Genomic DNA, 54,773 nt, shown 5'->3' on the forward strand with positions numbered 1-54,773 from the left:
GTCGGTGCGGCCGGTGTCCGGCGCGGCGGGCCGCGAGTCCGGCCGTTCCCGGGCGGCGGACGTATCGGCCGCGCCCTCCGTGCCAGGTGCCGTGCCGGGTGCCGTACCGGCGGTGTCCCGGGCACCACCGGACATCCGGTCGCGGTCCGGTGTCTGCTCCCTGCGCACCGTGCCGGTGCTCTCACCGGGGTAGACGGGGGCCCTGCGGGCACCGGTCCGCTGCTCCTCCGTCTCCGGCGCGGGGGCACCAGAGGGCTGTGCCAGGTCCTCGGTGGACAGGCCGCCGCTGAAGCGGCGCGGTTGGTCCTTGTCTGCGTGCATGGTGTTCCTCCCTGCCCGGCCGGTGCCGCGGGGGCGCCGGCCGGTGTGGCAGGCCGGGTGTCAGGACCGGGCGGGCTGCGCCCGGCCCCCGTCGGAGAGCAGTTCGTCGAAGAGGGCGCGGTAGTGCACCATGGCCCCCCGCAGCTGCTCGGTGGTGGCCTTGCTCCTGGTGCTGAGCGTCTCGACCTCGTGGGCGGCCCGGTAGTGCTCCAGCGTGCTGCCGTGCTCCACGGAGAGGTCGGCCGCCTGCTGTTCGAACCCCTCGGTCGGATAGCCCCGCTCGTGCATCAGCGAGGTGACGAGCCGGTCCGCGTCGTGCACCGCCTCCGCGGGCCGGTCGACGAACTCCTCCTGGACGCCGCTCCACTCACGCGTGTAGCGCTCCCGCGAGACGGCGGGCAGCGGCTTGATGTCCAGCGAGTCGTGCCGCCGTTCGCGTTCCTTGAGTTCGCGCTCACCGGCTCTGCGGCTCTCGGCGCCGCCGACGGTCCGTTCGTACTCGGGCCCGAAGCGCTGGCGCAGACGGCGACGCCTGGTCAGCAGGGAGGCCGCCACGGCGACGAGTGCCAGGACGACGACGACCGGGATGATGATGGCGAGAAGTGTTCCCGTGGACATGTGATGCACCCCCTTGGGCACTGTTCCGCGTGCCCGTCCTCGGGTATGTCATGCGCGGATCCCCTTTCCCACTCGCGTTCCCTCTGGCGCTCGGCGGCCGTCCCGCTCGCGCTCGGCGGCGGGATTCCGCACGGGCCGCACGCGGGTCGCGCACGGGTTCGGCGCTCAAGATGCCGACCCGCGAACGGGCGACTAGCGTCTACCAGTGAGAGCCGCAACCGGGGGCACGCCCCGTCCGGCCAGGTCTCCGTAGAGGGGCCCGTCGCCGCGGTACCGGCCCGTGAGAGTTCACGCGGACGGCACGGCGGTGCCGGAGACCGGGACGTGCTTCTCACTCCAGCGGCGACGCCTACGACCGCGCCGCACATTCTCTGTACAGGGCGCGGCCATCAATCCCGTGCGGTCGATCCATTGCACGGGACGATGGAAGGAAAGGTATTACTCATGCGAGCACAGCGCGTCAAGCGCCTCTTCGCCGTGTCCGCGGCCGGCATCGTGATGGCCGGCGGCGCCGCGATCGGCGCGGCCGGGACCGCTTCGGCCCATGACTCCGGCTACGACTCCCACCACAACTCCGGTTACAGCAGGGACTGCTCCGACCGGGGTGGCTGGTGGAACGACTGCAACGACTACGGCGACCACCGCGGCGACCGTGGTGACCACGGCGACCACCGCGGCGACTACGGTGACCACGGACGTGGCGGCGACCACGGACGCGGTGACCACGGTGGCGACCATGGCGGACGTGGCGGCGACCACGGCGGTGACCACGGCGGCGGCCGCGGTGGTGGCGGTCATGGTGGCGGCGGCCACGGCGGTGGCGGCGGTCACGGACGCTGACCCCGGCACATCACAACCGATCACGGCGTGCGGCCCGGTCATCCGGACCGCACGCCGTGCGGTGTCGTCCAGGACGATGTCCTGCTAGCCGGGTGCCATGGCGCTGTTGCCGTGCTGCCGGCGCACCGCGACATCGAGGTGCCGGGCTCGCCAGGTGCTCAGCAGCCAAGCGGACGGCAACTGGAGCGTGAGCAGAGCGAGACCTGCTGTGGCAAAGGCGTCGTCGGCCGGTGCGGCGGCTTCGTCCCGCCAGGCGGAGAGACCCGCCCAGAGCAGAAGGATCAGCAGGTAGACACATCCGTCGACCAGCGGGATGCGCCACTGCGGTACGGCAGGGGTGAAACGGCGCGTCAGGGTCAGGGTGAGCGTGGCGGCGGCCAGGAATACATAGGAAAGGGAGTTCGCCGGCCACTGCGCTACCCAGGACCCGAGACCGCCTGCCGCCGCTGACCAGGCGAGATCGACCACGGCTCCGATCGTCCAGGAGCCGATGACAACGGTCAGCGCATAGGTGACGGCGCTGCGCCAGGTGACGGTCATGCCACGCTCTTCCGTTCGTAGGCCCAGGGAGCACCCTGCGCGGTGATCCGCTTCCAGGGTCAGTGTCCTCCTTTCCCCGGGGCAGGCCGAATCCGGTCCCTACTTGTAGTGGCCGTAGTAGCCGGTCAGATTCGCCAGCTCGCATCCGGCCGGCCCTGACCCGGACAGGCACCAGGGGCTGGCGGCCTTGGCCTTGTACACGTCGGTCACCCGGCCGCCGTTGTAGATGTAGATGTAGTGGCTGGGCATCCGCCGGTGGTCACCGGAACGGATCTCCCAGTTGCCGTTCGAGCGGATCTTGAACTGCAGGGCTCCGTCGATCGCGTTGGGCAGCTTCTTGCTGCAGAACGGGTTGGTGGCGTGCGTCACCATGCGGATGTCCACATAGCCCGATCCGCTGCCGAGTTTGCGGACCTGCATCTTGCTGCCGGACGCGGTGCGCTTGGCCACGAGCTTGCCGGTCTTCTTGTTGTACACGTGCGTGGCGCCGATGCTCGTGTATCCGTCGACCTTCCTGCTCTTCCAGGTGATCACGGCGTTGGCGGTGGTGCGATAGCTGGAACTGCGCCAGTCGAAGCCGCGGTTGTCGCCGCCGAAGGTATAGCCCTTGCCGTAGGTGCAGACCGCCTTTCCGGCGGCCAGCGGGGCGTCCAGGCGCTTCTGCGCGATGAACGTCGTCCACGTCAAGGTCGTGGTGGTCGCCGCTGCGGCGGCGCCGGCGCGGGCCGTGGCGGACGTGCGCATCGCCGCGAGGTCCGACTGCCCCTTCTCGGAGGCGGGGACGCTCACGCTCAGTCCGAAGGTGCGGGCCTGCGCGGCGTCACCGATCAGCTGCGGAACGATCCGGTACTGATACACCGCGCCCGGCCGCACCGTGGTGTCACGGAAGCTGGTCGATCCCGCCGGGAGCTCCGCGAGGACGATGTCACCGCGGAGCACCGTGTAGCGGGCCTCGCGCGCATACGCCTTCCAGGCGAGGTCCACGAAACGGGGGTTCGCGGCGCTGATGGCCCCCTCGGATGTCATGGAGCTGTCCACCACAGCGGTCTGTCCGGACGGTGCGGTCCGAACGCTGAAGTCCTGCCGGTTCGCGACGAGAGAGGCCGTGCCGGTCACGTCACGGTAGGTGGCCGCGTCCAGACCGAAGGCAGCCTTCGTGTCCACGGGGTGCGCGGCGGGAACCGCGGAGGCAGTGGTGACTGTCGGGCCGAGCACCACGAGCGGCACGATCGAGACGGCAGCCAGTCGACGTATGGCCAGGTGGTTTCGGCATGAAGGCGCAGAGATGCGCATGGATCCCCCAGTTCGGTGCGCGTATCGGTCGGTCGAGATCGTAGCCAAAGTCCGCACACGCGTGCGATTCAATTACAGCGATCACCTGGAAGCAGCTCCGGCGAACCAGACCGGCGGATCCCGGCGAAAGGTGCTCCCGGCTGGTCCAGTCCCCCCGTACGGCTTGCCGCCCAGGCTTGTACGACATGTCGTCCAACGTGGGCGCCCGTACGATGCCGGCGGGTCAGGAGGTCGGAGCGACGAGCATGCGCTCGGTTCCCAGCCGTGTGGCGCCGGTGTCGGTGTACATGGTGGTCTCCCCGTCGGACCAGCGGATGAGGAGGTCGTCGGTGCGGCCGTTCGCGGTGTAGTTGCCGGTCGCCATGGCCATGTCGTGTGTCCAGGTTCCGTTGGGGTTCAGGATCCGTTGTTCCTGTCCGAGGCCTGACGCGGTGGTGCCGACGTAGTTGTCGAGTTCACCGTCGGTCCAGCGCACCATGAGGTCCCATTTCTGGTTGCCGGAGAACTCGCCGCTGGTCAGGAGTGTGGCGTCCTTCCAGGTTCGGTTGGGGTCCTTGAGCTTGTGCTCCTGGCCGAACGTGCCGGCGCTGACGTTGGTGTAGAGGCTCAGTTCACCGTCGGTCCAGCGCACGATCAGGTCGGTGACGTACTGCGAGGCCGCGAAGCGGCCCGCGGCGATCTGGGTGGCGTTCCTCCAGGTGTCGTTGGGTTTGATCATCTGGGTGCCGTCCCAGTTCAGGCCCTTGCTGCCCACATCCCCGTACAACGTCACCTCGCCGTCCACCCAGCGCACCAGCAGGTCGAACTGGTTGGACCCGGTGAAGTCTCCGGCGGTGACGGTCTCGGCGTGCTGCCAGGTCCCGTTCGCCGCCAGCAACTGCCGCTCATTGTCGTAGCCGCCGCGCCCGTTGCCGGGGTAGAGGGTGACCTCGCCGTCCGTCCAGACCACGATCATGTCGCTGTGGCCGGTCTGCCGGAAGTCACCGGAGGCCACCAGCTCGGCGTGCTGCCAGGTGGATGCCGTGCCGGGCAGATGAGGGTCGCCCGACCCCGCGTAGGGCGGCTTCGTGGCCACCTGCTGATGGGCAGCGGCGTGGTCGAACAGATCCTGGGCGTCGGCGCCGTAGACCGGCGCGTACGTCACCCAGTCGACGTTGGCGTCGTTGCCGCCGCCGTTGTATCCGCCTGTGTTGCCGATGACCTTGCCGGTACCGGTGGTGCTGTCGTAGTCCTCGATCCAGGGGCCGCCGGAGACACCTCCGTGGAAACCCTTGCAGGTCATGCGCATCTGCCGGAAACCGGGCAGCTGGGATGTGGTGACGGGACAGCGGACGGGCACGTGATCGGGGTTGACGGCGCCGGAGCCGGGATAGCCGATGACGGTGACCTTGTGGTTGTAGCTGCTGGTGGGCGTGAAAGTGAGAGCGCCTGTGACGTCTTCGACCTTGCCGCGGCTGGTGGCATCGACCTGAGCGAAAGCCAGGTCGAGGTCGGACGTGTCCGTCTTGGTGTTCGACGCGTAGCGCTTGTCCAGATATATCTGGGCGACAGGGAAGACGCCGTAGGGCTGCTCCGGGGCGGAGCTGCCGACGCGGTACTGCGGCACGAAGATGCGGTGACTCGCCGACTGCAGGCCGAGTCCGCAATGCCCGGCGGTCAGAACGATGTCCTTGGCGGCCGTGTGAACGACGCTGCCCGTGCAATAGGTTGTCGGACCGCCCAGCGGCTTGCCGTCGAAGAAGAAGGTTCCCACCACCGAGTGGCCGGGGAAGTGCTCGGAATCGGGTGTTCCGGATGGCGCCGCCAGGTTGCCGGCGGCCCGCTGTGCGATCGATGCCGTACCGGTCACGGCCGGTGCGGCATCGATCGCCACGGCGCTGTCCATGCGGTCCGCGGTCCAGTACTTCTCCTCCTCACCGAGGACCGGTCCACCCGAGGGTGTGGTGGAACCGGCCGACGGACTGGTAACCGGCCGACGGACTGGTGGAGCCGGCGGGGAGGCCGTTCGGCTCTGCGGCGGCCCCCGCGATCGCCGATGAGGCCGAGGGCATGGGCGACTGCGACGCCACATACCGGCCGACGCCGGAGGCCGTGCGCGCGACCGAAACCGTGGGAAGTGGAGTTCCGGTCACAGCGGACGCCGGACCGGCGCCGAGTACGCCCCCACACAGTCCGAGAGCGAGAGCCAGAGCCGGAATCCATCTGCATCTGGAACGCAACGAGGTGTCCTTCCGTCTTGAAGCAAGCCGAACATGGAGCGAGAGCACGTCACCTCACTCGCACACCAGTTCGTTATTGAAGATCGCAAGAATACCGACACGACGCACCTGACACAGCGTCAAAAGGCAGGACGGGAACAGCGATGGAAAGACTCCGTGCCGCAGCATGGACGGCACTCCCGCTCCTGGTGTCCCTCCTGGCTGTGGGGCCGGCCTCGGCAGCGGAGCCGGCGTCCTCGGTCACCTACCGGGGCGTCACATCGGTACGGCCCGGCGACCGGCTGACGGTCAACGCCGAACAGGGCGAGGCGGGATACGGCGACACCATGCACTCATCCGCGTTCATCGCGGCAGGCGAACTGCGCATGACGGATCCGCTGCTGACCACCACCGTCACCATCGCCTGCGAGGCCAGGCCAGGCACCTACCCGGTCCTGCGGCGCGGCGCAGGAGACGTCGGCCCCGACGAACACCCTTTCCGCTGGGCGCGGGTCCGAGTCATACCGATCGACGAGGCCGCGCGCCGGGCCTGCCCCGGCAAGGTGAAGGAACTGCCCCCCACCGACCCGGAGGAACGCTGGGCTCCGGGCACCACCTGGCCCCAGTCGGAATGGGACGTACGGACGTTCCGGGCCGGCAGCCGCATCACGATCACCGACAACTTCGACGAGGGCAGCGACGGCTCCATCACCCTCACCTCCGATGCGTTCACCGACCGGCCCGTCCTCCGCGGCGACAGGGCCGTCCTGACCGCCACCACCACCCTCAAGTGCGAAGCCACCTCAGGCCTCCACGTCGTCTACCGGCACGACGCGGATCAAGAAGGCCCCGCCAGACCGTGGGCCCGGCTGCGCATCACCCCTGCCGCCCGTGGCGACGCATGCTCCAGCCGACCGGCGGCAGCGCACTCCGCCGAGGCGTCCCGCGGCACGGCGATCGCATGGGCCGCGGGCGGTGCGCTCCTCGCCGCCATCCTGGCCGCAGTGGTCCTCCTGCTCAGCCGTTCCCGCCGCGCCAAGGCCGCCTGAGTCCAGGCCGACGCCCCTCCGCCGCCCCCGTGCCCCAGACGGTGTCGCGCACAGGTGATCCCCCGCCGCGCCGTGCACCGAGCGCCGCACTGCAGCGTCGATACCCCGACAGGTCCGGGGACGCGGGTGACCGTCGGATGTCCTGGACCGGAGCTGACCGGACGGGCGAGACGGCGCCTGCGAGAACTTCGTGAACGGTACTCATGCGGACCCCGCCTGCGGAGCGGTCCAGGACCCCGACCTTGCCGTACGCGGTCCAGGCCCGGACCGGGCAGATCTCGGGATCGTCGGCGTAGCGGATCTTCATGTCGCGCACCGAGTGCTTGGTCGTGCCGGGGAGCACGGCGACGGCCAGGCCGTCCGGGTGCGGGGTGACGTCGGCGGTCAGCAGTCCGGCCGGGTACTAGGCCGGGCGCCGCAGCGCCTGGAGGACCGCCCAGACCACCGAGACGAAGGGGACCGCGACGATCGCGCCGATCACCCCGGCGACGATGCTGCCCGCGATCACGGAGACCGCGACGACCAGCGGGTGCAGGCGGACCGCCCAGCTCATCACCAGCGGATGCAGGACATGGCCCTCCAGTTGGCCGATGACGACGATGAGCACGATCACGGCCAGCGCGGTGAGCGGGCCGCGTCCGGCGAGGGCGACCACGGTGGCCACCGCGAGCGCGATCGGTGAGCCGACCAGCGGGATGAAGGCCGCGAAGAACTCCAGCAGGGCCAGCGGCAGTGCGAGGGGCACCCGCAGCACGAACAGGGCGACGCCCACGAGGACGGCGTTGGTGGCGGCCACGATGATGATGCCGCGGGTGTACCCGGCGAAGGCCCGCCAGGCCGCCTGCCCGGCCCGTTCCCAGACCGGCCGGGCGCCGACGGGCAGCTGATCGCGCGCCCAGCGCCACAGGCGTTCCCCGGAATGGATGAAGAAGACCGAGGTGAACAGGGCGAGCGCGCCCGCCGTGACCAGTTCGACGAGCCGCCCCAGACCGCTCACCGCGCTGTCGAAGAGGCTCGCGCGGTGGGCGGAGAGATAGGACAGGAACTGGTTCTGGAGCGCGGAGAGCCGGCCCGGACCGATCCGGAACGGCGAGCGCTGGAGCCACTGTTCGATCCGGTGGATGCCGCCGGTCAGCTCGTTCGTCAGCCGGCCCCACTCCCCCGCCACCGCCCCGGCCACGAAGGCGAGCAGCGCGAAGAGCACCAGCAGGGAGAGCACCAGTACGACGGCCACGCACAGCGGACGGGGCAGCACCCGGTTCAGCCGGTCGGCGGCCGGGCGCAGGACCGAGGTGACGACCAGCGCGACGAACACGGCCACCGCGATGAGCTGGAAGCGGCCCAGCACGGTGAAGACGCCGTAGACGGCGGCGCCGACCAGGATGAGGCGCCAGGCGTAGGCGGCGGCGACGCGCAGCCAGGGGACGGTGCGCTCGGCGCGCGGGTGCTCGGCGGGCGGGGCGGTCCGCTCGGGGCGCGGTCGCGGCGGGATCCTCGTGGAGTGCGCCGGTCTGCTGCCCAGGACCATGTCGCCCGGCCGGCGCCCGCGGCCCCGCCCGGCCGCCGCACCGCCCGCATCCGCCACCGCGCCTCCCGCTGCCGACGTACGGTCAGGTCCCGGTCACCGTACGGGGCGCTCCGGCCCGGCCGTGGGCGCCACGCGCCGGGGCGCGGGTCATCGGCGCGCGGGGCTCCCCGTCCGGCGCAGATGGTCCTCGATCAGGGCGAGGGTGGCGTCGGGCTGTTCGAGCTGCGGAAGGTGCCCGGCCCGGGGTACGACCTCGATCCGGCCGTCGGCGAAGGCACCGGCGTACGCCGCGCCGTAGGCGGGGGTCACCACGCGGTCGCTCTCCCCCCACACCAGCAGGGCGGGCGTACGGACGCGTCCGAGCCTGCGCAGCAGCTTGGGGTCGTGCATGTAGGGGTCGCCGGCCAGGACGCGCATCGTGGCCAGGTCGGCCTGCCGCCGGGCCGCCTCTCCGGGCGGTGCGTCGGCCAGGGCGGCGAGGAAGGGCGTCGGGTCGTGCCAGGAGTGCTCGGCCAGGCCGCGGGGGTCGAGGGCGAGGACGTCGGTGACGGGTTCGTCCGGCACCCGGACGCCGACGGCGTCGAGGAGGACCAGGCCGCTGATCACCCCGGCCGTGTCCCGCACCGCCATCTCGGCGGCCGTCCAGCCGCCCAGCGAGGAGCCGACGACCAGGACGTCGTCCAGGCCGCGGTCGTGCAGGAGGTGGAGGTAGGCGAGGGCGAGGTCGTCGACCCCGGTCAGCCACGCGGGGCGGTGGGTGCCCTCCCAGCCGGGGTGGACCGGGGTGAGGGTGTGGGCGGTGCGGGAGAGGTGCGCGGCGATCCCGGCGACGGTGGCGCGGCCTCCGCCGCCGTGCAGGATCAGCACCGGTCGGCCGGTGCCGGACGCGGAGAGGGTGAGGGGCAGGTCGGCGTAGACGTGCGCCGTGTGGTCCGTGAACATGCCCGACACTGTAACTAAGCATCTTTATATAAGCTAGCTTAGTCATGCTCTAGACTTCCCCCATGGACGCCGACCTGCAAACACTCGGCCGGGCCGTCAAGCTCGCCCAGTACCGCCAGCACCGGGCGCTCGACAGCGCCCTGTCCGCGGTGGGGACGACGCTCGCCCAATGGGACGCGCTGCGGGCGGTCGGCCGTACGCCGGGCGCCTCGGCGCGTGAGCTGGCCGCCGCCACCTTCCAGAGCGAGCAGGCCTTCGGCACGCTCGTGGGCCGGCTCGCCGCGCAGGGGCTGGTCGAGCGCACACCGGGCCGGGGCAGGCGGATCGAGCACCACCTCACCCCGGCGGGCGAACGCGTCCTGGCCTCCGGCCACCAGGTCGCCGACGAGGTGCTGGCCTCGTGCTTCGCCACGCTGTCCGACGACGACCGGGAGCGGTTGCTCGTGCTGCTGCGGCGCCTGACGTCGGAGGACGGCGCCTGACGGAGGGCGGGCGGCCCGCCCGCGAGCGGCCCGCGCGGCCGTGTCCGCGGCGAGAGGTGACGTTACGCCTCAACGGGCGGGCGTCGCCGCCGCCTTGCGCCCCACGCCCGCGTACACCCAGTACTGGGAGGGGTTCTCCGGGATCTCGTCCGCGTCGCCGGGCCGCCACAGCGGCACATGGACCAGGCCGGGGTCCACCAGGTCGAACCCGTCGAACAGCGACAGGATCGCGTCGTGCGAGCGGGCCGTGACCGGTGACGTCGCCCGGTCGCGGTACAACTGCCCGACGGCCGCCGCGGTGTCCGGGCGGTCCTCGTCGGTGGCATGGGTCAGGGCGAGCCAGCCGCCCTCGGGCAGCGCGTCCCGGAACGCGGCGACGATGGCGGCCGGGTCCTCCTGCGGGGTGACGAAGTGCAGGATCGTGATCATCAGGACGGCGACCGGCTGCCCGAAGTCGATGAGTTCGCGCACCCGGGGCGCGGCGAGTATCTCCTCCGGGCGCCGGATGTCACCGGCGACGATGGCCGCGCCCGGGTTGTCGGCGAGCAGCGCCTCGCTGTGCGCGACCGCCACCGGGTCGTTGTCCACGTACACCACCCGGGCGCCGGGTGCGGCGGCCTGGGCGACCTCGTGGACGTTGCCCTGGGTGGGGATGCCGGAACCGAGGTCGATGAACTGGCGTACGCCCGCCTCCGCCAGGAAGCGCACCGCCCGGCCGAGGAAGGCCCGGTTGGCGCGGGCCAGGGTGCGGACCTGGGGATCGATCGCCGTGAAGGCGGCCACCGCCTCCCGGTCTATGGCGAAGTTGTGCTCACCGCCCAGCATGGCGTCGTACATCCTGGCCACACTGGCCTTGCCCGGATCCACGCCCTGCGGCAGACCGTCCCCCTGGAGCATGACCAACTCCCCTACTGATCGGTGACCTTGACCCGGCATCATATAGTTGCGCACGGCACACGCCACCGCTCCGCCGCACACCCGACCACCTGGAAGCCCCGGACCCACCCCACAGCCGGACGGCTTCCCGCGCTCCGGACACACCGCCGCGCACCCCACCACCCGCCCTACCGGACCACCCGCCCCACGCCGACACCGGCCCCACCCGGAAGGCAACGACCCTGCGGAACACAGAACGCACCGAACCCCGCGTCCGCCGTGAGCCGGAAGGCGCCCACCCCGCGCCTGCCGTCCGCCGCCGGTACTTCTCCCCGGCGGCCGACGCCATCGGGTCGCAACTCGACCTGGAGCTGACCGGCCGCCATGTCGTGCACGCGCTGGCGCCCGGTTTCTGCGACGCGGCCTCGGTCTACCTGCTCCAGCGCTGGCTGGTGGAGGAGGAGGCGCGCATGGCCGCCGATCCGCCGCAGATCGAGGCACGCCGCCTCGCCCTGCGGATAGGAGCGGACGCGGCCGAGGACTGGGAGCATCTGCTGCCGGTCGGCGAGGTACTGGTCTTCCCGCGCGAGACGCCGTACGCGCGAGCCGTCGCCAGCGGGCAGACGCAGCTGCTGGACGGCGTCGACGACCACACCGCCGAACGGCTGCTCAAGACCGGCCCGGACCACATGGGTGTGGACGCGCTGGTGCGCAGCGCGTCGTTCCTCATCGTCCCGCTGCGCCTGCGCGGCACGGCGGTCGGCTTCATCGCCTGCACCCGCGGCCCCGACCGTGAGCCGTTCGCGCGGGTGGAGGCCGTGGCCGTGGAGTCGCTGGGCTCCCGGGCCGGAGTCGCGCTGGACAACGCCCGGCGCTACGAGCGGGAGCGCCGCACCGCGCTGGCGATCCGGCGCAGCCTGCTCCCGGACACCGGTCAGAGTTTCGAGGGCTGCCGGGTCGCCCACGGCTACCGGCCCGCCGGGCAGGACACCGTCATCGGCGGGGACTGGTACGACGTGCTGCCCCGGGCCGGGCGCCGCCTCGGGATGATCGTGGGCGACGCGATGGGGCACGGCCCGGAGTCCGCCGTCGCCATGATCCAGCTGCGGACCGCGGTGCGGACCCTGGCGGCGCTCGACATCGGCCCCAGCGAACTGCTGCACCGGCTGGACGCCGTCGCCGGTGACACGCCCGGCGCACCCTTCGCCACCTGCATGTACGCGGAGTGGGACGCGGATCTGAACCTGTGCACCTTCGTCGGGGCCGGTCATCCGCCGCCCCTGATCCGCGGGCCGGGCGGTCCGGCCCGCCGCGTCTCCCTCGTCACCCCGGGGCTGCCGCTGGGGCTGGGCACGGGCCGCTACGAGCCGACCGTGCTGCCGCTGTCGGAGCCCTCCCTCGTGCTGCTCTACAGCGACGGCCTGGTCGAGTCCCGCACCCAGGACATCGACCAGGGCATCACCCGGCTCGCCCGGGACCTCGACGCCGGTACCGAGGAGGCGCCGGAGCCCGACGGCCCGGACGCCCTGCCGTCGCTGTGCCGCCGGCTGCTCGCCGGTTCCGGCGCCGACGACGTCTCCGACGACCGGACACTGCTGCTGGCCGAGCTGACGCCGGGCAGGCACTGAACCGGGCGGGCGCACTGGTCACGGGGTTGTTATGACGGCTGTCATGGTCCATGCTGCTGCCCATGGCGGCCGTACGACGGCGTGCGTGCGGGCGGGGCGGGTCTCGGGGAGGAGCCACATGAGCGCGGTACTGGCACGGACGCTGTGGGAGCGGTACGAGCCCGTCCACAGTCTGGTCTACTTCACGCCCGAGGCGCGGCAGGCCGCCGCCGAGGCCGGTCTGCGCGGCTTCTGGATGGGCTACTTCGCGCTGCGCGCCGCCCCGCTGGGCCCGGTCGGCGCCCCGGTCGTCACCAGCTCGTTCTACGTCTTCCCGCCGCACCACGTGCGCCGGTCCCTGCCGGACGCGTGGGAGCTGGCCACCCCGGCGGACGCGCTCGCGGCCCGGCAGCACGCCATGGACGAGGCCCTGACCCGCCTGTTCGGGCGGGACGCGGTCACCGGTGCCGCCCTGACCGAGGCGGCCGACCTGGCGTGGGCGGCGGCCGAGGCGGCGGACACCGCCGGACGGGTCCTCTCCGCGGCCAACCAGGCGCTGGACCGGCCCGCGCAGCCGCACCTGCGGCTCTGGCAGGCCCTGACGACGCTGCGCGAGCACCGCGGGGACGGGCATGTCGCCGTCCTGGTGTCCCTAGGTCTCGGCCCGGTCGCGGCGATGGTGCTGAAGACGGCGGCGGGCGAGTCCGACGCGGGGCTGCTGCGGGAGATCCGCCCATGGGAGCCGCGGGCGTGGCAGGCGGCCGAGGCCGCCCTGCGGGTGCGCGGCTGGCTCGACGGGGACGGCGCCCTGACCGCAGCCGGGGTCGCCGGGCGCGCCGACATCGAGGCGCGGACGGACGCGGCGGCGGCGCAGCCGTGGGCCGCCGTGGGGGCGGACGCCGGGGCGCGGCTGGCCGCACTCCTCGAACCCCTGGCCGAGGCGGTGCTGCGCGCCGGTCTGATCCCGGCCGGCAATCCCGCGGGTCTCACCGGCACGCTCTGGGAGTCGGCGCGGGCCGCCACCGCGGCGGCCGCTGGCACCGGCGCCACCGGCATCACCAGCGGCACCAGCCGCTGAGACATCCGGGACACCGGAGACGGCCGGACGGTCCGAGCCGGTCGGACACGGTGTATCAGGCGACGCGGGAGACGGGCGGACGCGGGAGACGGTCGGACACGGTGGCGCGGGCGGGCGCGGGAGACCGTCAGGCGCGGTGGCGCGGGCGGGCCGCGAGGACGGCGACGTCGTCGTCGGCCCGGTCCGCCGCCAGCCCGGCGAGGATCTCGTCCAGCAGCCGGGACACGCCCTGCCCCGGCCGGACGCGCAGGGCCGCGAGCCGGGCGAGCGAGACGTCGATGTCCTCGCCGCGCCGCTCGACGAGGCCGTCGGTGAACAGGACCAGCGTGTCGTCGGGCAGCAGCGGCCGCCCGACCGGCTCGTACGCGCCCAGTCCGGTGCCGAGCGGAGGGCCGACCGGCACCGGGACGGGCCCGGCGGTGCCGTCGCCGTGGAAGACGACCGGTGGCGGATGGCCCGCTCCCGCGTAGGTGGCGGTGCCCCGGGCCGGGTCGAGCAGCGCCAGCAGACAGGTCGCCGGGCGGCGGCCCCGCTCCTCGGCCATCGTGGCGTCCACCTGGCGCAGGATGCGGTGGGGCGGCAGGTCGGCGGCGGCGACGTAGCGCAGCATCGAGCGGTAGGCGTTCATGTCGACCGCCGCGTCCAGCCCATGGCCCATCACGTCGCCGATGACCAGCAGCGTCCGGCCGAAGTGCAGGCGTACCGTCTCGCACCAGTCGCCGCCCACCAGCGTGCCCCGGCCGGCGGGCAGATAGCGGGTGGCCAGTTCGATGTTGGGGTGCGGGCGGCCCGGGTCGGCCACCAGCACCTGCTGGAGCCGGCGGACCTGCTCGCCCATCTCCTGGTGCTCCTCCGCGTGCCGCAGATGGGCCGCCGCCACGCGTGCCGTGTAGTGCACCGCCGCCGTCTCGTCGTCGTCGAAGAGCCGCCCGGTCCGCAGGGCGAGGACGACGCCGTAGACCCGGCCCCAGGCGAGCAGCGGCACCGACAGGGCGGCCAGGCTCACCCCGCCGGCCGCGGTGAAGGACGCGGTGATCGGATGGCCCGCGTCCAGCGCCTGGACGACGACGTCGAGGCGCGGGACCCGTTCGAGGCCTGCGAGGAGGGCACGGCGCCCGGCCACGGCCGCGTGGTGCAGGGCGCCGGGCCGCCCGGCCGCCCCGCGGCCGGTGTCCCGCGGGTGGTCGAAGAGGTCCACGGCGGCGGCCTCGCAGAACTCCTCGGCGAGGAACCCGGCCAGTTCGGCTGCGGTCCTGCGGACGTCCAGGGTGGTGCCGATCGCGCCGACGGCGCGTTCGGCCCGCGCGAAGCTGTCCGCCCGCGCGGCGCGGCCCGCGTCCGCCGCACCGGGTCCGGGTCCCTGCTCGCCCTGCACCGGCCGCCCCTTTCCCACGGTCCGGGGATCCGGACGGGCGCGCCGCGGACCGCCGGATCCTTCCACCGGTTCCATCCCAGCACCGACCGGGGCCGCGGGCGGGCAGCGACCCGCGGTGCGGCGCACGGAACGCGCCGTGGCTCCGCGCGGGTGGCGGCCCGTCTCAGCCGGTCCCGCCGCGCCCGGACAGGGCGTCCCTGAGCCGGTCGATCATGCCCGCGCCGGGCGCCAGGAGCTTGTTGCCGGGCGGCGTGTCCGGGGCGGAGGGATGCGGCCGGGTCGGCGCGGTCCGTTTCGCCGTGCGCACCTTGTCGCCGAGTTCCTCCAGCTCCCCGGCGTCGGCCGCCGCGCGCAGCCGGGGGAAGAGGTTCTGCTCCTCGTCCGTGACGTGTTCGCGGGTCTCGCGCATCAGGCGTCCCATGAGCCGGCCGAAGCGGATCTCGTCGGCCGGGCAGTCCTCCAGGTCCTTCATGGTGCGCTCCGCCCGCGCGTGGTCGTCGGTCTCCCGGTCGGCGATCGCGTCGCCGTCCGGCAGCAGCCGCCGTACGGCCGGGTAGAGGTACATCTCCTCGGCCACGGAGTGCCGGACCAGTTCGATGGTGGCCTGGTCCGCCAAGTTCTTGCGCCGCCGGTCCCCGGTGGGGAGGGCCTCGATCTGCGCGAAGATCTCCTCCACCGCGCGGTGGTCGATGGTCAGTTCCCGGATGACGTCTCCGCCGTGTCCCATGGCCGGGCTCCTCGCCGCTCGAAGGTGATGTGTACCGCTGGACCGCCCGGCGGGTTCCCGGACGGGTCCCGGTGACACCGTCGTGCGCCGCCCCGGCGGGCGTACGCCGCTGATGACCAAGCCGCTGCGCGGGCGGGTGCCGGGCGAATCGTTCCGGCACGGAGCCGACCAGGCCGGGACGCGGCCCGCGCGCACGTTCGCCGCGACGGAGCACTCCCCGGGCCGGTCGAGGCCACCCTGTTCGGCCACGGCGCGGTCCGGCCACGGCGGTCCACGCCCCGGACGGGGAACAGCACCGTAAGCGGTGGCGGGGCGGGCGGCGTGCCCCGGGAGGGACCGGCCGCCCGCCGCCGTCAGCGGACCGGCCTGAGGTCCGTGATCTTGCGGGTCCTGAGGTCGGACCGTACGTCGATCTTCGTCACCTGGGCGTTCCTGCCGTCGCTCCAGGTGAGGTAGACCCTGCTGGTGGCGTGGCCGCCGCCCGATCCGGCGTAGACGACCTTCCACTTCACCGGCACGTTCTGTGCGAAGAGGATGCCGTCGGCGTGCTCCCTGGCCTCGTACGCGGCGACGGCCCTGCGGGCGCCCGCGGTCAGGTAGAACGCCTTCAGCGCCTTGGCGTCGGCGCCCGCGGCGGGATCGGAGCCGTCCCAGGCCGTGTCGATGTAGGCGCCGTAGAAGTCGGCGACCCGCTGGGTGACGCTGCGCGGGTCGCCCTGGGCGGCAGCGGCGGGCGCGACGGAGGCGGAGACGGTTCGGGCGGCGGTCGCGGGCGCGGCCACCGTGCGCGCCGTACGGGCCGGGGAGGTCCCGGGGCCCGCGGCCGCCGGGGTCATCGCGGTCAGGGAGCCGGCCGCGGCGAGCGCGGCGGCGGCGATCAGGATTCGTCGGGTGCGGACACGCATGGGCATGTGAGGGTTCCCCCAATGCATGGGGCCGGGTCGGTTCCCGGCTCGTCGGTCGTCGGACAAGACCCGCGCGGACCGCTCTCCGGTTCCGTAATGTCCCGGAAAACTGTCACAGTTCCGAAAGACGAAGAAGGTTGCCCGGTGTTCCGGCCAGATCCGGTCCGGTCCCTCCGGCTCGAATGCATCCGGCGGGTCCGGGAACCCGGCGGAGGCCGTACACCCCTCACGTCTGGAGAGGACCATGAGTCTGCTGCGCGTGGCCGGTCGTCCCCTGCTCGCCTCCATGTTCGTCGTCGGCGGCCTGAACTCCGTCCGCAACCCCGAGGCCGTCACCCCGCTGGCCGAACCGGTCGTCCGTCCGATCACCGAACGCGTGGCCCTCCTGCCCGACCGGACCGAACAGGTCGTACGGCTGAGCGGGGGCGTGCAGGTCGCCGCCGGTGTGCTGCTCGGTCTCGGGCGGCTCCCCCGGCTCTCCGCCCTGGCGCTGGCGGCCACACTGGTGCCGACCACGCTGGCCGGGCACCGCTTCTGGGAGGCGAAGGACCCCGGCGAGCGGGCCCAGCAGCGCATCCACTTCCTGAAGAACCTCTCCATGCTCGGCGGGCTGCTCATCGCCGCCGACGACACCGGTGCCGCGCCGTCGTGGCTGTGGCGCGGCCGGCACACGGCCCATGAGCTGCGGCGCGACGCCGCCCTGGTGCGGCACTCGGTCCGGGCGACGGCGCGACCGGCCGCCGCGGTCGGCGGTCTGCGGGCCAAGCTGCCGGGCTGAGCCCCGGCGGCGGACGGAAGACTCCGCGGGCCCCCAGCCGGTGTACGGCTGGGGGCCCGCGGAGTCTGTGTGCCGACGGCGTCAGGGCGCGTCAGGGCTTGAGGGCGTCCTTGCCCTTCTCCTTGGCCTGGCGTGCGTCGCCCTTGGTCTTCTCGGCGCGGCCCTCGGCGGTCATCCGCTCGTTGCCCACGGTGCGCCCGACCGTCTCCTTGGCCTTGCCCTTCATCTGTTCCTTCTTGGCTTTGGCCTTCTGGTCTCCAGCCACGGTCGCTCACTCCCAGCCATGATCGAGGTCGGTGTCACCGCACCGGGTGTCCTGTGCGGTGCGCGGCAAACCTGGCCGTGGGCCGGGCGCGCCGCCGGGGGAACCCCCGCCGCGCGTTCCGCACCTGTCCGTACGGCCGTCGGAGTGAACGGACCCGTCCGGACCCGGCGAGGGGGTGCGCGCGGGCCCGCCGGACGCCGGGGCCGGGGGCCGCCGGTGGTCGCGGCGCCAGTCGAGGACGGCCACCGCCAGGGACGCCAGCATCGCCACGAGCGCGGAGCCGACCGCGAGCGCCACGGCGGCGCGGTAGTCCTGCCCGGTCGCGGCGAGCACCGCGTAGAAGAGGCCCGGCAGCGCGGCCGTGCCCACGGCGCCGCCCAGCCGCTGGCCGGTCTGGAGGGCGCCGCCCGCCGCCCCGGCCATCCGCACGGGTACGTCGCGGAGTGTCATCGTCACGTTCGGTGAGATGACGCAGCCGCTGCCGAGGCCGCCGACGAGCAGGGCGGGCGCCGCGAGCCAGGTGAGCATGGCGGGCGGGGCGGAGTGCAGGATCAGCGCGGTGGCGCCGAGACCGAGCACCACCGCGACCAGCCCGCAGACCGTGAGCAGCCGTCCCAGCCGCTCCACCAGGCGCCCGGAGACGACCGCGGCGGCGGCCGAGCCGATGGCGAACGGCGTCACCGCGAGCCCGGAGCGCAGCGGCTCGTAGCCCAGGCCGTTCTGGAAGAAGAGCGCGAACACCAGCCATACGCCGCTGAAGCCCACGAAGTACAGCGCGCCGAGCGCGGTGCCCAGGCCGTAGCCGCGGGTGCCGGTGAGCAGCCGCGGGTCCAGCAGGGGCTGCCCGTCGCGGGCCGCCACCCGCCCCTCCCACCGGGCGAAGCAGACCAGCAGCAGCGCGCCGAGCGGGAAGAGCCACCACAGCCGGTGCAGGCCGCCGCTCTCGGCGAAGACCAGGGGCAGCATCAGGGCCAGGACGCCGGTGCCGAGCAGGGTCACGCCGGGCAGGTCGAGCCGTTCCCGGCGGCCGGGCGCCACTCTGGGCAGCAGCCGCAGGCCGAGCAGCAGGGCGACGGCGCCGACGGGGACGTTGACGTAGAAGATCCAGCGCCAGCCCTGGGTGCCCTGGGCGAGGGCGAGGATCAGGCCGCCGGTGATCGGCCCGACCGCGCTGGAGACGCCCACGACGGCGCCGAAGAGACCGAAGGCGCGTCCGCGTTCGGCCCCGCGGAACATCTGCTGGATCAGCGCGGAGTTCTGCGGGGCCAGGCAGCCCGCGCAGGCGCCCTGGGCGAGGCGGGCCACGACGAGCCAGGTGATGCTGGGGGCGGCACCGGCACCGGCGCTGCACAGCACGAAGGCGGCCAGGGCGCACAGGAAGATACGGCGGCGGCCCATCGCGTCGCCGAGCCGTCCGGCGGGCACCAGGACCAGGGCGAACGCCAGGGCGTAGCCGGACACCACCCACTGCACGGAGGACGCCGAGGTGCCCAGGTCGCGCTGCATGGACGGCAGCGCGACGGCCACGATGGTGACGTCGAGCAGGCTCATGAAGCCGGTCGCCAGCGTGACCCACAGGGCCTTCCAGCGCCTGGGGTCGGGCGCGCCCGCCGGGTCGCCGCGGCGACCGCCGGACCGCACTTGCCTGTTCACCCACGCTCCTCCCGGTCGCGGCTCGCGGGCGCGCACCGGCCGTCGGGTCCCGCGCTCCGGGTCCCGCGCTCCGAAGGCGCGTTTTGGGGCCCGGTGCGGAACACCCTCACGGACACGATCGCCGCTCGGCGCGTCCGGGGCCACTTCAGCGCGTCGCGTCCGGCGGGCCCGGCCGGGCCGCGCGCACCGCACCCCGGGGGGTGAAATCGCTCCGGTGGAGAAATAATGGTGTGAGAGGTTCGAAGGCGGGTACACGCTGCCCAGGCCGCACTCGGTGACGGGGCGGTCACGACGGGCAGGAACAGCAGCTGAGAGGGAGGGCCGCGCGATGGCGGTGACCGCGGAGGCGAAGGCGATCCGAGCTCGGACGGAGCTGCCGGAGGTGCCCGACCCCTCACAGGTCGCGCCGACCGACGCACGCGCTCTGTCCCGGGTGTTCTTCGACCGGCTCGCGCACCTGGAGGAGGGCACGCACGAGTACCAGTACGCGCGCAACACGCTGATCGAGATGAACATGTCGCTGGTGCGGTACGCGGCGGGCCGCTTCCGCAGCCGGGGTCCCCAGGAGATGGAGGACATCGTCCAGGTCGGCATGATCGGCCTGATCAAGGCGATCGACCGGTTCGAGATCTCCCGCGAGGTGGAGTTCACCTCCTTCGCCGTGCCGTACATCGTCGGCGAGATCAAGCGTTTCTTCCGGGACACCACCTGGGCCGTGCATGTGCCGCGGCGGCTCCAGGAGGCCCGGGTGGAGCTGGCCAAGGCCACCGAGGAGCTGAGCAGCCGGCTCGGGCGCAAGCCCACCACCAAGGAGCTGGCGGAGCTGATGAACCTCCCCGAGCAGGAGGTCATCGACGCCCGGGTGGCGTCCAACGGCTACACGTCCGCGTCCCTGGACGCCGCCGTCAGCAGCAGTGAGGACGGCGAGAGCGTCCTGGCCGACTTCATCGGCGCCGAGGACATGAGCATGGAGCTGGTGGAGGACCTGCACAGCCTCGCGCCGCTGCTGGAGGAGCTGGACGAACGGGACCGGCAGATCATCCACATGCGGTTCGTCGAGGAGATGACGCAGGCGCAGATCGGCGAGCGGCTGGGGATCTCGCAGATGCATGTCTCGCGGCTGCTCAACCGGCTGCTGGGACGGCTGCGGCAGGGTCTGCTGAGCGTGCACTGAGCAGTCGGCGCGGTCGGCGCGCGCCGGCCGTGACAGCGTGAGCCGAGGACGGGCGCCGGCCCCGGGAGGAGATCCCGGGGCCGGCGCCCGTTCCCGTGCGTGCGGGTGATCAGCGGGTCACGGTGTGCCGCTCGTCGGGGACGCAGTGGGTCATGGTCAGGCCCTCCACGTCGCGCGGCGGGTTCTCGCCCAGCCGGGACAGCCGCTTGCGGTCCTCGTCGGTGAGGTCCTGTCCGGCCAGCGGCTTCAGCCCCGCCACGTCCTGGGGCGAGACGCCGATGCCCTCGCCGACCCTCAGGCCCAGCTCGTTCTCGACCAGCAGGAAGTGCCACACCATGCGCTCCTGCACCGGCCGGTCGCACCGGGAGAGCTGGCCCACCAGGTTCTTCACGAGGTCGTCGCGCTCCCACTGCTCCATCAGCAGATAGCGCTGGCCGGCCTGCTGGTAGTCGTTGGCGCGCGGGATGCGGGCGCGGGTCAGCCGGCCGCGGATCTCGGGCCCCTGCTCCTCGTGCGCGGGGTACACCGCCTCCTGGAGGCCGCCCGTGATGGACGGCTCGTAGTTGACGAGGGGGTTCGCTCCGCCGCCGTCGATGTGGTACGTCATCTGGCCGTCGCGCTGGTTGGTGTGGACCGGCGCGTGCTTGGGCTGGTTGACCGGGAGCTGGAGGTAGTTGGGGCCGACCCGGTAGCGCTGGGTGTCGCTGTAGGAGAAGGTGCGGCCGACCAGCATCTTGTCGTCGGAGAAGTCCAGGCCGTCGACGAGGACGCCGGTGCCGAAGGAGATCTGCTCGTTGTCCGCGAAGTAGTTCTCCGGCATCCGGTCGAGGACCATCCGGCCCACCGGCCGGGGCGGGAAGTCCTGCTCGGGCCAGGTCTTGGTGTCGTCCAGCGGGTCGAAGTCCAGCTCCGGGTGGTCGTTGTCGTCCATCATCTGCACGAGCAGTTCCCACTCGGGGTACTCGCCGCGCGCGACCGCCTCGTAGAGGTCCTTGGTCGCGTGGCCCAGGGACTGCGCCTGGACGTTGGCCGCGTCCTCCTCCGTCATGCTGCGCACGCCCTGCTTGGGCATCCAGTGGTACTTCACGAGCACGGTGCGGCCCTCGTCGTTGACCCACTTGTAGGTGTTGACGCCGAAGCCCTGCATGTGCCGGTAGTCGGCGGGGATGCCGCGCGGGCTGAACAGGTTGACCAGCATGTGCATCGACTCGGGCGTCTGCGACATGAAGTCGAAGATCCGCCGGGGCTGCTGCTCGAAGGTCACCGGGTCGGGCTTGAGGGCGTGGATGACGTCGGGGAACTTGATGGCGTCCCGGATGAAGAAGACGCCGAGGTTGTTGCCGACGAGGTCCCAGTTGCCGTCCTCGGTGTAGAACTTCACCGCGAAGCCGCGCGGGTCGCGGGCGGTCTCGGCGGAGTCGCGGCCGCCGATCACCGTGGAGAAGCGGACGGCGAGTTCGGTGCGCCTGCCGCGCTCCTGGAACAGCGCGGCCCGGGTGTGGCGGCCGATCGGCTCGTCGCCCCAGGCGCCGTACGCCTCGAAGTAGCCGTACGCCGTCACGCCCCGGGCGTGCACCACCCGCTCCGGGATGCGCTCCCGGTCGAAGTGGCTGATCTTCTCCAGGAACTGGTAGTTCTCCAGCGTCGCCGGGCCGCGGGCGCCGACGGTCCGCTGGTTCTGGTTGTCGTAGACGGGATGGCCCTGCCGGTTGGTGAGGACCTTCGGGTCGTCGCCCGGACTCTTGCTGGATACGTCCGTCATGCCCGTGGACTCCTTCGACGTCGTCGGCTCGGTCCCGCGTGGCGGCCGCTGGCCGCTGGGCGGACCGCCGTCCGGCACGACGCGGCGGTACGCACACGCACCACCGGGTGACCTTTTCACCCGTATCCACGCGGATATGTTCACCTTCGCACCGTTGCCCGCGCCCCACGGCCGGGGTTAGGCCGTCCGGCAGGGCCGGGTCCCGGACCGGTCCGGCTCAGCCGTCCACCCGGCCGTCCGCGGGGTCCGGGACCCGGCCGCCGGGCGAGGCCGGGACGGTGTCGCCGGCGAGGGTCTGCTGGGCGTGCGGGACGACGCGGATCAGCCTCAGGACGCCCCAGACGATGAGGCCGGCGCCCGCCAGTTCCGGCAGGAGCCAGACGCCCGTGCGGATGTGCTCGCCGAAGAGGGTGACGCCCAGCAGCAGGCTCACGGTGGCGTCCCCGATGGTCAGGGCGGGCTGGGAGGCGGCCAGGGAACCGGCCTGGAGGGCGTTCTCCAGGAGCAGCAGCGAGCAGACCCCGACGACGGCGAACCCGTAGGTCTGCCAGGTGGTGAGGAAGGCGGTGAAGCCGTCGGCGGCCAGGATGCCGCTGGCGGACTTCAGCAGGGCGGCGGTCAGCGCGTTGCCGATGGCGGCGGCGGCCGCCAGGGCGGCGGCGCGCAGCAGGGGCGAGCGGCCGGGGCGGGCCAGGGCGAACGCCCCGGCCATCGCCCCCAGGCAGCCGATCAGCGCGGGCACCCAGCGGACCATGGGCGCCTGGTCGTGGGATCCGGAGGGGGAGGCGGCGACCAGGACCAGGGCGAGCCCCGCGACGACTCCGGCGACGGCGGCCCAGCCCCGGGCGGGCAGGGCCCGGTGCATGAGGGAGCCCGCGATGAGCAGGGCGAACGGCAGTTCCATGATGAACAGCGGCTGCACCAGCGCCAGCGGTCCGTTGACCAGCGCGAGCGCCTGGAACGCGGCGGAGGCGACGACCCCGCAGATGCCCGCGAGCCACACGGGGTGCCGGGCCAGGGCGAGCAGCAGCCGCAGTCCGCCGCCGGTGGGCACGGCGGAGGCGGCCTTCCGCTGGAAGGCGGTCCCCACGGCGTTGCTCGCGGCGCCCATGACGGCGAAGAACACGGCCAGCCCGATCACAGGTCCACCATGCCCGACGCACGGCGTTCCGTCCTGCCGCGGCGACGGGGCCGGACGGGACGACGCCGCACCGGACGACGGGACGGACGCGACGCCGGACCGGACGGCAGGGACGGGGGCGCGACGCCGGACGGGACGGCAGGGTACGTTCGGGAGGCCGGTCCGCGATCATCATGAGGTCTTTGGCTTGTCATAAGTTCGACTTATGACCTCATAGATCGGACCCGCGTACCCACTTAGGCTTGCCTTAGTTTAGGGTTGCCGTCGAGTCGTCGTTTCACCGCTCGAAGGGAACCTGATCATGCCGCGCCCCCTGCGGGTAGCCATCGTCGGAGCCGGCCCCGCCGGCATCTACGCCGCCGACGCTCTTCTCAAGTCCGGCGTGGCCACCGACCCGGGTGTGTCCATCGACCTCTTCGAGCGGATGCCGGCGCCGTTCGGCCTGATCCGCTACGGCGTCGCCCCCGACCACCCCCGGATCAAGGGCATCGTCACGGCCTTGCACCAGGTGCTGGACAAGCCCCAGATCCGCCTGTTCGGCAACGTCGACTACCCGGGCGACATCAGCCTGGACGACCTGCGCGCCTTCTACGACGCCGTGATCTTCTCCACCGGCGCCACCGCCGACCGGGCGCTGTCCGTGCCCGGCGCCGACCTGGACGGCTCCTACGGCGCCGCCGACTTCGTCTCCTGGTACGACGGGCACCCGGACGTGCCGCGCACCTGGCCGCTCCAGGCCGAGAAGGTCGCCGTCCTCGGCGTCGGCAACGTCGCCCTGGACGTGGCCCGCATCCTCGCCAAGACCGCCGACGAGCTGCTGCCCACCGAGATCCCGCCGAACGTCCACGAGGGCCTGAAGGCCAACAAGGCGCTGGAGATCCACGTGTTCGGCCGCCGCGGTCCCGCGCAGGCGAAGTTCAGCCCGATGGAGCTGCGGGAGCTGGACCACTCCCCCAACATCGAGGTCATCGTGGACCCCGAGGACATCGACTACGACGAGGGCTCCATCGCCACCCGGCGCGGCAACAAGCAGGCCGACATGGTCGCCAAGACGCTGGAGAACTGGGCGATCCGCGACGTCGGCGACCGCCCGCACAAGCTGTTCCTGCACTTCTTCGAGTCCCCGGCGGAGATCCTCGGCGCGGACGGCCGGGTCACCGGGCTGCGCACCGAGCGCACCGAGCTGGACGGCACCGGCAACGTCAAGGGCACCGGCGCCTTCAAGGACTGGGACGTCACGGCCGTCTACCGCGCCGTGGGCTACCTCTCCGACCGGCTGCCGAAGCTGCCCTGGGACGAGGACTCGGGCACCGTCCCGGACGAGGCCGGGCGGATCATCGGCGAGACCGGCGAGCATGTGCAGTCGGCGTACGTGACGGGCTGGATCCGGCGCGGGCCGGTGGGCCTGATCGGCCACACCAAGGGCGACGCCAACGAGACGGTCGCCAGCCTGCTGGACGACTTCGCCTCCGGCCGGCTGCACACCCCGGCCGCCCCGGACCCGGAGGCCGTCGACGCCTTCCTGGCCGAGCACGGTGTCCGGTTCACGACCTGGGACGGCTGGTACCGCCTCGACGCCGCGGAGAAGGCGCTCGGCGAGCCGCAGGGCCGCGAGCGCGTGAAGATCGTCGAGCGCGAGGACATGCTCAGGGCGAGCGGCGCGTAGCACCGGCACCGCCGCGCCCCCGGCCACGTACACGGACGAGCCGTGCCCCCTCGAAGGCGGCACGGCTCGTCCGTCGGTGGTGCGCCGGTGCGCCGGGGCGCACCACGCCGCCCGAAGGCGCCGTTACTTGTTCGCGCACGCGTTCCCGGTGGCGGGGTTGAGCAGCCCGATCACGTCGATCGAGTTGCCGCACAGGTTCAGGCCGAGGTCGATGGGGACCTGGATGACATTGCCGGAGAGCACTCCGGGGCTGCCCACCGCGACGCCCTCCGCACCGGCATCGGCGGCGGCGGTTCCCGCGCACGTCATCAGGGCCGCACCCGCCAGGACCGCGGCGGCCGTCATTCGGATCCTCATGGAGAACTCCTGTCGTTGGAAGGGGTACGTGCCTCCACACTGAGGGCGTCCGCCGCTCCGGGGTGGGAGGCGGCGGCCGAACGGAGTAGCCACGTCAGCCTCCCCGGGGGCCGGGCTGGGCCGAACGGGGCGCGGCAGCCGACGGGACGGGTGCGCGGCGGCGGGCGGGACGGGTGCGCGGCCGCGGCGGGGCCGGGCCCGCGTCAACGCCGTACCACCGCGCACCGCGGGTCCCGGGAGCGCCGCCGACGCATCCGGGCCCGGCCGGAGTGCGACGGCGCACCACCGCGCTGACCTCCGCCGGAGTCCGTCGCGGCGGGCCGCGGGCGCCCACGGGCACCCTCCGCGCGGGCCCGGCCACCGGCCCCGCCGAACCGATCATGATCCGCTGCGGTGATACTGGGAGACGACCGCCGTCCCCGCCCGCAGATTGGCCCATGTCGAACTCTCCCGATCCCCGTCCAGCGGCCCCGCCCACCGTGTGGTGCGCCCGAGGCCGCCACTGTGGCCCCGCCCCGGCGGACGCCGTACGGCGTCACCTGGAGAAGCTGGAGGCCGACTCCGTCCTGCACAGCCACACCGAGCCGGACGACGTCGACCTCTCCCGTGAGCACGTCTTCGAGGCGCGCTGGCTGGCCCCGGGCGAGGTGACCGTGCGCGCCCGGCTCTCGCTCGCGCCGCCACGCGGCGCCGCCGACGAACAGCAGTGGACGCTGATCGCCGAGGCGGAGCAGCCCTGGGACCCGCGCTGGCCCTCTCCCGCCTCCATGTTCTGGCCGGTCCGGCCGCCCGGGGCGGAGGAGCCCGGCACCGGCTGGGACCACGAGGCCGTCACCGGGCTGCGGCTCGGCGACGTCAACCAGCTGCCCGAGGACGACAAGGAGCTGCGGCGGGTGCTGCGGCACGCGGTGCGCGACACCTGGTGCGTCCATGTCGTCGTGCACGAGGCCATGACCCCCGACGAGCGCGGCCGCCCGGCGCTGGTGCGGCTGCTGCCCGAGGGCCTGCGGCACCGGGTCGTGGAGCACCGCGCCGCCCCGCAGCGCCTGCGCGCCGTGAACTGGGTGCTGGACGACTACGGGGCCCGGGTGCCCCGGGGCGGCGCCGTCGTCCTGCCCGGGAGCCCCGCGGCCCCCGGCTACGAGGCGGAGCGGTTCTCCGTGCGCAGCGTCTTCCTGGACGGCAACGAGCCGGCCGAGGTCCTGGACGCGGTACGGCGGTTCGACGCGCTGCCGAGGCCGCTGCCCGAGGGCGGCGACCAGGCGCTGACGGTGCTGCGCGAGCAGTGGCACCTGATGACGATGGAGGAGGAACTGGTCCGGGCGCGCGAGCTGGTGGCCATGTACGCCGAGGCCCTGGACGCGATGACGAAGTCCCGGGACCTGTACCGCGACGCGGCCGAGCGGGCCAACGAGGCGCTCGCCGTGTACCGCGAGGCCGCGGGCGCGGAGGGTGCCCCGCCGGTCCGCAGGCCGGGCGCCGGTCCGGCCGGGCTTTCGCCCTTCCAGCATCTGGCCCGCGGTCTGGAGCGGCTCAAGGGCGGTGCCCGCACCCGGCGCGCGGCTGCGCCGCCGGAGCCGGAGGCCGAGCCGTCGCAGGCACCGCCGGGCCCCCCGCCGCCGCCCCCACCGCCGCCGCCCGCACCCCGGGACGGCGACGCCGCGAAGGGCCCGGCCGGGGACTGACACACCGCCCGGCCGGGTTCCCGGCGTGCCCGGACCTGTCAGGTCGCCGCGGTGACGTGTCAGGCGCCGCGGTGTGGATACGCGGTCTGCACCGCATCACGCGTCCGGAAGGTCATCCACGCCATGGGCAGCGACCAGCACACCGGGCACCGTTCCGGAACGACGTTCCGGGTCAACGGCGAGCCCCACACCCTCCTCCTGGACCACCGCCGCGTCCTGCTGGACGTGCTGCGGGAGGATCTCGGTCTCACCGGGGCGAAGAAGGGCTGCGACCACGGCCAGTGCGGAGCCTGCACGGTCCTCGTCGACGGGCGCCGGACGAACGGCTGCCTGCTGCTCGCCGTCACCCTGGAGGGGTGCGAGGTGACGACCGTCGAGGGCCTGGCGGACGACGACGAGGAGCTGCACCCGCTCCAGCAGGCGTTCCTTGACCGGGACGCCTTCCAGTGCGGCTACTGCACCCCGGGCCAGCTCTGCTCCGCCGTGGGCGTGCTGGCCGAGGCCGCGGCCGGCCATCCCTCGCTGGTCACCGGCCCCGCCGCCGCCCCCGGCCGTCCCGTCCCGCTGGATCCGCGCGAGATCCGGGAGCGGATGAGCGGCAACCTGTGCCGCTGCGGGGCCTATCCGCGCATCGTCGAGGCCGTGGAGGACGTCGTCCCGTGAAACCCTTCGGCTATCTGCGGGCGGGCAGTGTGGACGAGGCGGCGGACGCCTTCGCCGCGCACCCCGGGGCCCGCTATCTCGGTGGCGGCACCAATCTGGTCGACCTGATGAAGCTGGACGTGGAGCGCCCGGACTTCCTCGTCGACGTGACCCGGCTGCCGCTGGACACGATGCGGGAACTGCCCGACGGCTCGCTGCGGGTGGGCGCCACCGTGCGCAACAGCGACCTCGCGGCGCATCCCCTGGTCCGCGACCGCTGGCCGGTGCTGTCGCAGGCGCTGCTCGCGGGTGCCTCCGGGCAACTGCGCAACGCGGCCACCACCGGCGGCAACCTGATGCAGCGCACCCGCTGCCCGTATTTCCAGGACCGGTCCAAGCCGTGCGCCAAGCGGGAGCCCGGCAGCGGCTGCGGCGCCCTGGAGAGCGTGCACCGCGACCACGCCGTGCTCGGGTACTCCGACCGGTGCATCGCCACCAACCCCTCGGACATGGCGGTGGCGCTGTCCGCCCTGGACGCGCGCGTGGAGCTGTACGGGCAGGAGGGCGCCCGCAGCGTCCCGGCGGCCGAGTTCCACCGGCTGCCCGGCGAGCATCCGGAGCGGGACACCGAACTGCGCCCCGGCGAGCTGATCACCTCCGTGGTGCTCCCGGCGGCGGCCGCCCATCTGCCCTCGGCGTACCGCAAGGCCCGCGACCGGGCCTCCTACGCCTTCGCGCTGGCCTCGGTCGCGGTGGTGCTGCGGGTCGCGGACGGCGTCGTGGCGCACGCGGGGATCGCCTTCGGGGCGCTGGCCCACCGGCCCTGGCGGGCGCGGCGCGCCGAGGAGGCCCTGCTCGGCGGCCCGGTCACCGCGGAGGCGTTCGCGGCCGCCGTCGACCGGGAACTCGCCGCGGCCCGGCCGCTGCGGGACAACGCCTACAAGGTGCCGCTGGCCCGCAATCTCGCCGTGGACGTGCTGACCCGGCTCGCCGCGCCCGCCGCGGTCTGATCCCGGGCCGCACGGCGCCGCGCCCCGCTCCACCGCCCGCCCCTGCCACAGGAGGACCCCATGTCCGTCGCCGCGACCGTGCTGGGCGCTCCCGTCGAGCGCCGCGAAGGACGCCTGAAGGTCACCGGCGGCGCCCGCTACGCCGCCGAGTACCGGCTGCCGGGCCGGGTCCACGCCTGGCCGGTGCCCGCGGCGGTGGCCCGGGGCCGGGTGACGGCGGTCGACACCGCCGCCGCTCTGGCGCTGCCCGGCGTCCTGACGGTCCTCACCTGCGAGAACGCCCCGCGGATGGCCGAACCGGAGGACGCGGCGCTCGCCGTGCTCCAGGACCCGCGGGTGCCGCACCGCGGCTGGTTCGTCGCCCTGGCCGTGGCCGAGTCACCGGAGGCGGCGCGGGCCGCCGCCGAGGCGGTCGAGGTCACGTACGCGCAGGAGGAACACGACGTCACCCTGCGCGTGGACCATCCGGGCGCCTACGAGCCGGAGACCGCCAACGGCGGCTTCCCCGGCCGCCGCGAACACGGCCACCCGGAGAGCGCGTTCGCCGCCTCCGCCGTCCGGGTCGACGTCGGCTACCGCGTGCCGCCGCTGCACAACCACCCGATGGAACCGCACTCCAGCACGGCCCACTGGAGCCACGGCCGGCTGACCGTGTACGCCTCCAGCCAGGGCGGCACGGCGATGCGCGACACGCTCGCCCAGATGTTCGAGCTGCCCGAGGAGCGGATCACCGTGGTCTCCGAGCACGTCGGGGGCGGCTTCGGCTCCAAGGGCACCGCCCGCCCCGACACGGTGCTCGCCGTGCTGGCCGCCAAGGCGACCGGACGGCCGGTGACGGTGGCGCTGCCGCGCCGCTTCCTGCCCGCTGCGGTCGGCCACCGGGCACCCACCCTGCACCGGATCCGCCTGGGCGCCGACGTCGACGGCCGACTGACCTCCCTGACCCATGTGGCCACCACCTGGACCTCGCGGATCAAGGAGTTCGTGGAGCAGGCGGCGGTGCCCGGCCGGGTCATGTACGCCGTGCCGCAGAGCCTCACCACGCACCGGGTGGTGCCCCTCGACGTGCCCTCGCCCTCCTGGATGCGCGCGCCGGGCGAGGCGCCCGGCATGTACGCGCTGGAGTCCGCCCTGGACGAACTGGCCGGTGCGCTGGGCATGGACCCGGTGGAGCTGCGGGTGCGCAACGAACCCGACCGGGAGCCGGACAGCGGCAGGCCGTTCAGCAGCAGGCATCTCGTGGAGTGCCTGCGCGAGGGCGCCCGCCGCTTCGGTTGGGCCCACCGCGACCCGCGGCCCCGGTCCCGGGCGGAGGGGCCCCTGCTGATCGGCACGGGCGTGGCCTCGGCCACGTACCCGGTGTACGTGCAGCCGTCCGCCGCCCGAGCGCGGGCGCTGCCCGACGGCACCTTCGTGGTCGCGATCAACGCCACCGACATCGGGACCGGGGCCCGGACGGTGCTGGCCCAGGTGGCGGCGGACGCGCTGGGCGTGCCGCTGGAGCTGGTGCGCACGGAGGTCGGTGACAGCGATCTGCCGCCCGCCTCGCTGGCCGGCGGCTCCTCCGGGACCGCGTCCTGGGGCTGGGCCGTGCACGAGGCGTGCCGACGGCTCGCGGAGCGGCTCGCCGACCATGCCGGGCCACCGCCGGGGGCAGGGCTCAGCGCGCGGGCGGACACCGCAGGCCAGGCCGACGCGGGGAGCGCGTTCGCCCGGCACGCCTTCGGGGCGCACTTCGCCGAGGTCGCCGTCGACACGGTGACCGGCGAGGTGCGGGTGCGCCGGATGCTCGGCGTGTTCGCCGCCGGACGGATCCTGAACGCCCGTACCGCGCGCTCGCAGTTCGTCGGCGGCATGACCATGGGGCTCGGCATGGCGCTGACCGAGGGCAGCACCATGGATCCGGTCTTCGGGGACTTCGTGGAGTGCGACCTGGCGTCGTACCACGTGCCGGTGCACGCGGACGTGCCGGACGTGGAGGCGTACTGGGTGGAGGAGACCGACACCCGGCTCAACCCGATGGGGAGCAAGGGGATCGGTGAGATCGGCATCGTGGGCAGCGCGGCGGCCGTCGGCAACGCCGTCCACCACGCCACCGGGGTCCGCTTCCGCGAGCTGCCGCTGACGCCGGACAAGGTGCTGGGCGGGCTGGCCGGGTGACCGGCCCTCCGGTCCCGGCCCCCGGCCGCGTGCCGCACCGCTCGGCGGCGGTCCCCCTCCCCCGTCGCCGGGCGGTGCGGCGCGCGGTCCGGTGGTCAGCCCTCGGGCCGGGGCGCCGGGTGCCGTTCGGCGATCTGCACCATCAGCAGCAGGGAGAGGGCGGCCAGCGAGGCGAGCGCGGCGCACACGGCGGTGAGCCCGGCGCTCGACGGCGGCGCCACGGTGACGGCGAGGGCCCGGGAGAGCCCGGCCGGTGCGAACCGGCCCTCGGCGTAGCCGAGCGCGGCCAGCGCGGCGGGCAGCACCGATCCGGCGACCAGGACCGTCACCCCGGCCCGCAGGACCAGTGCGAGCGCCAGCGCGCCGCACAGCGCCGACGCCGCGAGGGCGGCGCCGTAGACGAGGCCGGACGCGCCGTCGGGGCGCAGCGGGAAGTGGGCGGCGCCGCACACCACGAGGGCCGCCGCCGCGACCCAGCCGGGCCAGAAGACGAGCCGTCCCGGTCCGCGCGCTCCGCCGTCCTGCCCGGCCCACTCGTCGTCCGCCGCCGCGGCCATGGGTCCTTCGGGGTCGCAGGACGTGCCGCCGGGACCGGCGCACCGCTCCGTGCCCGCCCCGGCGGCGATGGGTTCCTCCAGGAGGACGGCGGACGGGTCCTCGGCGGCGGTGTACGGCGGCGGGCCGCCGCTCCCGTCGTGGCGGGCGAGGCCGCCGAGGAGGTCCGCCAGTTCCCCGGCGGTCCGGGCGCCGACCGCCGCGCGGACGGCCACCCGGGCGCAGTGCGGCCGCTGCGGCGCGCGGTGCAGCAGCGCCAGCAGGCGGGTGACCTCGTCGAGGTCGCGGTGCTCGACGGCGGCCCGGATGGCGGCGTCGGCGCTCTCGGCCGGGCGCGGCGGCCGGGTCAGCTCGGCGACGAGGCGGGCGACGTCCTCCACCGGGCGGTCCAGGGCGGCGGCGCGCAGGACCCGGCCGGTGGTGTCGGCGTACCGCGGGGAACCCTCCAGGAGGGTGACGAGCCGGACGACCTCCTCCAGGGGCCGGTCGCCCACGGCGCAGCGCACCGGCCGATGGGCCGGTTCGCCGTCCGCGGCCCCGCCCTCACCGCCGTCGGCCGGGGTGCCGGGCGGTCCGGTCCGGTGGATCTCCTCGGTGAAGGCGATCACGGACTGGAGGGACGGGTTCGGCTGGGGTGGTGAAGAGCGGGTGGTCATCTGGGCTCCAGGGCAGGGGTGCGGGCCGCTCCTGCGCCCCCGAATCGCGGCACGCGACTTACCCTGGCCATTACAAGAGCGTGCTCTGCCGGTGCGCCACCCGGGAGGTCCGCGCGAGTGACCGTGGCGCGGAGCCGATGGGCGGGACACCGGGGACGTGCGGAGGAGGAAGGGGAGCGGGACGTGGACTTCTCCATGAAGGTGGTGATCCTGGTCACCGCGGTCCTCGCGGCCCTGGTGCTGGGCGGGGCGATCACGGTGTTCGTCCGGCTGGTGCGGGCCCGGCGGGCGCTGCGCCGCGCCGGGCTGCCGACCGGACCGCGCTGGGTCTTCTGGGGCGCCGTCCTCTATTTCGTCCTGCCGGTCGATCTGCTGCCCGATCCGGTGTATCTGGATGACATCGGTGTCCTGCTCCTCGCCCTGCGCACGCTGCACGGCGCCGCGGGCGCGGCGGGCCCCTGGCCGGTGGTTTCCGGCCGCCGGGGACTGCCGGACGCCCATGATTACGCTCCGTGAGGAAACCATTCACTCGTTCGATTCGTATAAGTCTCCGGAACCCGAAACAAAGTCAGCGGGCCAAGCGAGAACGCACGGATGACCACCGCTTGATCGCGGCTGCACCGACAGGGGAGAGACGATGCAACCGTTCGCGCTCAACTACGCACGTCCGGCCGTGGAGTGGGATGCCGGTACGCCCTACGTCTATGACGCGGGGCTCCAGCTGAACGTGCTCCCGGACGGCAGGATCGCCGCGTGCGACCAGGCACTGCTGAGGGAACTGGGCACCACCACCTCGACCGCGGGCTCCAAGACGCACTTCGACGACTGAACACGGTCGGCGACGATGACCGTACTGATCCTCACCGGCGAGGAGGACGTGACGGCGGACATGGTGGTGGTCCACCTGAACGCCTCCTCGGTCCCGGTGGTCCGGCTCGACCCGGCCGACCTGACCGCGGGCGCCACGCTGTCGGGCGAGTACGCGCACGGCTCGTTCGACGCCCAGTTGTCCTGCGGGGGGCGGCTGGTGAGCCTGAGCGGGCTGCGCGCCGTCTGGGTGCGCCGGCCCGGCGTTCCGGCGTCCCGGGCCGCCCAGCCCTCGTCCTGGCTCACGGAGGAGGCGGCACAGGCGCTGTACGGCATGCTGGGCGGCTCCGGCGCGCGCTGGATGAACCATCCCGACGCGGCCCGCCGTGCCCGGGTGAAGCCGTGGCAGCTGCGGCTCGCCCAGCGCTCCGGGCTGCCGGTGCCCGCGACGCTGATCACCACCGTCCCGCAGGCCGCCCGGGAGTTCGCCGCGCGCTTCCCGGACCTGGTGGTCAAGCCGGTCTCCGGCGCGCATCCGCAGGAGCCGCCGCGGGCGGTGCCCACCACCAGGGTCGCGCCGGACGCCGACTTCGACGCGGTCGCCTACGGCCCCACGCTGCTGCAACGGCGGGTCGACAAACGGGCCGACATCCGGCTGACCGCCGTGGGCGGCACCCTGCTGGCGGCCCGCAAGGAGATCCCGGCGGACGCGGACCCGGACGAGGTGGACGTCCGCTTCGCCTCCTCGCGGACGCCGTGGCGGGCGGCCGAGGTGCCGCCCGGCGTGGAGGCCGCGGTACGCGCCTATCTCCGGGCGGCCGAACTGGCGTACGGTGCCTTCGACTTCGCGGAGGACTCCGAGGGGACCTGGTGGTTCCTGGAGTGCAACCAGTCGGGGCAGTTCGGGTTCATCGAGGTGGAGACGGGCCAGCCGATCGCCCGCACCATCGCCGCGTGGCTGGCCCGGCCGGGGGCGCCCGTGGCCGGATCGTGACCTGCTTGCCCCTGGCACCCGGCGGCACGCAGTGCCACGAAGTGCCGCGGGCGCCCCCGCCCGTACGCCACGCAGGCCGTTCAGACGGCCAGCGAAAGACCGCTGTCGCCGTCGGTGTCCTGTGCCGCCTCCGCCGTCCGGCCGGTGGCCAGCAGCAGCGCGTCCGCGCGGACGATCGCGTCGTGGATGCTCGTCGTGCCCATCATGACGCACAGGGTGTAACTGACGTCCTCCAGCTCCCGAGCCGCATCGGCCCGCTCCCTCTCAGCCTGCGCGATCTTCAGTGATGCGTACCGAGTCAGCAACGTCCTGACGATCTTCGGGTCCGGAACCAGCACGGAGCGCCCCTCTCTCGATTTTTTGCTGCGTATGCCCCAGGCACGCCGTGCCATGCATGCCGACCGCCTCGCGAGACATGATTGACCAGATTCAGTCGATTCCCGGTGGATCATCCGTGGAACGACCGGCACACCGCGCGGCTCTCGGATATCCGGCCCGGGGACGGCGCGTCCCCGGCGGAGGGGAGGAAGGGGCCGGGGGCCTCGGAGCGGCGGGTGCCGCACGCGCCGCCGCGGTGCGCCGCCGGGCCCTGGTCGGGGCGGGGCGCGGCGCCGCGGACGCGCCGCGCGCGACAGGGCCGCGCACCACGCTCGATCCGCTGGGTGACGGTCACCGGGGCCTCCGCTGCGCACTCGGCCCACCTGCGCGGGCAGCCCCCGGTCACGGCGGCACGGCGCCGTACGACCCGGCAGAAGGTATCCGCAATATAGGTGCTTTTCGGCCCTTCGACCAAGATTGGGTCGGCGCCACGCACCGGGCGGGCAGGAGAACAGCGCGTCAGAAGCCCGGCACGGCACAGGGATTGCGGCCGACGAGGGGCGGGGGCGGCGGAATCTTCGGGCGCCTGGCGGGATCCCGACGGACGAGAACGGGCCAGTGATCTCCCGCCCCCGGGGTCAGGGCCGCCCGGATCGCACGGGAAAAGCGGGCATACCGGTGGAAAGTCCCGGGGGCCGGGTCACCCGGCGAGGGCGTCGGCCAGTTCTACGGTGACCCGGTTGATCTCACCGTCCTGCTCGGCGAGCAGCTCCCGCAGGGCGCCGGAGCGGGCCCGGACCGCCTGCCGGGCCCGCCGCTCCCACACCACAGGGTTCTCCCGGTGGTTGAGGAGCTTGGGGTAGACGGCGGCGACGCTCTCCCACTGGCGGGCGTCGGCGATGTTCCTGAGCAGTTGGATGATCTGCGGCCGGCAGGTCACCTGGGGCGTCCGGGCCAGCTCCCAGAGGAAGGGCACGGTGGGGGCGGTCGCCTGCTCCACCACGAAGCCGTACTGGCAGATGCGTCCGCGCAGCTCCTTGAGGGCCGCCCGCGCGGCCTCGGCGTCGCCCCGGGCCATGCTGCGCAGCAGCGGGGGGATGCCGGCCGCGGAGCCGGTGGCGTCCCGGATGTCGCTCCAGGGCACCTGCCCCAGGGCCGAGAGGGGTGCGGCGGCCGCGGCGGCGGCATGGGGGGCGCGGTCGGTGCGCTGGGTGCTCGGCTGCTCCGTCGGTGCGGTGCGCATGGCATCGGGCCTTTCCGCGGCGGTCGTATGGGGGGTGGGTCCTTCAGCGGGGCGGGTGCGCGGGCCGCGTCGCCCCGGCCGTCCGGACGGACCGGGACGGGGAGGTGCGGATCCGGGCGCGTCCCGCACCGGTGGCGCGGACGAGGTGGGGCGATCCGGGCAGGACCGGGTCCGCTGCGCCCGGTCTTCCGGGCGGGAGACTCGCGGACGAGAGCACGGCATCTCCCTGATGAGACGTCATCTGTCGGCGCCCACAAGGGGGTTGACGCCCCCGCTATTATCCACGCTGTCAGCGCCCGCGTGCAATTGCACGCGAAATTTCTCGTGAAAGTGCGCGGGACGGGGAAGGATCCGGAAGCAACCCGCCGGAGCCCAACAGCGGCCCGGCGCACCTCACGACGGAACGTGAACAGCGAGGAGACTGCGGTGCCATCGACGCCGAACGGAGTGCGGGCCAGCTCTTTGGACGCCCGCTGGATCAAGAGCAGGCACAGCAACGCCGAGGGCAACTGTGTGGAGGTCGCCGCCCTGAACGGCGGCGGGATAGCGGTGCGCAACTCCCGGGACCCCGACGGGCCGGCCCTCGTCTACACCCCGGCCGAGGTGGCGGCGTTCCTGGCGGGCGCCAAGGAGGGCGAGTTCGACCACCTGCTGTGGTGATCGACGGCCCTCCGCGGGCAAGCGGAGGGCGGTTGCCGAGTTACCGATAGGTGTTCGGACGGATGCCCTCCGTGCGGGACCGGTGCGATAGTGTCCATCTCAAGTCCGCCGGTCCACTGGGGAGTCAGGATGTCCGCCGAGTCGCAAGGCCACTCCCGCCTCGAACCCTATCTGGACGGTTCCGAACCGGCGCCCACTTTGCTGAAGTTGCTGGTCGGTGTACAGCTCACCGGCTTCCGCGAGGACGCCGGACTGTCCCAGGAGCAGGCGGCCCGGGGTCTCGGCTTCAGTGCCGCGAAACTCTCGCGCATCGAGTCGGGCAAGGGCCGTCGGCCCCCGGCGGAGGGCGACGTGCGCGCCCTCCTTCAGCTCTACGGCACCGACGAGTACGAGTCCTCGGTCCTGCTGAAGCTGCTGCGGCGGGCCGGTGAGCCCGGCTGGTGGCAGCGGTACGACAAGCGGCTGATGCCCGAGTGGTTCGACCGCCTCGTCGGTCTCCAGGAGGCCGCGGCCGCGATCCGTACCTTCGAGCTCCAGTACGTGCCCGGTCTGCTCCAGATCCCGGCGTACACCCGGGCGGTGGTGGAGCGCGGACTGCCGACCGCGCCGTCGCACGAGGTGCAGCGGCGGGTGGAGCTGCGCACCCGGCGCACCGATCTGCTGCGCCGCGAGGATCCGCCGCAGTTGTGGGCGGTGCTCGACGAGTCGGTGCTGCTGCGCGTCCTCGGCAGCCGCGAGATCATGCGCGAGCAGCTCGACCATCTGATCGAGACGGCACAGCTCCCGCATGTCACGGTGCAGGTGGTGCCGCTGGACGTGACCAACGCGTCCGCACCCGCGATACCCATCACCTATCTGCGCTTCGGCGGGCTCGATCTGCCGGACGTCGTCTACCTGGAACACATCAGGAGCGCCAACTTCCTTGAGGACCGGGACGAGACCGAGGAGTACCGGATCGCCCTGGACCGGCTGGCCGACGAGGCCCTGACGCCGGCGAAGTCACTGGAACTGCTGCGCACCACGGCCCGGCAGCGCTACTCGGCGCCCTGAGCGCGCGCCGCGTCCGGGACGCGGCAGGACGCCCGCGGCCCGCTCCCTCCCGCCGCTTCCTCGGCTTCCTTCGCTCCCCGGCTCCCCGTTCTTCCGCTGCTCAGCGGACCACGCCTATGCCACCGAACTCCACCCATTCGTGGGTGAGCTGACGGGGCGCCACCTCGGTGTCGGGGCGCCAGGTGGAGACCTCGACCAGACCCGGCTCCAGGACATCGAGGCCCTCGAACCACTCGGCGACGTCCTTCTCCTCGCGCACCCTCCCCCAGTGCCCCTGGGTGGCCTTGTCCATGAAGTCGGTGACGAACTCCCGCACCTCGGCTTCCCCGCTGACCAGTTGGCACATCAGCAGGATGCTGCCGGGCACCAGCCGCTCCCGGACCCGCCGGACCACGGCGAGCGGGCCGTCGGTGCCGCTGTCCGGGATGCAGTGGAAGACGGAGTTGAACAGCACCGCCACCGGCTGGGAGAGGTCGATCAGCCGCCGGGTGTCCTCGTGCGCGAAGATCTCGTCGGTCTGCCGCATGTCGGCGTGTATGACCGCGGTGCGCTCGTCCTGCTGGAGGAGGGCGCGGCCGTGCACCAGCACCATGGGGTCGTTGTCCACGTAGACGACGTGGGTGTCCGGGTCGATGCGCTGGGCGACCTGGTGGACGTTGTCCTGGGTGGGCAGACCGGAGCCGTGGTCCAGGAACTGGCGTATCCCGTAGTCCTGGGCGAGGGTGCGGACGGCCCGCTGGAGGAAGCGGCGGTTGTTCAGGGCGAGCCGGCGCGTGCTCGGGACGACCTTGTCGAGTTCCTCGCACGCCGCGCGGTCCGCCGCGTAGTTGTCCTTGCCGCCGAGGTAGTGGTCGTACATGCGCGCGGCGGTCGGCACATGCTCGTCGATGTTGGTGGACAGCTGGTTCTCCGCAGGCATCCATTCCCCCAGGTTCACCGGGTCCACCGCGTCAACGGGCCCGGTCCGAACAGAGGTTACATCCTACGGAGGCCCCGTTCGCCGTCACCAGCCACGGGACGGGCGGGCTGCCCGGACACGGCCGCCGAACGTCCTGATCCACCCGATCGTCACGGATTCTTCACACCGCCGGACCCATCGAAGGCACGGTTCGGAGCACCCGCCTGGCTGTCGGAGGAGGAGGCGTCGTGGTGGTCGTCGCTGTGCTGTTGCTGCCGTTCGTGGGTGGACTGCTGCTGATCATGGACCGGATCGAGGACCGGGTGTCCGCACCGGCCCCGGCCCGCGGCCGGCCCGCCCGGCACCGCGGGCATCTGCGGCTGGTCCCCGGCGGCCGCCGCACCGCCGGAGCGGTGGCCGCGCGGGAGGAGCGGGAGGAGCAGGAGGACCAGGACGCAGCGGCGCATGCACCGGGACGGGACCCGGGGCGGCGGCACGCCGCCTGACCGGGGTCCGGTGAGCGGCCCGGCGCGGTGACGCTCCGGCGCTCCGGGCCCACGCCCGCTCGCCGTGGCCGCGGGCCGCTGTGGCACCCTCGGGCGGGACCGGCCCGCACGGACGCGGGCCGTCACCTCGTTCGGCACCGTGGAGAGGCAACCGCATGCGCATCGGACTGCTCGGCACCGGCCCCTGGGCCCAGATGGTCCACGCCCCGGCCCTCGGCGGGCACGACGGGCTGGAGTTCGCCGGGGTGTGGGGCCGCCGTGCGGCCGCCGCCGAGGAGCTGGCCGAGCGGCACGGCACCCGTGCCTACGCCGACGCCGACGCGCTGCTCGCGGACGTGGACGCGGTCGCCGTCGCGCTGCCGCCGGACGTGCAGGCGGAGTTGGCGGTGCGCGCGGCCCGCGCCGGGTGCCATCTGCTGCTGGACAAGCCGCTGGCGCCGACGGTGGAGCAGGCCCGCGCGGTGGTCGGGGCCGCCGAGCGGGCGCAGGTGGCCTCGGTGGTCTTCTTCACCACCCGCTTCCAGAGCGCGCCGCAGGCGTGGATCGCCGAACAGGCGGAGCGGGGCGGCTGGTTCACGGGCCGGGCGCAGTGGCTCGGCGCCCTGTTCGGCGGTGCCGAGGACAGTCCGTTCGCGGCCTCGCCGTGGCGGCGGGAGAAGGGCGCGCTGTGGGACGTGGGCCCGCACGCGCTGTCGGTGCTGCTGCCCGTCCTCGGTGACGTACGGCGGGTGACGGCCGCCGCGCCCGGCCCCGGGGACACCGTGCATGTGGTCCTCGACCACGCCGGTGGCGCCTCCAGCACCCTCACGCTGAGCCTCTCCGCCCCGCCCGCCGCGGCCGGGACGGCGGTGGAGGTGCGGGGCACGGCGGGGGCGGCCGTCCTGCCGGAGGGCACCGAGGAGGCCGTCGTCGCCTTCGCGCGGGCGGCCGACGCCCTCACGGAAGCCGCCCGCACCGGGCGCCCGCACCCGTGCGACGCCGCGTTCGGGCTGCGGGTCACGGAGATCCTCGCGGAGGCCGGTGACCTGCTGGACCGCGACGGCGGCTGAGCCCGGGGCGCGGCTGAGCCGGGAGACCGGCCGGGCGGGGGGTGCGGAAGGTTGCGGAAGGTGCGGAAGGCGGGCCGATCCCCCGGGCCCGGTCCGCCGCCCCGCAAGGCTCTCGCGAAGGCGCGTGCCCCCGGACCAAGTGATTCCGAATTGCCCGTCCTGCGGTCAACCGCCGTGGAGGAAGCGGGAGTCGGGGTGGGGCGCAAGGGGTTGGCGCGGTGGGCGGTGCTGCGTAGCATCGGGCCCTCCGGCGGCGGTGAGAGCGCTCTCACACGCATCGCCGCCCCTCCCCCACACCCCCCGTCCGGCTTCAAGGAGGCTCCCCCACATGGCTCCTCGTCACCAGCGTCCGCTCGGCCGCAGGACGTTCCTCACCGCTCTCGGCGGCACAGCCCTCGCGGCGCCCGCCCTCGCCGCCCTCGCCCCACGCGCCCTGGCGGGCCCGGCCCGCTCCGCGGCGGCGGGCGCGCTCCCGCTGACGATCGCCAACGACAGCGGTTCCTTCGACAACGCCTCCGTCCACGTGTACATCGTCGGCAACCAGGACGGCGCCCAGGTCCGGGTCACCCCCGACGGCACCCTCGCGCCCGTCTCGGTCGCGGACAACGGCACGGACGGCTTCACCGACTACGCGATCCCGCTCGCGGGCGGCGGCGAGACCCGGCTGTCGCTGCCGTACATGTCCGGCCGGATCTATGTCTCCCTCGGGCAGAAGCTCAGGCTGCGCGCGGTCACCGACGGCGACGGGCGACCGGCGCTCCAGTACCCGGCGGGCTGGGTGTCCTCCGACCCCAACCATCCGGTGCTGCACGACTGCGCCGAGTTCACGTACAACGCCTCCGGCATGTTCTGCAACACGACGATGGTCGACATGTTCAGCGTGCCGATGAGCCTGCGGCTGACCGGCGCGCAGGACCAGACCACGGGCACCGTGCGCGACGGCGGCCGGGCCGCCGTGTTCGACGCCGTGCGGCAGGCCGGTGACTTCGCGCGGCTCGTCGTGGACGACACCCGGGTGATCGCCCCGGGGCACGGCCTGGACGCCGGGCTGTTCCCCGCGAACTACTTCGCCCCCGCCATCGACGAGGTGTGGGACGCCTACGGCGGCAAGGACCTCACGGTCGCCACCGACGCGGGCACCTTCACCGGCCGGGTGCGTGACGGCCGGCTCGTCTTCACCGGGCCGGCCTCCGTCTCCTTCGCCAAGCCGTCGACCCGGGACGTCCTGTTCTGCGACGGCGCGCTCGCCGCGCCCAACGACGGGACGACCGGGCCGGTCGCGGCCGTGCTCGGCGCCGGGTTCAACCGGTCGGTGCTGCTGAGCGGCGCCCCGCAGCCGGTGACCGACGCGGGCTCCTTCTACGCGGCCGGGATCACCAACCACTACTCGCGCGCGGTGCACGCGGCGACCGTGGACGGCAAGGCGTACGGCTTCGCCTTCGACGACGTGGCGGGCTTCGCCTCCTACATCCAGGACACGGCGCCCGCCGGGCTCCGGCTGACCCTCACGCCGTTCTAGGGCCTGTCGTCGCGTCCGGGACGTGGCGCCGCGCCGCCGCGCCGCCCGGTCGCCGCGGGCCGCTCCCGGCACCCGCGGGGCGGTTCCGGGGTGCGGGGTCGGGGACGGCGTAGCAGCGTGGTGGTGTGGTGAAGCCTCCTGCCCTGCTGTCGCGGTCGCCGCGCCGGGACCCGTACCGGCGGGGCTGGCTGCGGGGTGCCCCGCCGCCGCGCTGGGTGCGGGCGCTGCCGGTGGCGCTGGCCGCCGTGGTGTGTGTGGTGACGCTGCTGAGCCCGAGCCCGCTCGACATAGGGTTCCTGCTGGGCGCCATCCCGCCGCTGGCCGTGCTGTCGTACGGGCCGCTGACCACCGCGCTGCTCGGCGGCGTGGTGGTGGTCCTGCTGAGCGTGCCGGCCTTCCAGCTGGACCATCCCGGCAACACCGACCTGGAGACGGTCACCTTCGTGGCCGTGCTCAGTGTCCTGCTGTCGTACGTGCGCAGCCGCCGCGACGCCCAGCTGGACCTGGCGCGTACGGTCGCCGAGGCCGCGCAGCGGGCCGTCGTGCCGCCGCTGCCCGAGCGGGTGGGGCCGGTGCGCTGCGCCGGTCTGTACCGGGCCGCGCAGCGCGGCACACTGGTCGGCGGGGACTTCTTCGACGTGCGGCGCGGGCCCGGGGGCGTACGGGCGGTCATCGGCGATGTGCAGGGGCACGGGCTCGCGGCGGTCTCCACGGTCGCCGCGCTGCTGGGCAGTTTCCGGGAGGCGGTGCTCGACCGGCCGGGCCTGCCGGAGATGGTGGCCGCGCTGGACCGCCGCCTCGTGGTCGACTCGGCCGAGGTGCGGCACGCGGAGCTGTTCGCCACGGCGGTGCTGCTGGAGTTCTCCGGGGACGCGCGCTCGGTGCGGATCGTGACGTGCGGCCATCCGCCGCCGATCCTGCTGCGCGGGGGTGCCGCGACGGAGATCGCCGTCATCCCCTGGACCCCGCTCGGTCTCGGCCTGTCCGACGCGCTCCCGCCGCACGACGGGCACATCGAGCGGCTGCTCCCCGGCGATGTGCTGTTCCTCGCCTCGGACGGGGTCACCGAGGCGAGGAACACCGACGGCACGTTCTACCCGCTGCTGGACCGGCTGCCCCTGCTGGCCGACCGCGATCCGGCGGCCCTGGCCGACCGCGTGCTGGCCGACGTCCTCGCGCACTGCGGGACGATCCGCGACGACGTGACGATGCTCGTCCTGACACCGGGCCCGCCGGACCCGGACCGCCGAGCCGATCCGGACCGGACCCGAACCACTCGGGCCCCCTGAGCGCACCCGGCCGCGCACAGCGCCCCGAGGCCCGTGGCCCGTGGCAGCGCGCGAGGGCGGCGGGAGAGCGTCGGTGCGCGTGGCGGTTCCCGGGGCCCGTGGTGTGCGTCGACCCGGCGTCCGCGCGGGGTGGTTCAGGGTGGGGCCGCGGGGTACGGGGCCCGCGCCGCGTGGCGGCCGGACCGGTCCCCCGTTCCGGTCCCGCCTGCGCACGCGGCCCCGCGGAAACCCCCGCGGCGTCTCGAACTTACGTCTCGCTTACGCGCGTCAAAACCGCGTCGGTGCCCTTTCGGGCAGCCGGAGGACTCACCCGTGCACAGGTGAGTCCGTAATGCCCCTGTTGGGGCCCGTCACGGTGCGCGGTCAGGTTCCCTCGGCCCCGCCGGACGGGGTGGTTTCCGGTACGAGGGGTTCCAGTACGGGCGGTTCCAGGTCGCCCGCCGCCAGCTGGGCCAGGACGACCTCGTAGAGATCGCTGCCGACGGCGAGGAGCTGGCGTTCGAGGACCGGTTCGACACCGCGTACGTGTTCGCGCACGGTCTGCGCGTGCACGCCGAGCAGTTGGGCGGCGCGCTCGGCGTTGCCGCCCGCCGCGGTCCAGGCGCGCAGGGTGCCGCGCAGGTCCCGGGTGTCGGCGGCCAGCCGCCCGAGGAGTTCGTGCGCCCAGGTGCGCAGCGCCGGGCCGGCCAGCAGCTCGTCCAGGCCGACCTGCCGGGAGCGCGCCGCGGGGGCGCGGGCCGGTTCGGGCGCGACGCCCGCCTGGGTGTTCAGCGCGAGGTGCGTGGCGGCGCGGACGGTCAGCAGAGAGAAGTCCGCGCCGAGCAGTGCCTCGACGCGTTCCACGCGGGCCCGGACGGTGTTGCGGCTCACCCCGAGGATGCGGGCGGCGCTGACCGCGGTGAACTCCAGGCCGAGCCGGGTGGTGGCGACGAGTTCGGCGCGGGTGTGGTGGGGCAGCGTGTCCAGCGGGCGCAGCAGCCGTCCCGCCCAGGCCCGCAGCGCCTCGGCGTCCATCAGGCGCTCGGGGTGGGTGCGCTCGGCGTACACGGCCGTGCCGTCCGGGCGGAACCGGGCCAGCGCGAGGGCGCTGACGGCCTGCCCGTAGGCCGTGGCGGTCCGGGCGAGGCTGTGCCGGATGCTGCCGCCGAGGAAGGTGCGCGGGCGGGCGCCGACCAGGGAGCGCAGCGCCCGCCCGGTGGTCTCGGCGGGGGCGATGACGATGACGTGGCCGTCCACGGCCGGGCAGCGCACGACCAGGGCCTGGCCGTCGGCGGCGTCCAGGCATTCGGCGGTCAGCCGTTCCCTCTCGTCGGGGTGCGCCTCCAGGACGTAGACGTGCGCGGTGTCGGTGTCGAGCAGGCCGGGCCACAGGCCCGCGGCGACCCGGCGGGCGGAGACGATGTCCTCGACCATCAGCAGTTGCAGGATCGCCAGCCGCAGCGCGGACGCCGCCTGTTCGAGGCGGCGTCCGGTCTCGGTGGTGTCCTCGGCCCGCAGCAGCAGTTCGACCACGGCGGCGGCGCGGGTGAGCATGTCGGCGGTGCGCCGGTCGAAGGGGGTGGCGCGGGAGACGGCGAGCACCCCGGCGGCGGGCGCCTGCGGATGCCCCACGCGCACCGCGCGGACGTGCCGGGTCTCGTCCTGGAGCGCCGCCGAGGCGAACCGGCCGGCGAGGAGGTCCGCTGTCACGTCGTCGGCCAGGGGCAGCGCCGCTCCGGCGAGGAGGGTGCCCGTGCCGTCCAGGAGGCAGGCCGTCCCGTGGGCGGCGCCGGCCAGCCAGGCCACCACCCGGCGCGGGTCGCGTCCCGCGGGGCGCAGTTGGTCGAGGAGTTCCTCGGCCCAGGCCGCGTGCCCGTCGTCCGCACTGTGACCCGGTGCGTCTCCGTCCTGTCGGCCGGCCATGTCGGCCCTCTCCTCCCGCTCCGGTACACCGCACTGACCTCGGCGTTCTCGGTCCGGGACGTTACCAGCGGCGGCCTCTGCCGTCCTGGTGACGGCCCGCGGGCCACACGGACGGGTGCGGTGGGAGGGGCGGCTCCGCCGACGGCTCACAGGGGGGGTGGTGAGCGGTCGGCGGAGCCGCGGGCCCGAGGCCGGGGGGAGGGCTCCCGGGCGCCGTACGCCTCTGCTTCCCCGGATTCCGCGGGGTACGCCCCTCCGTGTGCGGCGGATTCGGCGGGTCGGCGGGTTCGGCGGGTTCGATGGATCCGGCGGGTCCGCGGCGTGGCTGATCCGGGCCCGGCGCCGCGTGCCCGGCGGATCCGGCGCGCCGGACCGGGCGCGGCGGGTGCCCGCGGGGCACGGGCCCCGCGCACGGCATAAGCTCGGCGGATGGCGAAGTACTTCGACGTGCACCCGGACAACCCCCAGCCCCGCGCCATCCGGCAGGTCGCCGACGGCCTGCGCGAAGGCGCGTTGATCGCGTATCCGACCGACTCCTGCTACGCCCTGGGCTGCCGGCTGGGCAGCCGCGACGGCGTCGACCGGATCCGGACGATCCGCCGCCTGGACGACCGGCACCACTTCACTCTGGTGTGCCAGGACTTCGCGCAGCTGGGGCAGTTCGTGCGGATCGACAACGACGTGTTCCGCGCGATCAAGGCGGCCACGCCCGGCCGTTACACCTTCATCCTCCCGGCGACGCGGGAGGTGCCGCGGATGCTCCAGCACCCGAAGAAGAAGACCGTCGGGGTGCGCATCCCGGACCATGTGGTCGCCCAGGCCCTGCTGACGGAGCTGGGTGAGCCGCTGCTGTCGAGCACCCTGCTGCTGCCGGACGAGGAGGAGCCGATGACGCAGGGCTGGGAGATCAAGGACCGGCTCGACCATGTGCTGGACGCGGTCCTCGACTCGGGCGACTGCGGCACCGAGCCGACCACCGTGGTCGACTTCTCCGGCGGGGAGGCCGAGATCGTGCGCCGCGGGGCGGGCGACACGTCGCGCTTCGAGTGAGGTGCGGCGCGTGGCACGATGACCTTGATCCACCCGTCCCCGGCCGCCGGCTGCGGCCCGGGGCGCCCCACCACCGTCGGCGGGGACCTCTCCGGCGACGACCGCGCAGGAAGGCAGCGCCCCATGAGCGCCGTACAGGGACAGGCCGTCGACATCCCCACCGAGGACGGCACGGCGGACGCGTATCTCGCCCACCCCGGGGACGGACTGCCCCGGCCGGGCGTCCTGTTCTACACGGACGCGTTCGGCCCGCGCCCGCAGGTGCGGGCCATGGCCGACCGGATCGCCGGGTCCGGTGCCGGGTACACGGTGCTGGTGCCCCATGTGTTCTACCGGCACGGGCCCGCTCCGGTGGTGGAGTTGCCCGACTTCATCGATCTGGCCGAGCGGCCGGAGATCTTCGCCCGGATCGTTCCGGTCATGCGGTCCCTGACGCCCGGTATGTCACGCCGCGACGCGGGCGCCTATCTGCGCCGGATGGCCGAGGACCCGCTGGTCGCGGACGGCCCGGTGGCGGTGACCGGCTACTGCATGGGCGCCCGGCTGGCCCTGCTGACCGCGGGCGCGTACCCGGACCGGGTGGCGGCGGCGGCCGGTTTCCACGGCGGCGGACTGGCCACCGACGCCCCGGACAGCCCGCACCTGGCCGCCCCCGGCGTCACGGCGGAGCTGTACTTCGGTCACGCGGACGAGGACCCCTCGCTGCCGCCCGAGCAGATCGAGCGGCTGGAGGAGGCGCTGACCGCGGCGGGTGTCCGGCACCGCTGCGAGGTCTATCCGGGCGCCGGGCACGGCTACACCCAGGCCGACACCGACGCCTACGACGCGAAAGCGGACGAACGGCACTGGGCGGCGCTGCTCGGTCTGCTGGAGCGCACCTTCTGAGAGCGGACGCCGCCTCAGCTCCCGCGCACGGGAGGTGAGTTGGCGGCGACCGCACCCCCGCCCCGCCTGCCGTGCGCCGTCCGCGCGTTGTTACGGTGCACCGCGTGTCTGACTCCTCACGCGATACCGTCGAAGGCGCCGGCTGGAACGACGCCGAACGCGGCACCTACGCCCGGCTGATGCCGGACCGGGTCGAGAAACTGTCCTGGCTCAGCCCCCGGACGCTGTGGGCCGCGCGCAACGGCGTGGCCGCGGGCTGGTTCGGGGACCCCACCGGGCGGACCCGGTCCCGGTGGGTGGCGCAGCGGGCGGCGGCCGGGGCGCCCGCCGACAAGGTGATCCGGCGCACCGAGGCGGACCGCTTCTCCTTCATGGTCCTCGGGGACCCCGGCGAGGGCGGCGACTCCCAGTACGCCGTCGTGCCGGGCTTCCTGAAGGTCTCCCGGGACACGTCGTTCGCCGTGATCACCAGCGATGTGATCTACCCCGTGGGCAGCACCGACGACTACGGCACGAAGTTCTTCCGCCCGTACCGCGACTATCCGGCGCCGGTCTACGCGATACCCGGCAACCACGACTGGTACGAGGACCTCGGCGGCTTCATGCGCGTCTTCTGCGACGACGCCCCGCCGCTGCCGCCCGAGCCCCGGCCGCGCGCGCTGGGCCGCGCCTGGTGGCGGGAGCTGCTGTGGCACCGCCCGCGCCCGGCCGACGAGCAACGCCTGGCCGAGGCACGGACGTTGCGTTCCGCCCCGGGCCAGCAGGCCGTCCAGCCGGGCCCGTACTGGGCGATCGACGCCGGGCCGGTGCGGATCGTCGGCATCGACACGGGCCTGCTCGGCACGATCGACGCGGAACAGGGCGCCTGGCTGCGCGAGGTGTCGCGCGGCCCCCGCCCGAAGATCCTCCTGACCGGCTCGCCGCTGTACGTGGACGGTGAGCACCACCCCTGCCCGATCGAGGGCGGTGGCACCGTCGACGACATCGTCCGCGACCCCGCCCACCACTATGTGGCGGCGATCGGCGGCGACATCCACAACTACCAGCGCTACCCGGTGGACGTGGACGGCCGCACGGTGCAGTACGTGGTCTCCGGTGGCGGCGGGGCGTTCATGCACGCCACGCACACCATCGGCCGGGTCTCGGTCGCGAACGTCACCGAGTCCGACTTCCGCTGCTATCCGCTGCGCGGCGACTCGCTGGCGTTCTACAGCGGTGTCTACGCCCGCCGGCTGCGGCTGCGCCGTTTCTTCACGCTGACCGAGGCGGAGGCCATGGCGGTGGTCGCCGAGCGGCTGGGCACGCCGCCGGTGCGCGCGCCGGGCGGCCCGGTCAGGGTCACCCGGCGTGTGCGGCTGGTGGCGAGCCTGCTGGGCGCGGGCCGCCGCCCCGGCCGCCGGGGACGCTTCCGGCTGCCGGTGCGCACCCTGTACACGCAGGTGTTCTCGCCGGGCTCGGTCACCTACAGCCCGCCGTTCTTCAAGTCGTTCCTGCGGCTGGACGTCACGCCCGAGGCGGTGCGGCTGCGCTGTTTCGCGGCGACCGGGAACCTCGCCCAGGAGACGGACCCGCCGGTCGAGGACGAGGTGACGATCCCGCTGCGCCCGCCCGCGTGAGCGGGCCCGCGCTCACCAGCGGCCCGGCTCGCTGCCGGTGACCGGCTCGGAGGGCCGCCCGTCCACGCCGACCGGCACCTCGCCGTGCAGCATCACCCGGTGCATGATCCGCGGGACGCCGAGGTGCGTGTTGTCGGCGGGCGCCAGGTGGACGGTGGCGCGGTTGTCCCAGAAGGCCACGCTGCCCGGCTCCCAGCGGAAGCGGACCGTGTACTCGGGGCGTACGGCCTGCTCCAGCAGCATCTCCAGCAGGGCCTGGCTCTCCGCGCGGGAGACGTCCTCGATCTGCTCGACGTAGTAGCCGTTGACGAAGAGCACCCGCTCGCCCGTCTCCGGGTGGACGCGCACCAGCGGGTGCACCGTGGCGATCTGGCGCTCCAGCAGATGGCGGACGTACGCGTCGTCGCCGGGGCGCGGCTGGTAGCCGACGCCGAGCCGGTGCTCGGCGCGCAGCGTGTCGGCGAAGGCCCGGACCGGCGCCGAGAGTCCGGCGTAGGCGGCGGCCAGGTTGGACCAGGTGGTGTCGCCGCCGTACGGGGGGACGCTCTCGGCGCGCAGGATCGTCGCGGCCGGAGGGTCGATCCGGGCGCCGTGGTCGCAGTGCCAGCCGCGCAGCAGCGAGTGCCGGCGCCGCCGCAGCCACTCGTCGTGGTCCATGCCGAACCGGCCGCCCAGCTCCAGCCGGTCGGCGGTGGTCTCCACCTCGGGGACGTCCGGCGGCGAGGCGCCGCCGCGCCGCCGCAGCACCACCGGCTCGCCGAAGCGGCGCGCGAAGGCGACATGTCCGGCGTGGTCGAGGCGCTGCCCGCGGAAGAACACCACCTTCCAGCGCAGGACCGCCGCGCGGATCGCCGCGACCGCCGCCTCGTCGAGGCCGGCGGCCAGGTCCACCCCGGTGATCTCCGCCCCGATGTGTCCGGCGACGGGCCTCACCTCCAGGCCGCCCGCCGTGGTGCCGTCCGCCGTGTCCGTGTGCGTCGTCATGCGCGCTCCGCTGGTCGTCCGTCACGTACCAGGGAGATCGTGGCAGGCTTTGCGGACGGTGGCGACAGTGCCGTGTGCCGCGCGCGCCCGGCGGGTGCCGGTACCGGCTCCGCGGCCCCGGCCGCCCTCCGACCGTCGACGGGAAGGTTCCCCCACATGACCGGCATCCCCACCTATTCGCTCGACGACGGCACCCGGCTGCCCGCCGTCGGCCTCGGCACCTGGCCGATGGACGACGCCGAGGCGGAGCGGGCGGTGGCCGAGGGCCTGCGCCTCGGTTACCGGCTCGTCGACACGGCGGTCAACTACGACAACGAGACCGGCGTGGGCCGGGCGCTCGCGCGCAGCGGTGTGCCGCGCGAGGAGGTCGTGCTGACGACCAAGCTCCCCGGCCGCCACCACGGCTACGAGGAGACGCTCGCCTCCTTCGAGGAGTCCCGGCGGCGCCTCGGCGTGGACCGCGTCGACCTGTATCTGATCCACTGGCCGCTCCCCCGCGTCGACCGGTACGTGGAGTCGTGGAGGGCCATGCTCAAGCTCCGTGACGAGGGCCTGGTGGGCTCGGTGGGCGTCTCCAACTTCACCCGGGAGCACATCGAGCGGCTGGAGCGGGAGACGGGCGTGCTGCCGTCCGTCAACCAGATCGAGCTGCATCCGCTCTTCCCGCAGCCGGAACTGCGGGAGTTCCACGCCGCCAAGGGCATCCGCACCGAGAGCTGGAGCCCGCTGGGCCGCGGTCCCGCCGTGCTGGAGGACCCGTCGGTGGTCGCGGTGGCGCGGGAGCTCGGGGTGACGCCCGCCCAGGCCGTGCTGCGCTGGCACATCCAGCTCGGCGCGGTGCCCCTGCCGAAGTCGTCGGACCCGGGGCGGCAGCGGGAGAACCTGGACGTCTTCGGGTTCGCCCTGGACCAGGACCAGCTGGACGCGCTCACCCACGACAGGCCGCGGCGCCTGGGCGGGGCCCCGGAGACGCACGAGGAGTTCTGAGGCGCGCGAGGAGTGCCCCCGGCGCGCGGGTCGGCCGGCGCGCCGGGGGTACCCGGTCCTGGCGGATCCGGCGGCCGGGTGCGCGGACCCGGCACACCGGTGCGAGGAGGCCCCGTGAGCAGGGACGGACGGCTCGGGGAGTACCGCGGCAGGCGTGACTTCGGGCGGACCCGGGAGCCCTCGGGCGGCCGGGCGGGCTCCGGGCCCGCTCCCCGCTTCGTGGTGCAGATCCACGACGCCCGCCGGATGCACTTCGACTTCCGGCTCCAGGTGGGCGACGTGCTCAGGTCCTGGTCGGTGCCGAAGGGCCCCTCCGACGACCCGCACGACAAGCGGCTCGCGGTGCCCACGGAGGACCATCCGCTGGAGTACGAGGACTTCGAGGGCGTCATCCCCCGGGGCCAGTACGGCGGCGGCACGGTGATCGTCTGGGACCGGGGCACCTACGAGCCGCTGAGCCACGACCGCCGGGGGCGTCCGGTCGGCTTCGCCGAGTCGCTGGAGCACGGGCACGCCACGTTCCGGCTGTACGGCGCGAAGCTGCACGGCGCGTACGCCCTGACCCGGTTCCGGGGCACCGCCCGGGGCGACGACGAGGACGCCTGGCTGTTGGTGAAGAAGGACGAGGGCCGGGCGGCGGCGCACGGCACCCCCGACCCGCGCCGGGCCCGCTCGGTGCGCACCGGCCGCACCCTGGCCCAGGTCGCCGCGGACGGCGGCGCGGAGTGAGGACGGCCCGCGGCCCCGCGCCCGGTGCCGTCCCCGGTCCGGGCGTCAGGCGCGGCGGGCGCGCAGGGCGGCCAGGGCCCGGTCGGCGTGGGTGCGCATGCGCAGTTCGCTGCGGACCACCTCCAGGACGCAGCGGTCCCGGCCGATGACGAAGGTGGCCCGTCTGGTCGGTGCCAGGGCCAGGGCGCGCCGCACACCGAACCGCTCGCGCACGGCGCCGTCCGCGTCGGACAGCAGAGGCATGCCGAGGGCGTGCCGTCCGGTGAACTCCCGCTGGCGCTCCACCGGATCGCCGCTGATGCCGACGGGACGCGCCCCGACGGCGGCGAACTCGGCCGCCAGGTCCCGGAAGTGGCAGGCCTGTGCCGTGCAGGCGGGGGTGAGGGCGGCCGGGTAGAAGAACAGCACCACCGGGCCCTCGGCGAGCAGTCCGGACAGGGTCCGCGTGGTCCCGCTCTCGTCCGGCAGCGCGAAGTCCTCGACGGTGTCGCCGGGGCGCGGCGTGCCCGGCCCGCTCACGCGGCGCGCCCCGCGCCCTTGGCGACGCTGCGCGCCCACAGCACCAGCGGGACCTGGAGGGGCAGCCGCCCGTAGGCCGCCGCCTTCTGCCGGGCGGGCCGGTCGCGCCAGTCCGCCGCCATCCGCACATTGGCCGGGAAGACCCCGACGAAGAACGCGGCGGTGGCCAGCGCGGCGGCCTTGCGGGTGCGGGGCGCGGCCAGTCCGGCGGCCAGCGCGAACTCGGCGACGGCGCTGGCGTAGGTCCAGGTGCGCGGGGCGCCGGGCAGGGCACGCGGGACGATGGCGTCGAACTGACGGGGCGAGGCGAAATGGGCGGTCCCCGCGGTGGCCAGCAGAGCGGCGAGCAGCAGGGGTGAGCGTTCGGACCGGGGCACGGTTCCTCCTCCGACGACCGGCGGCGGACCCGAGGCGGCTCCGCGGCGCGATCCTACTGGAGAGTAAGTACGGCTGGGGAGAGGCGCCCGATCAGGGGAAAGCGCCGGGCGCCCGGAGTGGCGCACGGCCCGTCCGTCGACATCTCAGCCGTGACCCTGCCGCTGATCGCGCCCATGCTCGCCACCCCCGGCGCCCTGCCGTCCGCCGCCCAGGACGCGCACTGGGCGTACGAGACCAAGCAGGACGGGCAGCGCACGGTGGCCTATCTGCCGGGCGACGGCGGTCTGCTGCTGCGGGCCCGCTCGGGCGAGGACATCACGGCCGCCTACCCCGAGCTGGCGCCGCTGGGCCGCGCGCTGGGCTCCGTCCCGGCGGTGCTGGACGGCGAGGTGCTGGCCCTGGACGAGCGGGGCCGGGCCAGCTTCCAGCTGCTCCAGGGGCGGATGGGGCTGGCCCACGCGCCCGCGCTGGCCGCGCGCCGTGCCGCACGCGTCCCCGTCCACCTGGTGCTCTTCGACGTCCTGCACCTGGAGGGGCGGCCGCTGCTCGCGCTGCCCTACGCGCGGCGCCGGGAGCGGCTGGAGGCGCTCGGGCTGCACGGCCCGTACTGGTCCACGCCCGCCGCCGTGGTCGGCCACGGGGCCCGCGCCCTGGCCGCCACCCGGGAGCACGGTCTGGAGGGGCTGGTCTGCAAGCGGCTGGACTCGGTGTACGAGCCCGGGGTGCGCTCCCGGGCCTGGATCAAGATCCGCAACATGCGCGGCGAGGACGTGCTGGTGGGCGGCTGGCTGCCCGGCAAGGGGCGGCTGACGGGGCTGCCGGGCGCGGTGCTGGTGGGGCAGCGCGCCGGGGGGCGGCTGCGCTGGGTCGGCCGGGTGGGCACCGGCTGGAGCGAGGCCGGGCGGGCGGAGCTGGCCGGGCTGCTCGCGGGCCTGGCCACCGATGTGTGCCCCTTCGACCCGGTGCCCCCGGTCCGCGGGGCGCACTGGGTGCTGCCCCGGCTGGTCGGCGAGGTCCGCTACAGCGTCCGCACCCGGGCGGGCATGCTGCGCCAGCCGTCCTGGCTGCGGCTGCGCCCCGACCTGTCCCCCGAGGACGCGGCGGCCGACCTGCCGGACGACACGCGGCCGTGAGAGCCGGGCCGGGTCCGCGCCGTGCGGGCCCGGCCGAAGGTCTATCGTGTCCCGCATGTCCGCGCCCGAACTGATCCGTATCGTCTCCCGCGACTCGCCCATGGCGCTCGCTCAGGTGGAGCGTGTCCGCGCCGAGTTGGCCGCCCTGCACCCCGGTGTGCGCACCGAGGTGGTGCCGGTGAAGACCACCGGCGACAAGTGGCTCGGGGAGCTGTCGAAGGTCGAGGGCAAGGGGGCGTTCACCAAGGAGGTGGACGCGGCGCTGCTGGCCGGCGAGGCGGATCTCGCGGTGCACTGCCTGAAGGACGTGCCCGCGGACCGGCCGCTGCCCGCGGGCACCACGTTCGCCGCGTTCCTGAAGCGGGACGACGTCCGCGACGCCCTGGTCCACCCCGGCGGGCTCACCCTGGACGAGCTGCCGCCCGGCACCCGGGTCGGCACCTCGGCGGTGCGCCGGATCGCCCAGCTGGCCGCGACCCGTCCGCAGCTGGTCTGTGTGCCGTTCCGCGGCAACGCCAACCGGCGGCTGGAGAAGCTGGCCGCCGGTGAGGCGGACGCGCTGCTGCTGGCCGCGTCCGGTCTGGAGCGCATCGGGCGGCAGGACGTGATCAGCGAGGTGCTGTCCGTGGACGCGATGATGCCGCCGGTCGGCGCGGGCGTCCTCGCCCTCCAGTGCCGCGAGGGCGACGACGAGCTGATCGAGGCCGTCAGCGGGCTCGGCGACGGCGACACCCATCGGGCGGCGAGCGCGGAGCGCATGCTCCTGCATGTGCTCCAGGGGCACTGCAACAGCCCGATCGCCGGGTACGCGCACGTCGACGGCGGCGGGGAACTCTCCCTGCGGGCCTGTGTGTTCACCCCGGACGGCAAGACCCGGCTGAACGCGCACGAGTGGGCGGGCCGGCTGGACGCGGCCACCCTGGGCACATCGGTCGCGGTGGCGCTGCTGCGGCAGGGCGCCCGCGAGATCATCGACGGCATCCCGCACTGACGTACGAGCCCGGCCCGCGCCGTCGCGGGACGGGTCAGCCGGTGGCGCCGGGCTCCGCCTGGTCGCGCAGGAAGACGCTGATCTGGTGGGCGAGGCCGCCGGGCCCGCCGGGGCTGGGCGCGCCGGTGCCGACGGGCGCCTCGTGCACGCCGACGCCGCCGCTCCACAGGCGGCGGTCGGTCCACTCCTCGTCCACGCGCAGCTGCACCTGGACGTCGACCTGGTGCAGGGCGTCCTCCGGGCCCGCCGCGTACAGCACAGCGGTGGCCCGGCGCAGCGGGTGGACGTCGTAGCCCTCGATGAACTGGGAGTTGCGCCAGTCCACGAACGCGCTCTCGCCGTCGGGGCCGATCCGCACGTCGATCTGGCCGTCCTCCAGGTGGACGCCGAAGTGCCGGGTGCCGCGGTTCTCGACGGTGGCCCGCACGCGGAAGTACGCCAGTCCCTCGGCGGCGTCGTCCCGGCCGCGGGGCGGCTCGGCCCGTTCCAGTCGGTGGACGCGAACGCGCAGGCCGGCGTACTCGTCGTACTCCTGCCAGTCCCCGACCACGTTCGGCTCGTACACAGCGCACCTCTCGACTTCCAAGAGCTGTTTCCTATCTGTGGGCCGAGCGCACTGTCAAATGCGCGGAATGCGCGGCGGCCGGGTAATTCCGCGGCATTGACCCGTGATCAAGCCGTGCGCTGGCGGAATCCCCCGGCAGGTGATCATTTTCCCGGCCGCGGGCGTGCCGCACATCACGTCCGGCGGGGGCGGCACGCGGCGCGCCGGTGACGGATTCCCCGCGCCGCCGACGACGGGCCGTCACCCCGCCGCGGCGGTCACCGGGCCAGCCGGCCGAGCAGCGCGGAGGCCGCGGTGATGCCCGCGGCGGCGGCCAGGACGAGCACGGCGAAGTCGAGGCCCAGGTGCGCGGGGGTGCCCAGCAGCAGTCCGCGCAGGGCGTCGACCTGGTAGCTGAGCGGGTTGACCCTGCTGACCACCTGGAGCCACCCGGGCATCACGGCCACCGGGTACAGGGCGTTGGAGGCGAAGAAGAGCGGCATGGTGATGGCCTGTCCGATGCCCATCAGCCGGTCGCGGCTGAGCACGATCCCGGCGATGGTCATGGACAGGCAGGAGAAGAACGCCGAGCCGAGGACCACGGCCGTGGCGACCCCGAGCAGCCGGAGCGGGTTCCAGGTCAGCGCCACGCCGAGCAGCGCGGCCAGCACGATGACCACGACGGCCTGGATCAGCGACTTCACCCCGGCCGCGAACGCCTTTCCGGTGACCAGCGCCGAGCGCGGGGTGGGGGTGACCAGCAGCTTGTTGAGGACGCCCGCGTCGCGCTCCCAGATGATCTGGATGCCGTAGAAGATGGCGATGAACATCGCGGACTG

Annotated in this window: 54 protein-coding genes (2 of these 54 running past the window's edge); 28 read left to right on the plus strand and 26 right to left on the minus strand. The window is 74.0% G+C overall.

All coding sequences use genetic code 11. The annotated features are described in order from the left end of the window. Positions 1-321, minus strand: the 5' portion of a protein-coding gene (locus tag ACWDYF_RS26730; protein WP_389472107.1) for a hypothetical protein. 315 nt of this gene lie to the left of the window's left edge; the window shows 321 of its 636 coding nt (coding positions 1-321); its start codon is at positions 319-321; its stop codon lies off the left edge, out of view. A gap of 60 nt (positions 322-381) precedes the next feature. Continuing rightward, on the minus strand, positions 382-939 hold the full coding sequence (locus tag ACWDYF_RS26735) for a hypothetical protein (RefSeq protein WP_018566487.1): 558 nt from the start codon (positions 937-939) through the stop codon (positions 382-384). A 444-nt stretch (positions 940-1,383) separates the two neighbouring features. On the opposite strand from ACWDYF_RS26735, the gene ACWDYF_RS26740 reads away from it, so the two are divergent. Further along, positions 1,384-1,779 carry a hypothetical protein gene (locus tag ACWDYF_RS26740; protein ID WP_381744696.1) on the plus strand — a complete coding sequence of 132 codons (396 nt, stop codon included), beginning with the start codon at positions 1,384-1,386 and terminating at the stop codon, positions 1,777-1,779. 84 nt (positions 1,780-1,863) lie between these two features. On the opposite strand, the gene ACWDYF_RS26745 is transcribed toward ACWDYF_RS26740, so the two are convergent. The 3 genes from ACWDYF_RS26745 to ACWDYF_RS26755 all read right to left on the minus strand — a co-directional run bounded on the left by ACWDYF_RS26745 (position 1,864) and on the right by ACWDYF_RS26755 (position 5,497). Then, positions 1,864-2,319 carry a hypothetical protein gene (locus ACWDYF_RS26745; protein WP_389472099.1) on the minus strand — a complete coding sequence of 152 codons (456 nt, stop codon included), beginning with the start codon at positions 2,317-2,319 and terminating at the stop codon, positions 1,864-1,866. Positions 2,320-2,418: 99 nt separating this feature from the next. Continuing rightward, positions 2,419-3,612, minus strand: a complete 1,194-nt coding sequence (locus ACWDYF_RS26750; RefSeq protein WP_389472096.1) for a hypothetical protein — start codon at positions 3,610-3,612, stop codon at positions 2,419-2,421. A 223-nt stretch (positions 3,613-3,835) separates the two neighbouring features. Next, positions 3,836-5,497: a trypsin-like serine peptidase gene (locus ACWDYF_RS26755; RefSeq protein WP_451584304.1), complete on the minus strand. Its 1,662-nt coding sequence runs from the start codon at positions 5,495-5,497 to the stop codon at positions 3,836-3,838. Between the two features lie 477 nt (positions 5,498-5,974). Here ACWDYF_RS26755 and ACWDYF_RS26760 point away from each other — a divergent pair, with 477 nt between their 5' ends. Then, positions 5,975-6,859, plus strand: a complete 885-nt coding sequence (locus ACWDYF_RS26760; protein WP_389472089.1) for a hypothetical protein — start codon at positions 5,975-5,977, stop codon at positions 6,857-6,859. Positions 6,860-7,262: 403 nt separating this feature from the next. Here ACWDYF_RS26760 and ACWDYF_RS26765 read toward each other — a convergent pair whose 3' ends face one another. Both ACWDYF_RS26765 and ACWDYF_RS26770 read right to left on the minus strand, forming a co-directional pair. Next, entirely contained in the window at positions 7,263-8,444 is a 1,182-nt protein-coding gene (locus ACWDYF_RS26765; RefSeq protein ID WP_389472086.1) for an AI-2E family transporter, read from the minus strand. Positions 8,445-8,534: 90 nt separating this feature from the next. Beyond that, positions 8,535-9,329 (minus strand): alpha/beta fold hydrolase, encoded by a 795-nt coding sequence (locus ACWDYF_RS26770; protein WP_389472083.1) that lies wholly within the window; start codon positions 9,327-9,329, stop codon positions 8,535-8,537. 62 nt (positions 9,330-9,391) lie between these two features. On the opposite strand from ACWDYF_RS26770, the gene ACWDYF_RS26775 reads away from it, so the two are divergent. Beyond that, positions 9,392-9,811: a MarR family winged helix-turn-helix transcriptional regulator gene (locus ACWDYF_RS26775; RefSeq protein WP_381744691.1), complete on the plus strand. Its 420-nt coding sequence runs from the start codon at positions 9,392-9,394 to the stop codon at positions 9,809-9,811. 69 nt (positions 9,812-9,880) lie between these two features. Here the strand turns inward: ACWDYF_RS26775 and ACWDYF_RS26780 are convergent, their stop codons facing one another. Continuing rightward, on the minus strand, positions 9,881-10,708 hold the full coding sequence (locus tag ACWDYF_RS26780; RefSeq protein ID WP_381744690.1) for an SAM-dependent methyltransferase: 828 nt from the start codon (positions 10,706-10,708) through the stop codon (positions 9,881-9,883). A 368-nt stretch (positions 10,709-11,076) separates the two neighbouring features. Here ACWDYF_RS26780 and ACWDYF_RS26785 point away from each other — a divergent pair, with 368 nt between their 5' ends. Both ACWDYF_RS26785 and ACWDYF_RS26790 read left to right on the plus strand, forming a co-directional pair. Beyond that, entirely contained in the window at positions 11,077-12,315 is a 1,239-nt protein-coding gene (locus ACWDYF_RS26785) for a PP2C family protein-serine/threonine phosphatase (RefSeq protein WP_389472078.1), read from the plus strand. 118 nt (positions 12,316-12,433) lie between these two features. Then, on the plus strand, positions 12,434-13,372 hold the full coding sequence (locus ACWDYF_RS26790; RefSeq protein WP_389472076.1) for an SCO6745 family protein: 939 nt from the start codon (positions 12,434-12,436) through the stop codon (positions 13,370-13,372). 127 nt (positions 13,373-13,499) lie between these two features. Here ACWDYF_RS26790 and ACWDYF_RS26795 read toward each other — a convergent pair whose 3' ends face one another. The 3 genes from ACWDYF_RS26795 to ACWDYF_RS26805 form a co-directional block, all read right to left on the minus strand. Beyond that, a complete protein-coding gene (locus tag ACWDYF_RS26795) occupies positions 13,500-14,822 on the minus strand; it encodes a PP2C family protein-serine/threonine phosphatase (protein ID WP_389472073.1) in 1,323 nt (440 codons plus the stop codon). An 88-nt stretch (positions 14,823-14,910) separates the two neighbouring features. Next, positions 14,911-15,474 carry a hemerythrin domain-containing protein gene (locus ACWDYF_RS26800; RefSeq protein WP_389472070.1) on the minus strand — a complete coding sequence of 188 codons (564 nt, stop codon included), beginning with the start codon at positions 15,472-15,474 and terminating at the stop codon, positions 14,911-14,913. Positions 15,475-15,827: 353 nt separating this feature from the next. Continuing rightward, the gene (locus ACWDYF_RS26805; RefSeq protein WP_389472067.1) at positions 15,828-16,385 is read right to left on the minus strand and encodes a hypothetical protein; all 558 of its coding nucleotides are present in this window, start codon (positions 16,383-16,385) and stop codon (positions 15,828-15,830) included. Between the two features lie 238 nt (positions 16,386-16,623). Between ACWDYF_RS26805 and ACWDYF_RS26810 the strand changes: the two genes are divergently transcribed. Beyond that, the gene (locus ACWDYF_RS26810; RefSeq protein ID WP_381744685.1) at positions 16,624-17,157 is read left to right on the plus strand and encodes a DoxX family membrane protein; all 534 of its coding nucleotides are present in this window, start codon (positions 16,624-16,626) and stop codon (positions 17,155-17,157) included. Between the two features lie 91 nt (positions 17,158-17,248). On the opposite strand, the gene ACWDYF_RS26815 is transcribed toward ACWDYF_RS26810, so the two are convergent. Together ACWDYF_RS26815 and ACWDYF_RS26820 are read right to left on the minus strand one after the other, a co-directional pair. Beyond that, positions 17,249-17,422 carry a CsbD family protein gene (locus tag ACWDYF_RS26815; protein ID WP_381744684.1) on the minus strand — a complete coding sequence of 58 codons (174 nt, stop codon included), beginning with the start codon at positions 17,420-17,422 and terminating at the stop codon, positions 17,249-17,251. Between the two features lie 6 nt (positions 17,423-17,428). After that, entirely contained in the window at positions 17,429-19,075 is a 1,647-nt protein-coding gene (locus tag ACWDYF_RS26820; RefSeq protein ID WP_381744683.1) for an MFS transporter, read from the minus strand. A gap of 328 nt (positions 19,076-19,403) precedes the next feature. On the opposite strand from ACWDYF_RS26820, the gene ACWDYF_RS26825 reads away from it, so the two are divergent. Further along, positions 19,404-20,249, plus strand: a complete 846-nt coding sequence (locus ACWDYF_RS26825; protein WP_018566470.1) for a SigB/SigF/SigG family RNA polymerase sigma factor — start codon at positions 19,404-19,406, stop codon at positions 20,247-20,249. Positions 20,250-20,358: 109 nt separating this feature from the next. Here the strand turns inward: ACWDYF_RS26825 and ACWDYF_RS26830 are convergent, their stop codons facing one another. Beyond that, positions 20,359-22,011 (minus strand): catalase, encoded by a 1,653-nt coding sequence (locus ACWDYF_RS26830; RefSeq protein WP_389472061.1) that lies wholly within the window; start codon positions 22,009-22,011, stop codon positions 20,359-20,361. A 217-nt stretch (positions 22,012-22,228) separates the two neighbouring features. After that, positions 22,229-23,152, minus strand: coding sequence for a DMT family transporter (locus ACWDYF_RS26835; RefSeq protein ID WP_389472059.1), 924 nt, complete (start codon positions 23,150-23,152; stop codon positions 22,229-22,231). Positions 23,153-23,453: 301 nt separating this feature from the next. On the opposite strand from ACWDYF_RS26835, the gene ACWDYF_RS26840 reads away from it, so the two are divergent. Continuing rightward, complete coding sequence (locus ACWDYF_RS26840) at positions 23,454-24,818, plus strand: FAD-dependent oxidoreductase (protein ID WP_381744680.1); 1,365 nt, start codon at positions 23,454-23,456, stop codon at positions 24,816-24,818. A gap of 123 nt (positions 24,819-24,941) precedes the next feature. Here ACWDYF_RS26840 and ACWDYF_RS26845 read toward each other — a convergent pair whose 3' ends face one another. Next, positions 24,942-25,175 (minus strand): chaplin, encoded by a 234-nt coding sequence (locus tag ACWDYF_RS26845; protein ID WP_026252304.1) that lies wholly within the window; start codon positions 25,173-25,175, stop codon positions 24,942-24,944. 437 nt (positions 25,176-25,612) lie between these two features. Here ACWDYF_RS26845 and ACWDYF_RS26850 point away from each other — a divergent pair, with 437 nt between their 5' ends. The 4 genes from ACWDYF_RS26850 to ACWDYF_RS26865 all read left to right on the plus strand — a co-directional run bounded on the left by ACWDYF_RS26850 (position 25,613) and on the right by ACWDYF_RS26865 (position 30,672). After that, positions 25,613-26,860, plus strand: a complete 1,248-nt coding sequence (locus tag ACWDYF_RS26850) for a hypothetical protein (protein ID WP_389472055.1) — start codon at positions 25,613-25,615, stop codon at positions 26,858-26,860. Between the two features lie 123 nt (positions 26,861-26,983). Then, entirely contained in the window at positions 26,984-27,523 is a 540-nt protein-coding gene (locus ACWDYF_RS26855; RefSeq protein WP_381744678.1) for a (2Fe-2S)-binding protein, read from the plus strand. Next, positions 27,520-28,512 carry an FAD binding domain-containing protein gene (locus tag ACWDYF_RS26860; RefSeq protein WP_389472051.1) on the plus strand — a complete coding sequence of 331 codons (993 nt, stop codon included), beginning with the start codon at positions 27,520-27,522 and terminating at the stop codon, positions 28,510-28,512. Before ACWDYF_RS26855 ends, ACWDYF_RS26860 begins: the two co-directional genes overlap by 4 nt. A gap of 60 nt (positions 28,513-28,572) precedes the next feature. Then, entirely contained in the window at positions 28,573-30,672 is a 2,100-nt protein-coding gene (locus tag ACWDYF_RS26865) for a xanthine dehydrogenase family protein molybdopterin-binding subunit (RefSeq protein WP_381744676.1), read from the plus strand. 95 nt (positions 30,673-30,767) lie between these two features. On the opposite strand, the gene ACWDYF_RS26870 is transcribed toward ACWDYF_RS26865, so the two are convergent. Next, a complete protein-coding gene (locus ACWDYF_RS26870; protein ID WP_389472048.1) occupies positions 30,768-31,883 on the minus strand; it encodes a hypothetical protein in 1,116 nt (371 codons plus the stop codon). A 195-nt stretch (positions 31,884-32,078) separates the two neighbouring features. On the opposite strand from ACWDYF_RS26870, the gene ACWDYF_RS26875 reads away from it, so the two are divergent. From ACWDYF_RS26875 to tgmB, 3 genes are all read left to right on the plus strand, one after another. Continuing rightward, the gene (locus ACWDYF_RS26875) at positions 32,079-32,399 is read left to right on the plus strand and encodes a DUF1232 domain-containing protein (RefSeq protein ID WP_389472191.1); all 321 of its coding nucleotides are present in this window, start codon (positions 32,079-32,081) and stop codon (positions 32,397-32,399) included. 121 nt (positions 32,400-32,520) lie between these two features. After that, positions 32,521-32,712 (plus strand): putative ATP-grasp-modified RiPP, encoded by a 192-nt coding sequence (tgmA, locus tag ACWDYF_RS26880; RefSeq protein WP_018566459.1) that lies wholly within the window; start codon positions 32,521-32,523, stop codon positions 32,710-32,712. 15 nt (positions 32,713-32,727) lie between these two features. Beyond that, positions 32,728-33,684: an ATP-grasp ribosomal peptide maturase gene (gene tgmB, locus ACWDYF_RS26885; RefSeq protein WP_018566458.1), complete on the plus strand. Its 957-nt coding sequence runs from the start codon at positions 32,728-32,730 to the stop codon at positions 33,682-33,684. An 80-nt stretch (positions 33,685-33,764) separates the two neighbouring features. Here the strand turns inward: tgmB and ACWDYF_RS26890 are convergent, their stop codons facing one another. After that, positions 33,765-34,022 (minus strand): DUF5133 domain-containing protein, encoded by a 258-nt coding sequence (locus ACWDYF_RS26890; protein ID WP_064531148.1) that lies wholly within the window; start codon positions 34,020-34,022, stop codon positions 33,765-33,767. A 680-nt stretch (positions 34,023-34,702) separates the two neighbouring features. Further along, positions 34,703-35,245 (minus strand): hypothetical protein, encoded by a 543-nt coding sequence (locus ACWDYF_RS26895; protein ID WP_389472043.1) that lies wholly within the window; start codon positions 35,243-35,245, stop codon positions 34,703-34,705. 426 nt (positions 35,246-35,671) lie between these two features. On the opposite strand from ACWDYF_RS26895, the gene ACWDYF_RS26900 reads away from it, so the two are divergent. Continuing rightward, complete coding sequence (locus tag ACWDYF_RS26900) at positions 35,672-35,905, plus strand: DUF397 domain-containing protein (protein WP_037873275.1); 234 nt, start codon at positions 35,672-35,674, stop codon at positions 35,903-35,905. A gap of 129 nt (positions 35,906-36,034) precedes the next feature. Next, positions 36,035-36,955: a helix-turn-helix domain-containing protein gene (locus ACWDYF_RS26905; RefSeq protein WP_381744673.1), complete on the plus strand. Its 921-nt coding sequence runs from the start codon at positions 36,035-36,037 to the stop codon at positions 36,953-36,955. A 100-nt stretch (positions 36,956-37,055) separates the two neighbouring features. On the opposite strand, the gene ACWDYF_RS26910 is transcribed toward ACWDYF_RS26905, so the two are convergent. Next, positions 37,056-37,874: an SAM-dependent methyltransferase gene (locus ACWDYF_RS26910; protein ID WP_389472039.1), complete on the minus strand. Its 819-nt coding sequence runs from the start codon at positions 37,872-37,874 to the stop codon at positions 37,056-37,058. Positions 37,875-38,101: 227 nt separating this feature from the next. Between ACWDYF_RS26910 and ACWDYF_RS26915 the strand changes: the two genes are divergently transcribed. The 4 genes from ACWDYF_RS26915 (at position 38,102) to ACWDYF_RS26930 (ending at position 42,216) form a co-directional block, all read left to right on the plus strand. After that, positions 38,102-38,359 carry a hypothetical protein gene (locus tag ACWDYF_RS26915; RefSeq protein ID WP_389472037.1) on the plus strand — a complete coding sequence of 86 codons (258 nt, stop codon included), beginning with the start codon at positions 38,102-38,104 and terminating at the stop codon, positions 38,357-38,359. Between the two features lie 155 nt (positions 38,360-38,514). Then, positions 38,515-39,408 (plus strand): Gfo/Idh/MocA family protein, encoded by an 894-nt coding sequence (locus ACWDYF_RS26920; RefSeq protein ID WP_389472035.1) that lies wholly within the window; start codon positions 38,515-38,517, stop codon positions 39,406-39,408. Positions 39,409-39,736: 328 nt separating this feature from the next. Then, the gene (locus ACWDYF_RS26925) at positions 39,737-40,927 is read left to right on the plus strand and encodes a beta-1,3-glucanase family protein (RefSeq protein WP_389472032.1); all 1,191 of its coding nucleotides are present in this window, start codon (positions 39,737-39,739) and stop codon (positions 40,925-40,927) included. A gap of 125 nt (positions 40,928-41,052) precedes the next feature. After that, positions 41,053-42,216, plus strand: a complete 1,164-nt coding sequence (locus ACWDYF_RS26930) for a PP2C family protein-serine/threonine phosphatase (RefSeq protein ID WP_389472029.1) — start codon at positions 41,053-41,055, stop codon at positions 42,214-42,216. 363 nt (positions 42,217-42,579) lie between these two features. Here ACWDYF_RS26930 and ACWDYF_RS26935 read toward each other — a convergent pair whose 3' ends face one another. Then, positions 42,580-44,118 carry a helix-turn-helix domain-containing protein gene (locus tag ACWDYF_RS26935; protein WP_389472025.1) on the minus strand — a complete coding sequence of 513 codons (1,539 nt, stop codon included), beginning with the start codon at positions 44,116-44,118 and terminating at the stop codon, positions 42,580-42,582. Between the two features lie 429 nt (positions 44,119-44,547). Between ACWDYF_RS26935 and ACWDYF_RS26940 the strand changes: the two genes are divergently transcribed. From ACWDYF_RS26940 to ACWDYF_RS26950, 3 genes are all read left to right on the plus strand, one after another. Beyond that, positions 44,548-45,168, plus strand: coding sequence for an L-threonylcarbamoyladenylate synthase (locus ACWDYF_RS26940; RefSeq protein WP_018566446.1), 621 nt, complete (start codon positions 44,548-44,550; stop codon positions 45,166-45,168). 123 nt (positions 45,169-45,291) lie between these two features. Next, positions 45,292-46,053 carry a dienelactone hydrolase family protein gene (locus ACWDYF_RS26945; RefSeq protein WP_389472022.1) on the plus strand — a complete coding sequence of 254 codons (762 nt, stop codon included), beginning with the start codon at positions 45,292-45,294 and terminating at the stop codon, positions 46,051-46,053. Positions 46,054-46,157: 104 nt separating this feature from the next. Continuing rightward, on the plus strand, positions 46,158-47,669 hold the full coding sequence (locus tag ACWDYF_RS26950; RefSeq protein WP_389472019.1) for a metallophosphoesterase family protein: 1,512 nt from the start codon (positions 46,158-46,160) through the stop codon (positions 47,667-47,669). Between the two features lie 12 nt (positions 47,670-47,681). Here the strand turns inward: ACWDYF_RS26950 and ACWDYF_RS26955 are convergent, their stop codons facing one another. Further along, a complete protein-coding gene (locus ACWDYF_RS26955; RefSeq protein WP_389472016.1) occupies positions 47,682-48,653 on the minus strand; it encodes a TauD/TfdA dioxygenase family protein in 972 nt (323 codons plus the stop codon). 156 nt (positions 48,654-48,809) lie between these two features. Here ACWDYF_RS26955 and ACWDYF_RS26960 point away from each other — a divergent pair, with 156 nt between their 5' ends. Further along, complete coding sequence (locus ACWDYF_RS26960) at positions 48,810-49,640, plus strand: aldo/keto reductase (protein WP_389472014.1); 831 nt, start codon at positions 48,810-48,812, stop codon at positions 49,638-49,640. 114 nt (positions 49,641-49,754) lie between these two features. Continuing rightward, positions 49,755-50,369 carry a DNA polymerase ligase N-terminal domain-containing protein gene (locus ACWDYF_RS26965; RefSeq protein WP_389472012.1) on the plus strand — a complete coding sequence of 205 codons (615 nt, stop codon included), beginning with the start codon at positions 49,755-49,757 and terminating at the stop codon, positions 50,367-50,369. Positions 50,370-50,414: 45 nt separating this feature from the next. Here ACWDYF_RS26965 and ACWDYF_RS26970 read toward each other — a convergent pair whose 3' ends face one another. Both ACWDYF_RS26970 and ACWDYF_RS26975 read right to left on the minus strand, forming a co-directional pair. Continuing rightward, positions 50,415-50,888, minus strand: coding sequence for a peroxiredoxin (locus tag ACWDYF_RS26970; RefSeq protein WP_389472010.1), 474 nt, complete (start codon positions 50,886-50,888; stop codon positions 50,415-50,417). Beyond that, entirely contained in the window at positions 50,885-51,265 is a 381-nt protein-coding gene (locus ACWDYF_RS26975) for a DoxX family protein (RefSeq protein WP_381744660.1), read from the minus strand. The genes ACWDYF_RS26970 and ACWDYF_RS26975 overlap by 4 nt, the downstream gene beginning before the upstream one ends. A 150-nt stretch (positions 51,266-51,415) precedes the next feature. Here ACWDYF_RS26975 and ACWDYF_RS26980 point away from each other — a divergent pair, with 150 nt between their 5' ends. Continuing rightward, a complete protein-coding gene (locus ACWDYF_RS26980) occupies positions 51,416-52,399 on the plus strand; it encodes an ATP-dependent DNA ligase (RefSeq protein WP_449341795.1) in 984 nt (327 codons plus the stop codon). A 55-nt stretch (positions 52,400-52,454) separates the two neighbouring features. Then, the gene (hemC, locus tag ACWDYF_RS26985) at positions 52,455-53,390 is read left to right on the plus strand and encodes a hydroxymethylbilane synthase (RefSeq protein ID WP_389472005.1); all 936 of its coding nucleotides are present in this window, start codon (positions 52,455-52,457) and stop codon (positions 53,388-53,390) included. A gap of 34 nt (positions 53,391-53,424) precedes the next feature. Here hemC and ACWDYF_RS26990 read toward each other — a convergent pair whose 3' ends face one another. Both ACWDYF_RS26990 and ACWDYF_RS26995 read right to left on the minus strand, forming a co-directional pair. Continuing rightward, the gene (locus tag ACWDYF_RS26990; protein ID WP_381744658.1) at positions 53,425-53,955 is read right to left on the minus strand and encodes a hypothetical protein; all 531 of its coding nucleotides are present in this window, start codon (positions 53,953-53,955) and stop codon (positions 53,425-53,427) included. Positions 53,956-54,212: 257 nt separating this feature from the next. Beyond that, positions 54,213-54,773, minus strand: partial view of an ABC transporter permease gene (locus ACWDYF_RS26995; protein WP_389472001.1) — the 3' portion only. Its footprint extends 300 nt past the window's final position; 561 of the gene's 861 nt are visible here — the last part of the coding sequence; its start codon lies off the right edge, out of view; its stop codon occupies positions 54,213-54,215.

The sequence above is a fragment of the Streptomyces sp. NPDC003284 genome, from assembly GCF_053589675.1.

Excerpts from the sequence above, each read along its gene's own strand:
- ACWDYF_RS26955 (WP_389472016.1), bottom strand. The coding sequence starts at position 48,653 with ATGACGACGCACACGGACACGGCGGACGGCACCACGGCGGGCGGCCTG.
- ACWDYF_RS26850 (WP_389472055.1), top strand. The coding sequence starts at position 25,613 with ATGTCGAACTCTCCCGATCCCCGTCCAGCGGCCCCGCCCACCGTGTGG.
- ACWDYF_RS26750 (WP_389472096.1), bottom strand. The coding sequence starts at position 3,612 with ATGCGCATCTCTGCGCCTTCATGCCGAAACCACCTGGCCATACGTCGA.
- ACWDYF_RS26770 (WP_389472083.1), bottom strand. The coding sequence starts at position 9,329 with ATGTTCACGGACCACACGGCGCACGTCTACGCCGACCTGCCCCTCACC.
- ACWDYF_RS26905 (WP_381744673.1), top strand. The coding sequence starts at position 36,035 with ATGTCCGCCGAGTCGCAAGGCCACTCCCGCCTCGAACCCTATCTGGAC.
- ACWDYF_RS26810 (WP_381744685.1), top strand. The coding sequence starts at position 16,624 with ATGAGTCTGCTGCGCGTGGCCGGTCGTCCCCTGCTCGCCTCCATGTTC.
- hemC (WP_389472005.1), top strand. The coding sequence starts at position 52,455 with ATGTCCGCGCCCGAACTGATCCGTATCGTCTCCCGCGACTCGCCCATG.
- ACWDYF_RS26945 (WP_389472022.1), top strand. The coding sequence starts at position 45,292 with ATGAGCGCCGTACAGGGACAGGCCGTCGACATCCCCACCGAGGACGGC.
- ACWDYF_RS26895 (WP_389472043.1), bottom strand. The coding sequence starts at position 35,245 with ATGCGCACCGCACCGACGGAGCAGCCGAGCACCCAGCGCACCGACCGC.
- ACWDYF_RS26840 (WP_381744680.1), top strand. The coding sequence starts at position 23,454 with ATGCCGCGCCCCCTGCGGGTAGCCATCGTCGGAGCCGGCCCCGCCGGC.
- ACWDYF_RS26910 (WP_389472039.1), bottom strand. The coding sequence starts at position 37,874 with ATGCCTGCGGAGAACCAGCTGTCCACCAACATCGACGAGCATGTGCCG.
- ACWDYF_RS26920 (WP_389472035.1), top strand. The coding sequence starts at position 38,515 with ATGCGCATCGGACTGCTCGGCACCGGCCCCTGGGCCCAGATGGTCCAC.
- ACWDYF_RS26935 (WP_389472025.1), bottom strand. The coding sequence starts at position 44,118 with ATGGCCGGCCGACAGGACGGAGACGCACCGGGTCACAGTGCGGACGAC.
- ACWDYF_RS26800 (WP_389472070.1), bottom strand. The coding sequence starts at position 15,474 with ATGGGACACGGCGGAGACGTCATCCGGGAACTGACCATCGACCACCGC.
- ACWDYF_RS26940 (WP_018566446.1), top strand. The coding sequence starts at position 44,548 with ATGGCGAAGTACTTCGACGTGCACCCGGACAACCCCCAGCCCCGCGCC.
- ACWDYF_RS26775 (WP_381744691.1), top strand. The coding sequence starts at position 9,392 with ATGGACGCCGACCTGCAAACACTCGGCCGGGCCGTCAAGCTCGCCCAG.
- ACWDYF_RS26960 (WP_389472014.1), top strand. The coding sequence starts at position 48,810 with ATGACCGGCATCCCCACCTATTCGCTCGACGACGGCACCCGGCTGCCC.
- ACWDYF_RS26790 (WP_389472076.1), top strand. The coding sequence starts at position 12,434 with ATGAGCGCGGTACTGGCACGGACGCTGTGGGAGCGGTACGAGCCCGTC.
- ACWDYF_RS26795 (WP_389472073.1), bottom strand. The coding sequence starts at position 14,822 with ATGGAACCGGTGGAAGGATCCGGCGGTCCGCGGCGCGCCCGTCCGGAT.
- ACWDYF_RS26825 (WP_018566470.1), top strand. The coding sequence starts at position 19,404 with ATGGCGGTGACCGCGGAGGCGAAGGCGATCCGAGCTCGGACGGAGCTG.
- ACWDYF_RS26870 (WP_389472048.1), bottom strand. The coding sequence starts at position 31,883 with ATGACCACCCGCTCTTCACCACCCCAGCCGAACCCGTCCCTCCAGTCC.
- ACWDYF_RS26740 (WP_381744696.1), top strand. The coding sequence starts at position 1,384 with ATGCGAGCACAGCGCGTCAAGCGCCTCTTCGCCGTGTCCGCGGCCGGC.
- ACWDYF_RS26830 (WP_389472061.1), bottom strand. The coding sequence starts at position 22,011 with ATGACGGACGTATCCAGCAAGAGTCCGGGCGACGACCCGAAGGTCCTC.
- ACWDYF_RS26805 (WP_389472067.1), bottom strand. The coding sequence starts at position 16,385 with ATGCCCATGCGTGTCCGCACCCGACGAATCCTGATCGCCGCCGCCGCG.
- ACWDYF_RS26735 (WP_018566487.1), bottom strand. The coding sequence starts at position 939 with ATGTCCACGGGAACACTTCTCGCCATCATCATCCCGGTCGTCGTCGTC.
- ACWDYF_RS26875 (WP_389472191.1), top strand. The coding sequence starts at position 32,079 with ATGAAGGTGGTGATCCTGGTCACCGCGGTCCTCGCGGCCCTGGTGCTG.
- ACWDYF_RS26760 (WP_389472089.1), top strand. The coding sequence starts at position 5,975 with ATGGAAAGACTCCGTGCCGCAGCATGGACGGCACTCCCGCTCCTGGTG.
- tgmB (WP_018566458.1), top strand. The coding sequence starts at position 32,728 with ATGACCGTACTGATCCTCACCGGCGAGGAGGACGTGACGGCGGACATG.
- ACWDYF_RS26780 (WP_381744690.1), bottom strand. The coding sequence starts at position 10,708 with ATGCTCCAGGGGGACGGTCTGCCGCAGGGCGTGGATCCGGGCAAGGCC.
- ACWDYF_RS26925 (WP_389472032.1), top strand. The coding sequence starts at position 39,737 with ATGGCTCCTCGTCACCAGCGTCCGCTCGGCCGCAGGACGTTCCTCACC.
- ACWDYF_RS26865 (WP_381744676.1), top strand. The coding sequence starts at position 28,573 with ATGTCCGTCGCCGCGACCGTGCTGGGCGCTCCCGTCGAGCGCCGCGAA.
- ACWDYF_RS26755 (WP_451584304.1), bottom strand. The coding sequence starts at position 5,497 with ATGGACAGCGCCGTGGCGATCGATGCCGCACCGGCCGTGACCGGTACG.
- ACWDYF_RS26845 (WP_026252304.1), bottom strand. The coding sequence starts at position 25,175 with ATGAGGATCCGAATGACGGCCGCCGCGGTCCTGGCGGGTGCGGCCCTG.
- ACWDYF_RS26745 (WP_389472099.1), bottom strand. The coding sequence starts at position 2,319 with ATGACCGTCACCTGGCGCAGCGCCGTCACCTATGCGCTGACCGTTGTC.
- ACWDYF_RS26855 (WP_381744678.1), top strand. The coding sequence starts at position 26,984 with ATGGGCAGCGACCAGCACACCGGGCACCGTTCCGGAACGACGTTCCGG.
- tgmA (WP_018566459.1), top strand. The coding sequence starts at position 32,521 with ATGCAACCGTTCGCGCTCAACTACGCACGTCCGGCCGTGGAGTGGGAT.